59 protein-coding genes and 4 tRNA genes (1 of these 63 only partly in view) are annotated in these 57,671 nt (G+C 31.7%); 29 read left to right on the top strand and 34 right to left on the bottom strand.

What is annotated here, in order from left to right:
- From OJ995_RS05680 to OJ995_RS05665, 4 genes are all read left to right on the top strand, one after another.
- Positions 1-81, top strand: the final stretch of a protein-coding gene (locus tag OJ995_RS05680) for an acetyl-CoA carboxylase biotin carboxylase subunit (protein WP_264368763.1). Its footprint begins 1,359 nt before the window's first position; only the last 81 of its 1,440 coding nucleotides appear in the window; its start codon lies off the left edge, out of view; its stop codon occupies positions 79-81.
- A gap of 33 nt (positions 82-114) precedes the next feature.
- Entirely contained in the window at positions 115-1,656 is a 1,542-nt protein-coding gene (locus OJ995_RS05675; protein WP_264368553.1) for an acyl-CoA carboxylase subunit beta, read from the top strand.
- Positions 1,657-1,747: 91 nt separating this feature from the next.
- Entirely contained in the window at positions 1,748-2,893 is a 1,146-nt protein-coding gene (locus OJ995_RS05670) for a peptidoglycan endopeptidase (RefSeq protein WP_264368552.1), read from the top strand.
- A gap of 76 nt (positions 2,894-2,969) precedes the next feature.
- A complete protein-coding gene (locus tag OJ995_RS05665; RefSeq protein ID WP_264368551.1) occupies positions 2,970-4,388 on the top strand; it encodes an MBL fold metallo-hydrolase in 1,419 nt (472 codons plus the stop codon).
- A 46-nt stretch (positions 4,389-4,434) separates the two neighbouring features.
- Here the strand turns inward: OJ995_RS05665 and OJ995_RS05660 are convergent, their stop codons facing one another.
- From OJ995_RS05660 to OJ995_RS05640, 5 genes are all read right to left on the bottom strand, one after another.
- A complete protein-coding gene (locus OJ995_RS05660; protein WP_264368550.1) occupies positions 4,435-4,671 on the bottom strand; it encodes an HP1242/YdcH family protein in 237 nt (78 codons plus the stop codon).
- A 104-nt stretch (positions 4,672-4,775) separates the two neighbouring features.
- Positions 4,776-5,765, bottom strand: a complete 990-nt coding sequence (locus OJ995_RS05655) for a metal-dependent hydrolase (protein WP_264368549.1) — start codon at positions 5,763-5,765, stop codon at positions 4,776-4,778.
- A 5-nt stretch (positions 5,766-5,770) separates the two neighbouring features.
- Positions 5,771-7,075, bottom strand: coding sequence for a 30S ribosomal protein S12 methylthiotransferase RimO (gene rimO / locus OJ995_RS05650; RefSeq protein WP_264368548.1), 1,305 nt, complete (start codon positions 7,073-7,075; stop codon positions 5,771-5,773).
- A 202-nt stretch (positions 7,076-7,277) separates the two neighbouring features.
- Entirely contained in the window at positions 7,278-8,825 is a 1,548-nt protein-coding gene (locus tag OJ995_RS05645; RefSeq protein ID WP_264368547.1) for an OmpP1/FadL family transporter, read from the bottom strand.
- A gap of 29 nt (positions 8,826-8,854) precedes the next feature.
- Positions 8,855-9,808: a hypothetical protein gene (locus OJ995_RS05640; protein WP_264368546.1), complete on the bottom strand. Its 954-nt coding sequence runs from the start codon at positions 9,806-9,808 to the stop codon at positions 8,855-8,857.
- A gap of 101 nt (positions 9,809-9,909) precedes the next feature.
- Here OJ995_RS05640 and proS point away from each other — a divergent pair, with 101 nt between their 5' ends.
- From proS to OJ995_RS05600, 8 genes are all read left to right on the top strand, one after another.
- Complete coding sequence (proS, locus tag OJ995_RS05635) at positions 9,910-11,388, top strand: proline--tRNA ligase (protein ID WP_264368545.1); 1,479 nt, start codon at positions 9,910-9,912, stop codon at positions 11,386-11,388.
- Between the two features lie 84 nt (positions 11,389-11,472).
- Positions 11,473-11,544: transfer RNA gene (locus tag OJ995_RS05630), tRNA-Glu, on the top strand.
- A 31-nt stretch (positions 11,545-11,575) separates the two neighbouring features.
- Positions 11,576-11,647 (top strand) — tRNA-Glu (locus OJ995_RS05625).
- 31 nt (positions 11,648-11,678) lie between these two features.
- Positions 11,679-11,750: transfer RNA gene (locus OJ995_RS05620), tRNA-Glu, on the top strand.
- A gap of 31 nt (positions 11,751-11,781) precedes the next feature.
- Positions 11,782-11,853 (top strand) — tRNA-Glu (locus OJ995_RS05615).
- Positions 11,854-12,009: 156 nt separating this feature from the next.
- Positions 12,010-12,261 carry a 30S ribosomal protein S20 gene (gene rpsT / locus OJ995_RS05610; RefSeq protein ID WP_264368544.1) on the top strand — a complete coding sequence of 84 codons (252 nt, stop codon included), beginning with the start codon at positions 12,010-12,012 and terminating at the stop codon, positions 12,259-12,261.
- A gap of 145 nt (positions 12,262-12,406) precedes the next feature.
- Positions 12,407-14,203 (top strand): translational GTPase TypA, encoded by a 1,797-nt coding sequence (gene typA / locus OJ995_RS05605; RefSeq protein ID WP_264368543.1) that lies wholly within the window; start codon positions 12,407-12,409, stop codon positions 14,201-14,203.
- 47 nt (positions 14,204-14,250) lie between these two features.
- Positions 14,251-14,682, top strand: coding sequence for a hypothetical protein (locus OJ995_RS05600; protein ID WP_264368542.1), 432 nt, complete (start codon positions 14,251-14,253; stop codon positions 14,680-14,682).
- 47 nt (positions 14,683-14,729) lie between these two features.
- Here the strand turns inward: OJ995_RS05600 and OJ995_RS05595 are convergent, their stop codons facing one another.
- The 12 genes from OJ995_RS05595 to OJ995_RS05540 all read right to left on the bottom strand — a co-directional run bounded on the left by OJ995_RS05595 (position 14,730) and on the right by OJ995_RS05540 (position 27,201).
- A complete protein-coding gene (locus OJ995_RS05595; protein ID WP_264368541.1) occupies positions 14,730-15,740 on the bottom strand; it encodes a peptidylprolyl isomerase in 1,011 nt (336 codons plus the stop codon).
- A gap of 10 nt (positions 15,741-15,750) precedes the next feature.
- Positions 15,751-16,839, bottom strand: coding sequence for a peptidylprolyl isomerase (locus tag OJ995_RS05590; RefSeq protein WP_264368540.1), 1,089 nt, complete (start codon positions 16,837-16,839; stop codon positions 15,751-15,753).
- A gap of 6 nt (positions 16,840-16,845) precedes the next feature.
- Complete coding sequence (gene gldI / locus OJ995_RS05585; RefSeq protein ID WP_264368539.1) at positions 16,846-17,403, bottom strand: gliding motility-associated peptidyl-prolyl isomerase GldI; 558 nt, start codon at positions 17,401-17,403, stop codon at positions 16,846-16,848.
- A gap of 2 nt (positions 17,404-17,405) precedes the next feature.
- The gene (locus OJ995_RS05580; RefSeq protein WP_264368538.1) at positions 17,406-18,416 is read right to left on the bottom strand and encodes a DHH family phosphoesterase; all 1,011 of its coding nucleotides are present in this window, start codon (positions 18,414-18,416) and stop codon (positions 17,406-17,408) included.
- 44 nt (positions 18,417-18,460) lie between these two features.
- A complete protein-coding gene (locus tag OJ995_RS05575; RefSeq protein ID WP_264368537.1) occupies positions 18,461-20,506 on the bottom strand; it encodes a T9SS type B sorting domain-containing protein in 2,046 nt (681 codons plus the stop codon).
- A complete protein-coding gene (locus tag OJ995_RS05570; protein WP_264368536.1) occupies positions 20,496-21,347 on the bottom strand; it encodes an ABC transporter permease in 852 nt (283 codons plus the stop codon). The genes OJ995_RS05575 and OJ995_RS05570 overlap by 11 nt, the downstream gene beginning before the upstream one ends.
- 7 nt (positions 21,348-21,354) lie before the next feature.
- Entirely contained in the window at positions 21,355-22,251 is an 897-nt protein-coding gene (locus tag OJ995_RS05565) for an ABC transporter ATP-binding protein (protein WP_264368535.1), read from the bottom strand.
- Positions 22,252-22,381: 130 nt separating this feature from the next.
- A complete protein-coding gene (locus OJ995_RS05560) occupies positions 22,382-23,692 on the bottom strand; it encodes an ABC1 kinase family protein (protein WP_264368534.1) in 1,311 nt (436 codons plus the stop codon).
- 6 nt (positions 23,693-23,698) lie between these two features.
- The gene (locus OJ995_RS05555; RefSeq protein WP_264368533.1) at positions 23,699-24,358 is read right to left on the bottom strand and encodes a TetR family transcriptional regulator C-terminal domain-containing protein; all 660 of its coding nucleotides are present in this window, start codon (positions 24,356-24,358) and stop codon (positions 23,699-23,701) included.
- Between the two features lie 140 nt (positions 24,359-24,498).
- Positions 24,499-25,557, bottom strand: coding sequence for a nucleoid-associated protein (locus OJ995_RS05550; protein WP_153200198.1), 1,059 nt, complete (start codon positions 25,555-25,557; stop codon positions 24,499-24,501).
- 99 nt (positions 25,558-25,656) lie between these two features.
- A complete protein-coding gene (locus OJ995_RS05545; RefSeq protein ID WP_264368532.1) occupies positions 25,657-26,205 on the bottom strand; it encodes a plasmid pRiA4b ORF-3 family protein in 549 nt (182 codons plus the stop codon).
- Between the two features lie 81 nt (positions 26,206-26,286).
- A complete protein-coding gene (locus OJ995_RS05540; protein ID WP_264368531.1) occupies positions 26,287-27,201 on the bottom strand; it encodes a glutaminase in 915 nt (304 codons plus the stop codon).
- 158 nt (positions 27,202-27,359) lie between these two features.
- On the opposite strand from OJ995_RS05540, the gene OJ995_RS05535 reads away from it, so the two are divergent.
- The 4 genes from OJ995_RS05535 to OJ995_RS05520 are packed head-to-tail and all read left to right on the top strand — an operon-like array spanning position 27,360 to position 30,481.
- Positions 27,360-27,980 (top strand): hypothetical protein, encoded by a 621-nt coding sequence (locus OJ995_RS05535; protein ID WP_264368530.1) that lies wholly within the window; start codon positions 27,360-27,362, stop codon positions 27,978-27,980.
- Between the two features lie 10 nt (positions 27,981-27,990).
- Positions 27,991-29,328, top strand: coding sequence for a 2TM domain-containing protein (locus OJ995_RS05530; protein WP_264368529.1), 1,338 nt, complete (start codon positions 27,991-27,993; stop codon positions 29,326-29,328).
- 24 nt (positions 29,329-29,352) lie between these two features.
- Positions 29,353-29,727 (top strand): 2TM domain-containing protein, encoded by a 375-nt coding sequence (locus OJ995_RS05525; RefSeq protein WP_264368528.1) that lies wholly within the window; start codon positions 29,353-29,355, stop codon positions 29,725-29,727.
- Position 29,728: 1 nt separating this feature from the next.
- Complete coding sequence (locus OJ995_RS05520) at positions 29,729-30,481, top strand: LytR/AlgR family response regulator transcription factor (protein ID WP_264368527.1); 753 nt, start codon at positions 29,729-29,731, stop codon at positions 30,479-30,481.
- On the opposite strand, the gene OJ995_RS05515 is transcribed toward OJ995_RS05520, so the two are convergent.
- The 6 genes from OJ995_RS05515 to OJ995_RS05490 form a co-directional block, all read right to left on the bottom strand.
- Positions 30,482-31,768 (bottom strand): hypothetical protein, encoded by a 1,287-nt coding sequence (locus tag OJ995_RS05515; protein ID WP_264368526.1) that lies wholly within the window; start codon positions 31,766-31,768, stop codon positions 30,482-30,484. It abuts the gene before it with no gap.
- Positions 31,769-31,845: 77 nt separating this feature from the next.
- Positions 31,846-32,616, bottom strand: coding sequence for a CDP-alcohol phosphatidyltransferase family protein (locus OJ995_RS05510; protein WP_264368525.1), 771 nt, complete (start codon positions 32,614-32,616; stop codon positions 31,846-31,848).
- 43 nt (positions 32,617-32,659) lie between these two features.
- Positions 32,660-33,679, bottom strand: coding sequence for a COX15/CtaA family protein (locus OJ995_RS05505; protein WP_264368524.1), 1,020 nt, complete (start codon positions 33,677-33,679; stop codon positions 32,660-32,662).
- Positions 33,680-33,752: 73 nt separating this feature from the next.
- A complete protein-coding gene (locus OJ995_RS05500; RefSeq protein WP_133609955.1) occupies positions 33,753-35,168 on the bottom strand; it encodes a CCA tRNA nucleotidyltransferase in 1,416 nt (471 codons plus the stop codon).
- A gap of 75 nt (positions 35,169-35,243) precedes the next feature.
- Positions 35,244-35,810 carry an L-threonylcarbamoyladenylate synthase gene (locus OJ995_RS05495; RefSeq protein WP_264368523.1) on the bottom strand — a complete coding sequence of 189 codons (567 nt, stop codon included), beginning with the start codon at positions 35,808-35,810 and terminating at the stop codon, positions 35,244-35,246.
- Positions 35,811-35,814: 4 nt separating this feature from the next.
- Positions 35,815-36,699, bottom strand: coding sequence for an ATP-grasp fold amidoligase family protein (locus tag OJ995_RS05490; RefSeq protein ID WP_264368522.1), 885 nt, complete (start codon positions 36,697-36,699; stop codon positions 35,815-35,817).
- Between the two features lie 89 nt (positions 36,700-36,788).
- Here OJ995_RS05490 and OJ995_RS05485 point away from each other — a divergent pair, with 89 nt between their 5' ends.
- The 4 genes from OJ995_RS05485 (at position 36,789) to OJ995_RS05470 (ending at position 40,610) form a co-directional block, all read left to right on the top strand.
- Positions 36,789-37,895, top strand: coding sequence for a glycosyltransferase family 4 protein (locus OJ995_RS05485; RefSeq protein ID WP_264368521.1), 1,107 nt, complete (start codon positions 36,789-36,791; stop codon positions 37,893-37,895).
- Between the two features lie 8 nt (positions 37,896-37,903).
- Positions 37,904-38,782, top strand: a complete 879-nt coding sequence (locus OJ995_RS05480) for an ATP-grasp fold amidoligase family protein (protein WP_264368520.1) — start codon at positions 37,904-37,906, stop codon at positions 38,780-38,782.
- Between the two features lie 187 nt (positions 38,783-38,969).
- Positions 38,970-39,710 carry an ATP-grasp fold amidoligase family protein gene (locus OJ995_RS05475; RefSeq protein WP_264368519.1) on the top strand — a complete coding sequence of 247 codons (741 nt, stop codon included), beginning with the start codon at positions 38,970-38,972 and terminating at the stop codon, positions 39,708-39,710.
- 18 nt (positions 39,711-39,728) lie between these two features.
- Positions 39,729-40,610 carry an ATP-grasp fold amidoligase family protein gene (locus tag OJ995_RS05470; RefSeq protein WP_264368518.1) on the top strand — a complete coding sequence of 294 codons (882 nt, stop codon included), beginning with the start codon at positions 39,729-39,731 and terminating at the stop codon, positions 40,608-40,610.
- A gap of 8 nt (positions 40,611-40,618) precedes the next feature.
- Here OJ995_RS05470 and OJ995_RS05465 read toward each other — a convergent pair whose 3' ends face one another.
- Positions 40,619-41,338, bottom strand: coding sequence for a class I SAM-dependent methyltransferase (locus OJ995_RS05465; RefSeq protein WP_264368517.1), 720 nt, complete (start codon positions 41,336-41,338; stop codon positions 40,619-40,621).
- 24 nt (positions 41,339-41,362) lie between these two features.
- Positions 41,363-42,214, bottom strand: a complete 852-nt coding sequence (locus OJ995_RS05460; RefSeq protein ID WP_264368516.1) for a putative rhamnosyl transferase — start codon at positions 42,212-42,214, stop codon at positions 41,363-41,365.
- Between the two features lie 74 nt (positions 42,215-42,288).
- On the opposite strand from OJ995_RS05460, the gene OJ995_RS05455 reads away from it, so the two are divergent.
- From OJ995_RS05455 to OJ995_RS05440, 4 genes are read left to right on the top strand one after another with little or no spacing between them, the layout of a single operon-like run.
- Positions 42,289-43,053, top strand: a complete 765-nt coding sequence (locus OJ995_RS05455) for a Kdo domain containing protein (protein WP_264368515.1) — start codon at positions 42,289-42,291, stop codon at positions 43,051-43,053.
- A 25-nt stretch (positions 43,054-43,078) separates the two neighbouring features.
- Positions 43,079-43,891: a glycosyltransferase family 2 protein gene (locus OJ995_RS05450; RefSeq protein WP_264368514.1), complete on the top strand. Its 813-nt coding sequence runs from the start codon at positions 43,079-43,081 to the stop codon at positions 43,889-43,891.
- Between the two features lie 23 nt (positions 43,892-43,914).
- Complete coding sequence (locus tag OJ995_RS05445; RefSeq protein ID WP_264368513.1) at positions 43,915-44,733, top strand: glycosyltransferase family 2 protein; 819 nt, start codon at positions 43,915-43,917, stop codon at positions 44,731-44,733.
- 5 nt (positions 44,734-44,738) lie between these two features.
- Positions 44,739-45,683 (top strand): NAD-dependent epimerase/dehydratase family protein, encoded by a 945-nt coding sequence (locus OJ995_RS05440; protein ID WP_264368512.1) that lies wholly within the window; start codon positions 44,739-44,741, stop codon positions 45,681-45,683.
- Here the strand turns inward: OJ995_RS05440 and OJ995_RS05435 are convergent.
- Positions 45,673-46,725: a glycosyltransferase family 9 protein gene (locus OJ995_RS05435; protein WP_264368511.1), complete on the bottom strand. Its 1,053-nt coding sequence runs from the start codon at positions 46,723-46,725 to the stop codon at positions 45,673-45,675. The genes OJ995_RS05440 and OJ995_RS05435 overlap by 11 nt on opposite strands.
- 4 nt (positions 46,726-46,729) lie before the next feature.
- Positions 46,730-47,545: a 2,3,4,5-tetrahydropyridine-2,6-dicarboxylate N-succinyltransferase gene (locus OJ995_RS05430; protein ID WP_133609979.1), complete on the bottom strand. Its 816-nt coding sequence runs from the start codon at positions 47,543-47,545 to the stop codon at positions 46,730-46,732.
- A gap of 115 nt (positions 47,546-47,660) precedes the next feature.
- Between OJ995_RS05430 and ruvX the strand changes: the two genes are divergently transcribed.
- From ruvX to OJ995_RS05405, 5 genes are all read left to right on the top strand, one after another.
- Positions 47,661-48,074, top strand: a complete 414-nt coding sequence (gene ruvX / locus OJ995_RS05425) for a Holliday junction resolvase RuvX (RefSeq protein WP_264368510.1) — start codon at positions 47,661-47,663, stop codon at positions 48,072-48,074.
- Between the two features lie 65 nt (positions 48,075-48,139).
- On the top strand, positions 48,140-48,727 hold the full coding sequence (gene def, locus OJ995_RS05420; protein WP_264368509.1) for a peptide deformylase: 588 nt from the start codon (positions 48,140-48,142) through the stop codon (positions 48,725-48,727).
- 128 nt (positions 48,728-48,855) lie between these two features.
- On the top strand, positions 48,856-49,290 hold the full coding sequence (locus OJ995_RS05415; protein WP_264368508.1) for a DUF5606 family protein: 435 nt from the start codon (positions 48,856-48,858) through the stop codon (positions 49,288-49,290).
- A 128-nt stretch (positions 49,291-49,418) separates the two neighbouring features.
- On the top strand, positions 49,419-50,192 hold the full coding sequence (mazG, locus tag OJ995_RS05410; RefSeq protein ID WP_264368507.1) for a nucleoside triphosphate pyrophosphohydrolase: 774 nt from the start codon (positions 49,419-49,421) through the stop codon (positions 50,190-50,192).
- Positions 50,193-50,362: 170 nt separating this feature from the next.
- On the top strand, positions 50,363-50,650 hold the full coding sequence (locus OJ995_RS05405) for an antibiotic biosynthesis monooxygenase family protein (protein ID WP_264368506.1): 288 nt from the start codon (positions 50,363-50,365) through the stop codon (positions 50,648-50,650).
- Here the strand turns inward: OJ995_RS05405 and OJ995_RS05400 are convergent, their stop codons facing one another.
- The 7 genes from OJ995_RS05400 to OJ995_RS05370 form a co-directional block, all read right to left on the bottom strand.
- Positions 50,651-51,181 (bottom strand): hypothetical protein, encoded by a 531-nt coding sequence (locus OJ995_RS05400; protein ID WP_264368505.1) that lies wholly within the window; start codon positions 51,179-51,181, stop codon positions 50,651-50,653.
- Between the two features lie 101 nt (positions 51,182-51,282).
- A complete protein-coding gene (locus OJ995_RS05395; protein ID WP_264368504.1) occupies positions 51,283-51,903 on the bottom strand; it encodes a hypothetical protein in 621 nt (206 codons plus the stop codon).
- Positions 51,904-51,931: 28 nt separating this feature from the next.
- Positions 51,932-52,585, bottom strand: coding sequence for a hypothetical protein (locus OJ995_RS05390; RefSeq protein ID WP_264368503.1), 654 nt, complete (start codon positions 52,583-52,585; stop codon positions 51,932-51,934).
- 431 nt (positions 52,586-53,016) lie between these two features.
- Positions 53,017-53,685, bottom strand: a complete 669-nt coding sequence (locus OJ995_RS05385; protein WP_264368502.1) for a hypothetical protein — start codon at positions 53,683-53,685, stop codon at positions 53,017-53,019.
- A gap of 170 nt (positions 53,686-53,855) precedes the next feature.
- Positions 53,856-55,739 (bottom strand): DUF349 domain-containing protein, encoded by a 1,884-nt coding sequence (locus tag OJ995_RS05380; RefSeq protein WP_264368501.1) that lies wholly within the window; start codon positions 55,737-55,739, stop codon positions 53,856-53,858.
- Positions 55,740-56,113: 374 nt separating this feature from the next.
- Positions 56,114-56,869: a shikimate dehydrogenase family protein gene (locus OJ995_RS05375; protein ID WP_264368500.1), complete on the bottom strand. Its 756-nt coding sequence runs from the start codon at positions 56,867-56,869 to the stop codon at positions 56,114-56,116.
- Between the two features lie 100 nt (positions 56,870-56,969).
- Positions 56,970-57,614 carry a VTT domain-containing protein gene (locus OJ995_RS05370; protein ID WP_264368499.1) on the bottom strand — a complete coding sequence of 215 codons (645 nt, stop codon included), beginning with the start codon at positions 57,612-57,614 and terminating at the stop codon, positions 56,970-56,972.
- Positions 57,615-57,671 lie beyond the last annotated feature (57 nt).

Raw genomic sequence — 57,671 nt, 5'->3', positions numbered from 1 at the left:
GATATTGAAGCTGAAATTGCAGCTATGATTGCATTTCAACAATACGTTGAAGATCAAAAAGTGTTAAGATTGCCTAACTAATTGGCAAATTGTCTAATTGACTCATTACAAAAAATGGAAGATAAAATTAAAGTATTAAACGATAAAATAGCTTTAGCCAAATTAGGTGGAGGCGAAAAAAGAATTGCGTCGCATCATGCTAAAAAGAAATTAACGGCAAGAGAACGTGTAGAATACCTTTTAGATGAAGGTTCTTTTGAAGAAATTGGTATGTTAGTTACACACCGTACAACCGATTTCGGAATGGAAAAAGAAGTCTATTACGGAGACGGAGTTGTTACTGGTTACGGAACTATCGATGGAAGATTAGTCTATGTTTTTGCACAAGATTTTACGGTTTTTGGAGGTTCGTTATCAGAAACACATGCAGAAAAAATCTGTAAAGTAATGGATATGGCACTTCGCAGTGGTGCTCCAATGATTGGACTAAACGATTCAGGTGGTGCTCGTATTCAAGAAGGAGTTCGTTCTTTAGGTGGATATGCAGATATTTTCTACAGAAACGTTCAGGCGTCTGGAGTTATTCCTCAAATTTCAGCTATTATGGGACCATGTGCTGGTGGAGCCGTTTATTCTCCAGCTATGACCGATTTTACTATGATGGTTGAAGGCAATAGTTATATGTTCGTAACAGGACCTAACGTTGTAAAAACGGTTACTAATGAAGAAGTAACTTCTGAAGAATTAGGTGGAGCAGCAACACATGCATCAAAATCTGGAGTTTGTCATATTACTTCACCAAACGGAATTGAATGTTTGGAAGATATTAAAAGATTGTTGAGCTATGTGCCTCAAAATAATAGAGAAACAACTCCTAAATTACCTTATGTAGTAGGTGATGAGGTTCGTGAAAAATTAGATACGCTTGTGCCTGATAGTGCTAACAAACCTTATGATATGCACGAGGTAATTGGTGGTATTATCGATGAAGATTCGTTCTTTGAAATTCATAAAGATTTCGCTGAAAATATTATTGTTGGTTTTGCTCGTTTAGGAGGAAGAAGTATCGGAATTGTAGCCAACCAACCAATGGTTTTAGCAGGTTGTTTGGATGTAAACAGTTCTATTAAAGCAGCTAGATTTGTACGTTTTTGTGATTGTTTCAATATTCCTTTATTAGTGTTAGAAGATGTACCAGGTTTCTTGCCAGGAACCGACCAAGAATGGAACGGAATCATCACACATGGAGCAAAATTATTATACGCATTTAGTGAAGCTACAGTACCAAGAGTTACAGTAATTACTCGTAAAGCGTATGGTGGTGCTTATGACGTTATGAATTCAAAACACATTGGTGCTGATATGAATTTTGCTTGGCCAAGTGCAGAAATTGCGGTAATGGGAGCAAAAGGAGCTTCAGAAATTATCTTCAAAAAAGAAATTAGTGAAGCAGCTGATCCGGTAGCTAAATTAGCAGAAAAAGAAGCAGAATATGCTGAGTTATTTGCTAATCCTTACACAGCAGCGCAACGTGGATTTATCGATGAGGTAATTTTACCAAGAGATACTCGTAGAAAATTAATGAAAGCATTTAGTATGCTGGAAAATAAAACAGTTGACACTCCAAAACGTAAACACGGAAATATTCCTTTGTAGTTTAAAATAATGTTAAAACTCCCTTTTTAAAGGGAGTTTTTTTTATCTTGCGACCATCAAATTAGCTATAATCCATCTAAATTAATTCTAAATGAAATTATTCCAAATATTAACTTTTTTTCTTTTTTTCTGCAGTAGTGTTGTTTTTTCTCAAAAGACAATTAAACATACAGTGGTTTCAGGTGAATCCATTTATTCCATTGCTAAAAAGTATGATGTTAGTGAATCCGACATTTATGAATTAAATCCAAAATCGAAAGGCGCCTTATTGCAGTTAAAAACTGTTTTGTTAATTCCCAACAAAAAATCAAAATCAAAAAATAATAAAGAAGTATCTTCATCTAAGAATTCTACCGAAACTCATGTAGTTGAATCAGGTGAATCACTTTATAAGATTGCTAAAAAATATGATATCAGTCTGGAAAAATTGAAAGAATTAAATCCAGATATCAATCCAGAAGCCATTCAAATTGGTGATAAAATAGTTGTTTCTGCTAAAAAGGAATCTCCAAAAGAAATAAAAACTAAAGAGAAAGAGACAAAAACTAAAGTTACAAAAGCAGTAGTTGCAGAAGTATCGAATCCAACAAACATGGATGCCAATTTATGTACGGATGAACTAGGAAATAAAGTCCATACCGTTACCAAAGGAGAAACTTTATACAAACTTTCTAAAAAGTACAAAGTAAGTGTTAAGGATTTGGAAGAAATGAATCCTGAAATTATTGCTAATTTACCTATTGGATATGAAGTAGTGGTAAAAAAAGGGGATGTAGAATTGGCTAAACATCAAAATGAAATTGTAAATAGTTCAAAAGAAATTGAAGAGCTTTCTCCAGAAAATATGTCTAAAGCGGAATTTTTAATAGCAAAAGCCTCGCAACATATTGGAACACGTTACAGAGGTGGAGGTACTACAAGTGCTGGTTTTGATTGCTCAGGATTAATGTTTTCAACTTTTAAACATATCGACATGACTTTGCCTCGTTCATCAAGTTCAATGGCGGCTGGAGCAGGTTATAGAATAGATAGAAGTCAAGCTCAAAAAGGAGATTTAATTTTCTTTACAACAAACGGTAGAGGTAGTATTAATCACGTGGGAATGATTACTGAAATAAACGGGGATGAAATAAAGTTTATCCATTCTTCGGTACAAGCTGGAGTTATTATTTCTTCAACGGAAGAACCTTACTACAAAAAACGTTTTATTCAAATTAACAGAGTACTTCAAGATTAATTCTATGCGTTCATGATATTTATCATTTTACAACTAATGTGTAGAATGTAAATTCGTAACTTCTAAAAGTTATGTCATGAAAGTAGAACAGATTTACACGGGTTGCATTGCTCATGCAGCTTATTATGTTGAGAATAATGGTGAAGCAGCTATTTTTGATCCACTTAGAGAAGTACAACCTTATATCGATCGTGCCAAAAAAGATAATGCCAAAATCAAATATGTTTTTGAAACGCATTTTCATGCCGATTTTGTTAGTGGTCATTTGGATTTAAAATCGAAAACGGGAGCTCAAATAGTTTTTGGGCCAACAGCAAAACCTAATTACGAAGCTTTAATTGCCACCGATGGTCAGATTTTTACTATTGGAAATTATAAAATAAAAGTCATTCATACACCTGGTCATACCATGGAAAGTACAACGTATTTGTTGATTGATGAAAATGATAAGGAACATGGAATTATATCAGGCGATACTTTGTTTATTGGAGATGTTGGGCGTCCTGATTTAGCCCAACACGTTATTGCCGATTTGACACAAGATAAATTAGCACGTCATTTGTATCATTCACTTCGAGAGAAAATCATGCCACTTTCAGATGATTTAATTGTGTATCCAAATCATGGTGCAGGAAGTGCATGTGGTAAAAACATGAGTAAAGAAACAACAGATACTTTGGGAAATCAGAAGCGTACTAACTATGCGTTACGACCAGATATGACTGAAGATGAATTTGTAGACGAATTATTAACAGGATTGACAACTCCACCAAGCTATTTTCCTAAAAATGTATTGCTTAATTTAAAAGGATATGAATCGTTAGATAAGGTAATCGAAAAAGCAAGGCGACCACTTAACCCAACTGATTTTGAAACATTAGCCAATGTATCTGGTGCTTTAATTTTAGATACAAGAAACGCAAATGATTTTGCTAAAGCATTTATTCCAAACAGTATTAATATTGGTATTGATGGTAGTTTTGCTATGTGGGTAGGAGAGATGATAACTGATATCAATCAAGCTATTCTATTGGTAACTGAACCTGGAAGAGAAGAAGAATGCATGATTCGCCTTTCTAGAGTTGGGTATGATAATACGATTGGATATTTGGAAGGTGGTTTTGAATCATGGAAACAAAAAGGAAAAGAAACAGATTCTTTAAAAAGAATTACTGGCGAACAACTAGAAGCAATGCATCAAACAGAAGATTTACCATTATTTGATGTTCGTAAAAAGAGTGAATTTGATTCGGAGCATTTATTAGATTCTGTCAATATTCCTTTAAATCAGTTAAATGAAAAAATATCCAGTTTCCCAAAAGAGAAGCCTTTTGTAATCTATTGTGCTGGTGGTTACAGAAGTATGATTGCAGCTTCAATATTAAAACAACGAGGCTTTGATAGTTTTGTAGATGTTTCAGGAGGTTTTAATGAGATAGTAAAAACAACTCAACTCCCTAAAACAACTTATGTATGCCCGTCAACATTATTGTAAAACAAAAAATCCGCTTTAAAGCGGATTTTTTTGTATAAATAGGATTCTAGCTATCTTTTAAAAAATTATAAATCTCATCTTTTAAAAACACACGATCTTTTCTTAGATGTGATAATTCATCATCCATTGCAAGTTCTTCATCGGTTTCTATTTTGTAAATTTTGTCATCTAACTCTGAGTAAGAGTGCAATAAAACCTGAAATTCATCATTATTATGAAACAGGTCTTTAATCTTGTCTGCGTATTCAGGGAAATCTTGGTAAATAGGATGTTTAGTTATCATAATGCTGGTTTTTAAATTTCTATACTCAAAATTAGTAATAAAAAAAAGTCGCAGATATGATATTTGTCATTTCAAATAAAAAATCCTTGGATAAAGTAAAACCGTTAATTACCTTTCAAACGGTTAAATATTCTTTTAAATATTTTTTTAAAATCTTTAGGCCTTTTCTGTTCTAAAATATAGGTGCCATCTTCATTGAATGTAAGAGGAAAAATAAAATGAGTTTTGCCATTTTGCATGTTAAGTGGTCCAAATTTAGTGCCGTAAATAACCATTTTATTATTTTCTTTTTTTGCTAATTCGTAGCCTTCTGTAAAATTGAAAAATGGTTCTAATTCTTTTATTTTCTTTTTTTCTGCTATAAATTGGGCGTCGTTTTTTTCAAAAATAAAATCTGTTGTTTTTTTTGAATCAAATAAACTGTAATCAGAAAAATATAAACCATCATTAGTTTTTACAATTACTTGCCACAGAATTGTATTGAAAGGAGTAGGGACAACTTTAATTTTTTCATAGGAAATATGTTGTCTTAATAATTCATTCCTAAAGTGATTAGTTACAAAGATATTAATACATAATCCTACTAGTAAATAAAATGTAGATATAGCTAATGACCATTTAATGATAAGTTGTCTTTTTGGATTATTTCTTTTTAATAAGAGTAAAGTTATACAGCCTATTAATAACCAAATCGTATATAAGGGATCAATTACAAAAACATTGTCTAAACTATAGAAAGATTTGCTTAAAGGATATAATATTCGAGTGCCATAAGTTGTGCAAATGTCTAATAATGGATGAGTAAATAAAGCTAAAAAACTTGCTAAGAACCACGTTTTATAAGACGTTTTGTATTTTATAGAAAACCATTTTGCAAATAGTAGACTTAATAATATTAAAAAAAATATAGAATGCGAAAATGATCGATGAATCGATAATTCTTCAATAGTATTAAAAAAAGGATTTATTAAAACATCTAAATCAGGAATTGTTCCAAGTATAGCACCATACAACAAAGATTTTTTTCCAATTTCTTTGTCTTTTATTAAAGCAAAAGTTGCTGCACCTAGAACAATTTGTGATAATGAATCCATTTGATTTAATTTATAGGCTCAGCATATAAATCAAATTCCGTGGCATCTGTTACTTTTAAATTCACAAAATCACCGGTTTTTAAATAGTATTTTGAAGCATCTACAAGTACTTCATTATCTACATCCGGACTATCAAATTCGGTTCTTCCGATGAAATATTGTCCTTCTTTTCTGTCGATAACACATTTGAATGTTTGTCCAATTTTCTCCTGATTCAAATCCCAAGAAATTTGCGACTGTAAATCCATAATTTCAGCAGCACGTGCTTGTTTTACTTCTTGAGGTACATCATCTTCTAATGCAAAAGCACCTGTGTTTTCTTCATGTGAATAGGTAAAGCAACCTAAACGTTCGAATTTCATTTCTTGAACCCAATCACGTAGGATTTCAAAATCTTTTTGAGTCTCTCCCGGATAACCCACAATTAAAGTCGTTCTAATTGTCATTCCTGGGACGCGTTCTCTAAATTCTTGTAATAATTTTGTTGTTTTTTCTTTTGTCGTTCCACGTTTCATAGATTTTAAAATGTCATCTGAAATGTGTTGCAAAGGAATATCAATATAATTACAAATTTTTGGTTCGCGCTTCATCAAATCTAAAACATCCATTGGGAAGCCACTAGGAAAAGCATAATGCAAACGAATCCATTCGATACCTTCCACTTTTGCTAGGTTTTCTAATAGTTCGGCAAGATTACGCTTTTTGTACAAATCCAAACCATAATACGTTAAATCTTGAGCGATTAAGATTAGTTCTTTTACGCCTTTTTTAGCTAAACCTTCTGCTTCTCTAACCAGTTTTTCAATAGGTTGCGAAACGTGCATACCACGCATTAAAGGAATAGCGCAAAAACTACAAGGTCTATCGCAACCTTCAGCAATTTTTAAATACGCATAGTTTTTTGGAGTTGTAGTTAAACGTTCTCCTAATAATTCATGTTTGTAATCTGCTCCTAAAGCTTTCAATAAAAGAGGTAATTCAGTTGTGCCAAAATATTGGTCTACATCTGGAATTTCTTTCTCTAAATCAGGGCGGTATCTTTCTGATAAACATCCAGTAACAAAAACTTTATCAACTAATCCTTGATCTTTTTTGTCCACGTATTCCAAAATCGTATTTACCGATTCTTCCTTTGCATTGTCAATAAAACCGCAAGTGTTAATTACTACGATATTGCCTTCTTCTTCGTGTGCTACATCTTTTCCATTGGCTTTTAGTTGTCCCATCAAAACCTCACTATCGTAAGTGTTTTTAGAACATCCAAGTGTAATTACATTGATTTTATTTTTCTTTAACGATTTGGTTCTCATGCTTTTAAATTTGAGGTGCAAAATTACATAAAATAATTAGTAGAAGCACCAGCGTTTGGGAATTTTTTAATGTTTTGGTCCCGCTGTCCGCTATATCCACCAAGGCGGGATGTCGCTTCCATAGGGTCTAGTTGTTATGGTTTAGTCATAAAAAAAAACCACTTCGGTTGAAGAAGTGGTTTTGTGTAGTTTTGTTTATTACTTAGAAATTTACAGAATAAGTAATAGTTATATTGTTATTAGTGGTTCTAATTCTTGCGGCATCATTCATTCCAGAAGATACTAGGGCAACATTGTAGTTTCTATGGTCGTTTGCGTAGGCTAAATCTAACCTGCTTTCTCCAAAATTATAACCCAATCCGGCTGAATATCCAATTAAATCACTCATTGCGAAATTAACTTTGTATGGACTTTCTTCAAAACGATAACCTCCACGAAGGCTCCATTGTTTTATTTTGTACTCTCCACCAATTCTTAATTCATATGAGTTTTTAAATTGATTGCTCATTTGATTATTTAAATCGCTAAAGAAGCTGTCGTTTGTAGGTTTGAATTTAATATTACTGTAATCTTTTGTTGCGTAATCAATACTTATTAAGCCTTTTTTTCCAAAGATATATGCACCGCTAAAAGTCCATTTACTTGGTGTTTGAATTTTGTAGCTTTCATAAATATTGATAACATTAGGATCTACAACGTCTTGATAATTATTTGTTCCATCTGTAGTTCTTACAATTAAACGTTGAGATAATTCGTCATTTAAATTATACCATGTTGGTGATTCATAAGCAATACCAGCTCTAAAGTTATCTGTGAATTTGTAAATTGCACCTACATTCATAGAGAATCCTGTTCCATAAGTATATAATTCATTATCAAATTGGATATCGGTAACTGTCAATCCAGAAGAGTATAAAGGGTTGTTGTTTCCTTCATATACTGAAGTTGATTTTAAATAATCAGTAAAATGAGCATTTAAATTCAATCCTAAAAATAATTTGTTTTTATATGCAGTTGCGACATTGGCAGTCAGTTTTCCAGTAAAACCAGATGTTTGCACATAGTTTTCGTGATAGTAATTTCCTCCGGTTGGAACATTAGTGTAATAATCAACATTGTTTGGGTCGGAGTCATCAAAAGCTTCAAATAAATAGGCTTGGTATCCTAGCATTGCTTGTTGTGCAGGAAAACCTAATCCACCTGTTTCTCCTAAATAAGAATATAATTGCGATACAGTTTCTCCAGGTTGTAATTGCATGAATTCTAATGGTAACCCTTGTGCTTTATCTATAAAATAACTTCCAATAGAATTGTTAGGATTAACCCCTGCTGAAAAGATGCTATTGTCAAAATTATTTGTGCTATCATAGTTTAATCCAACAGCAATTTTTGACCAATCAGATTTTCCAGAACCGTCATTAAAAATTAAAACAGCACCCAATTGATTTAAATCTAATGTGCTATTATTTTCTTTAGTTCTAGTTCCAAAATAATCAGAGCGATTGTGAGCATTTAAATTACTTGCAGTAATACTTGCAAAGTTATTGTTAAAAAATAATGAACCTGCTGGATTTACATTTATAGATGATAAGTCTCCGCCAACTGCACCAAAAGCACCACTCATAGCTCTGAATCGAGCAGTTCCAGTTAAATTATTTACGGCATATCGTAAAGCATCATTAGTAGTAGTTTCTTGTGCAGTAGCCAATAAAGAACTACCAAAAATTATGGATAAGAATAATTTTTTCATTTCAATTTTTTTAATCTTTAGTGTTTTAATTAACCTCTGCCGCCTCTACCGCCTCCGCCGCCAGAGCGACCTCCGCCACCGAAGCTACCACCCCCAAAACTTCCTCCTGAAGAGCTTCTTGGTGAAGAATAGTTATTGCTTCTTGGAGAAGAACTGTTGTCTCTAGGAGTTGATGTTCTTGGTGATTGTGTATTTGTTCTTGGTGTGTATGTACCTTCTCTAGGTGTTGTATTTTGAGATCTTGGTGTAGTTGTATTAGATCTTGGTGTTGCATTGTGTGATCTAGGATTATTATTTCTATTATCAAAGCTAGGGCGTGGCGTGTTTGAACGGTTTGAAGTTCTACCTCCTCCATTATTGTAGTATCCATTTCCGCCTCTACGACCATGGTTGTATGAAACATTATTTCCATAGTAGCCATTGTATCCCCAGCCTGCTCCATAGTATCCTCCCCATCCTGGGCCATAATAACCATTCCATCCCCATCCAGGACCGTACCAAGAATTCCATCCCCAGCCTGCGCCATACCAAGAATTCCATCCCCATCCCCAATTTGGGCCATACCAAGAATTCCATCCCCAGTTCCAACCTAATCCCCAATATGGAGAATACCAGTTGTTCCAGCCGTAATCGTTATTGTAGTAATTGATGGTTACTTCGGTTGCATTATTTCCCCAGTCGGCATTGTTGTTGTTGCTATATTGGTTGTCGTAGACAGTTACAACGCTGTCTTTTTGCTCAGTACCATCTTCAGAATAGTAGACGTAGTCATTCTGCATTTCTTTAAATTTTTGAGAATATGCATTGTTGTTTTGTGAATTATCTTCAACAACTACTATTTTTTGTTTTTCAGAAGTGGTGTAAACACCATCGTCATAATAGGATGCATTTTGATAGGAACCACATGATGTTGTGATTATTGCCAATAATCCAAACAAAGAAAACATGGCATTTTTTTGGGTAATCAAGTAATAAGTTTTCATAACTCTTATTTTTTTATTGTTGGACACTTCAAATTTAACTATTTTTGCCAAACAAATTAGTTAAAATTTATACAAACAATTTTTGTGCCAAAATATTCATAATGAGCAAGAACTTAACTACAAGAGCGGAAGATTATTCCAAATGGTATAACGAACTAGTCGTAAAGGCTGATTTAGCAGAGAATTCAGGTGTTAGAGGGTGTATGGTGATTAAGCCATATGGCTATGCAATTTGGGAAAAAATGCAAGCTGAATTAGATAGAATGTTTAAAGAAACTGGACATAGTAATGCTTATTTCCCCTTGTTTGTTCCAAAAAGCATGTTTGAAGCAGAAGAAAAAAATGCAGAAGGATTTGCTAAAGAGTGTGCCATTGTGACGCATTATCGTTTGAAAAACGACGAGGAAAGACCAGGTAAATTAATGGTAGACCCGAATGCGAAATTAGAAGAAGAATTAATAGTTCGTCCTACAAGTGAAGCTATTATTTGGTCGACCTATAAAGGATGGGTGCAATCGTATAGAGACTTACCTTTATTAATTAATCAATGGGCAAATGTGGTTCGTTGGGAAATGAGAACGCGTTTGTTTTTAAGAACTGCTGAGTTTTTATGGCAAGAAGGGCATACGGCTCACGCTACTCGTCAAGAAGCGATTGAAGAGTCTGAAAAAATGATGAATGTGTACGCTGATTTTGTTCAAAATTTCATGGCAATTCCGGTAATTAAAGGATTAAAAACAGAAACGGAGCGTTTTGCTGGTGCAGATGAAACGTATTGTATTGAAGCGTTAATGCAAGATGGAAAAGCTTTGCAAGCGGGAACTTCTCACTTTTTAGGTCAAAATTTTGCCAAAGCTTTTGATGTAAAATTTGCTAATAAAGAAGGAAAACAAGAACACGTTTGGGGAACTTCTTGGGGAGTTTCAACACGTTTAATGGGTGCTTTAGTAATGACGCATTCTGATGATAAAGGATTGGTTTTGCCTCCAAATTTAGCTCCTATTCAAGTGGTTATTGTTCCTATATATAAGACAGATGAGCAGTTTGATGCAATTTCAGAGCAAGTAAATATTTTAACTGCTGAACTTCGAAAATTAGGTATTTCAGTTAAATATGATAATAGAGATACTCAAAAACCAGGATTCAAATTTGCAGAATGGGAATTAAAAGGGGTTCCGGTAAGAATTGCTCTTGGACCAAACGATTTAGAAAACGGAACTTATGAAATCGCTCGTAGAGATAATTTATCAAAAGAAGTAGTTTCTAAACAGGGAGTAGCATCGTATATTCAAAATTTATTAGAAACTATTCAAAATGATATGTTTGCTAAAGCATTGGAATACAGAGATACCCACATAACTGAAGTGAATTCTTTCGATGAATTTAAAGAGTTGTTAGAAACCAAAGGAGGCTTCTTAGCTGCACATTGGGATGGTACTGCAGAAACAGAAGAAAAGATAAAAGAGCTAACAAAAGCAACCATTAGATGTATTGCTTTAGATAGAGTAGAAGAGGCTGGAAGCTGTATGTTTACTGGCGCTCCGTCTAAAGGAAGGGTTCTTTTTGCTAAGGCATACTAAAAAAAAATAAAAATTTTTATACAAGGTCTTGCAGAAATCAAAATTAGTTGTATTTTTGCACTCGCATTACAAAATTAATGTAATGGCCCGTTCGTCTATCGGTTAGGACGCCAGGTTTTCATCCTGGTAAGAGGGGTTCGATTCCCCTACGGGCTACAAGTATTGAGATTAAAAAGAATTGGTTAATGGCCCGTTCGTCTATCGGTTAGGACGCCAGGTTTTCATCCTGGTAAGAGGGGTTCGATTCCCCTACGGGCTACAAGTATTGAGATTAAAAAGAATTGGTTAATGGCCCGTTCGTCTATCGGTTAGGACGCCAGGTTTTCATCCTGGTAAGAGGGGTTCGATTCCCCTACGGGCTACAAGTATTGAGATTAAAAAGAATTGGTTAATGGCCCGTTCGTCTATCGGTTAGGACGCCAGGTTTTCATCCTGGTAAGAGGGGTTCGATTCCCCTACGGGCTACAGAATTAGTTGTAAATAAGTTTTATAAAATAATAATTGGTGTCTCGGTTATTATTTTATTAGTTAAAACCAAAGTGATTGCGAATGTAATTGTGGGAGGTTTTTCTTTTTTAACTAGTAGTTTATAACAATTATTACAATTAAAAAAAGAACAAAATGGCAAATCATAAATCTGCTTTAAAAAGAATTAGAAGTAACGAGAAAAGAAGAGTGTTAAACAGATACCAACACAAAACTACTCGTAACGCAATTAAAGCTATTCGTTTAGCTACTGACAAAGCTGAGGCTTCTGCAAAATTATCATCAGTTATTTCTATGATTGATAAATTAGCTAAGAAAAATATCATTCATGATAATAAAGCTTCTAACTTAAAATCAAAATTAACTAGACACGTAGCTTCTTTATAGTCTACTGTTTCGTAAAATATACTAAAGCTCTCATCTTGAGGGCTTTTTTTATAGGTTATCATTTTGTTATTTCTACTAAAGTATTGATTACTATAGTGTTTTTATCAAAATAAACATTACCTTTGCACCTTCAAAAAATTAATAAATGACTTCTATTAGAAACATCGCAATTATTGCACACGTTGACCACGGTAAAACTACTTTGGTTGATAAAATTATGTACCACTGTCAGTTGTTTCGTGAAAACGAAAACACTGGAGATTTGATCTTAGATAATAATGACTTAGAGCGTGAAAGAGGAATTACTATTACTTCTAAAAACGTTTCTGTAACTTACAAAGGAACAAAAATCAACATTATCGATACTCCGGGTCACGCCGATTTTGGAGGAGAAGTAGAGCGTGTACTTAATATGGCTGATGGTGTTTGTCTTTTAGTTGATGCATTTGAAGGTCCAATGCCTCAAACGCGTTTCGTATTACAAAAAGCAATTGACTTAGGTTTAAAACCATGTGTGGTTATTAATAAAGTTGATAAAGAAAACTGTACTCCAGAAGAAGTTCATGAAAAAGTTTTCGACTTAATGTTTGAATTAGGTGCTACGGAAGCTCAATTAGATTTCCCAACTGTTTATGGTTCGGCTAAAAATAACTGGATGTCTGATGATTTTAGAAATCAAACGGAAAACATCGAACCTTTATTAGATATGGTTTTGGAACACGTTCCAGCTCCTAAAGTATCTGAAGGAACTCCTCAAATGTTAATTACTTCTTTAGATTTCTCTTCATTCACTGGTCGTATTGCGATTGGTCGTTTAGAAAGAGGTGTTTTAAAAGAAGGAATGCCAATATCTTTAGTAAAAAGAGATGGTACAGTAATCAAATCTAGAATTAAAGAATTACATACTTTTGAAGGTTTAGGTCGTAAAAAAGTAGATCAAGTAATTGCCGGTGATATTTGTGCGATTATTGGTATTGAAGGATTTGAAATTGGTGATACTATCGCTGATTTTGAAAATCCAGAAGCTTTACAAACTATCGCTATTGATGAGCCAACAATGAGTATGTTGTTCACAATTAATGATTCTCCTTTCTTTGGTAAAGAAGGTAAATTTGTAACATCTCGTCATATTAGAGATCGTCTAACTAAAGAATTAGAGAAAAACTTAGCAATGAAGTTAGGTGAAACTGATTCTGCCGATAAATTCATGGTTTTTGGTCGTGGAGTTCTTCACTTATCAGTTCTTATTGAAACAATGAGAAGAGAAGGTTATGAATTACAAATTGGTCAACCACAAGTTATCATCAAAGAAATTGATGGTCAAAAATGTGAACCAATTGAAGAATTAACAATTGACTTACCAGAAAATCTTTCAGGTAGAGCTGTAGAATTCGTAACAATCCGTAAAGGAGAAATGTTATCGATGGAAGCTAAAGGAGAACGTATGATTATTAAATTCAACATTCCATCTCGTGGAATTATAGGATTAAGAAATCAATTGTTAACTGCTACTGCTGGTGAAGCTATTATGTCTCACCGTTACATTGGATACGAACCTTTCAAAGGAACTATTCCAGGACGTAACAATGGTTCGTTAATTTCTATGGAAAACGGAAAAGCAATTCCTTATTCTATCGATAAATTACAAGATCGTGGTAAATTCTTCGTGGAGCCAAATGCTGAGATTTATGAAGGTCAAGTAATTGGTGAAAACTCTCGTGGTGATGATATGTGTATCAACGTAACTAAAGCTAAAAAACAGTCAAACGTACGTTCATCTGGAAATGATGAAAAAGCAAGAATTATTCCACCAATTATTTTTTCATTAGAAGAAGCGTTAGAATACATTCAAAAAGATGAATATGTTGAGGTTACTCCAAAATCTATTCGTTTAAGAAAAATTTATTTGACAGAAAACGACAGAAAACGTTTTAAAATATAATTAATATGAATCCCGATGAAAGTCGGGATTTTTTAGCATATACAAGCATGGAAATTAAATTAAAATACGGAATTGACAATTTGCTTTTCGGGATGAAAGAGCAAGATGTTACTAAGATTTTGGGTAAACCCGATACGCAATATAAAGATGAAGAAGAAAACGTTGTTTTTATGTATAACGCTAGAAAACTTCGTTTGATTTTTTACAAAGAAGAAGCTTTTAGATTAGGGTATATGACGACAACTAATCCAATAGTAAAGTTGTTTAACACAACTATAATTGGAAAGAATTGGAGCGATATATTTCCTGTTTTAGAAAAGAATAAAGTAAAATCTTTTGAAACGGATACAGTAGAAGGAATGATGAGTTATTTTAACGAAGAAAACTGGTTGTTTGTTCACGTAGATTATAATGAAGTTGTTAAGATCGAAGTAGGTGCCGTTTTTAGTGATAAAGACGAATTTGACTGGAGATTTTAATTCTATCAAATAAAAAAAGCCGCTAATTTTAATTAGCGGCTTTTTTGTTATTGATTTATCTTGATTAATTCTACTTCGAAAATTAAATCGGCATTTGGAGGAATAACACCTCCAGCACCTCTTTCACCATACGCCAAATTAGATGGAATGTAAAATTTATATTTTGCACCTTCTTTCATTAATTGAACTCCTTCTGTCCATCCTTTGATAACTTGGTTTAATCCAAAATCAATAGATTCTCCTCGTTGTACACTGCTATCAAAAACTTTACCGTCTAAAAACATTCCAGTGTAATGTACCTTAACATTACTAGTTGCAACAGGTTTGTTGCCAGTTCCTTCTTGTAATACAATATATTTTAATCCGCTAGGAGTCGTTGTAGCATTGGCAAATTCAAGCATTGCTTTTTCTTTAGCTTCTTTCTCTTTAGCTTCTTTTTGCTTTTCAGCTATTTCCTTTTTTGCAAAATAATCAGAAAATGTTTTTTCTGCATTGAATTTTTTTGCTTCTTTTCCTACTCGGATAATTTTAACCGAAGTTATTACATCATTTTGAGCAATTTTATCTACTATTTCTTGTCCACTAATAACATGACCAAAAACAGTATGTTTTCCATCTAACCATGGAGTAGCTTTGTGAGTAATAAAAAATTGACTTCCATTAGTAGCAGGTCCTGCATTTGCCATTGATAAAATTCCTTTTCCTGAGTGTTTTAAATCGGCAACAATTTCATCATCAAATTTATAACCTGGTCCACTAGCTCCAGTTCCATCTGGGCAACCACCTTGAATCATGAAATCAGCAATTACTCTGTGAAATTTTAATCCGTTATAGTATGGTTTTCCTTTAAATTTTGCGTCAACTTTAGTGTTTTTTCCTTCTGCTAAGGAAATGAAATTTGCAACAGTTACTGGTGTTTTCTTGAATTCCAATTCAACTACAATTTTTCCTTTTGTGGTATTGAATTCAGCAAAAATTCCGTCTTGTTTTTTGTTTTGCGCAACTCCGAAAGTTATACAGCTTAAGGCAATCACTACTATTTTAAATATGTTTTTCATTTTATATTTATTAGTTAGTTGGTTTAAATTCTAAAAGTTCTACTTCAAATATAATATTAGCATTTGGTGGAATAGCATCTCCTGCTCCTTGTTGCCCATATCCTAATTCAGATGGAATATATAACATCATTTTATCTCCATAATTCATCATTTCAACACCTTCATTAAATCCTGGAATAAAAGGTAAGCTTCCCATTGTGACTGGATATCCAGCATATCCGTTTTGGTCCGCTCTGTTTTGATCAAATTTTCCGTATTGCTTAGCTACTTCTTCATAACTCGTATCAAAAAGTTGACCATTTTCTAAATAACCAGCATAATGAATAATAACTTGTGTACCGTTTGTTGGTTTTTTACCTGTTCCTTTTTTAATCACTTGGTAAATTAATCCTGATTTAGTTTTGGTTCCTGTAGCTTTTAAACTAGTAATTTCTTTTACTTTGTTTTCGATAATTTTTTGTGCTTTTTCTTCCGCTTCTTTAATTTCTTTGGCAACTGAAGAATAATAGTTTTTGAAAATTTTTACAGCGTCAAATTTCTTCGCTGCATTTCCAATTCTGATGATTGTTATTTTTTCAATAACATCATCTGTTTCAATAATATTAATAACTTCTAATCCTTCTACTACTTCTCCAAAAACAGTATGCATATTGTCTAACCAAGGTGTTTCTTTATGAGTGATAAAGAATTGGCTTCCATTTGTACTTGGACCACCATTTGCCATAGATAAAATCCCTGCTTTTGAGTGTTTTAAATCAGGATGAAACTCATCTTTAAATTTGTATCCTGGTCCTCCAGAACCATCTCCCATTGGATCTCCACCTTGAATCATGAAATCAGCAATTACACGGTGAAATTTTAATCCATCATAAAATGGTTTCCCTTTGAATTCTTCGCTAACAAAAGGGTTTTTTCCTTCTGCTAAAGTTACAAAGTTAGCTACTGTATTGGGTGCTTTTTCAAATTCTAGCTTTACTATCATGTTTCCTTTTGCAGTTTCAATATCAGCATACAAACCTTCTTTAAGGTTGTCATATGATTTTGAACAAGAAGCAAAAAATGTAGCAATGCTTAAAAGTAAAATCGAGGTAATCTTCATTTTTATTTAGTTTTTAGCTTGAGTATCTACTTTAATATCGTTTAAACTTACGGTGCAAATTAGGGGTTCGTTTGTACCAATTTTTTTATCATCCCCATGATAGCCATACGCCATGTGAGATGGAAATAAGAAAGTAACGGTTTCACCTTTTTTCATTAATTTAATTCCGTCACGCAATCCCATCATGATATTTTCTTTATCCACATAATAGACTTGAGGCTTTGTTTCAGTCATTGTGTAAATAATTCTATTTTTTAAATCTTTAATTTCGTAATCAAAAAAAGCGATATCTCCTCTTTTTGGCGATGGAGTTACTTCTTCCACTTTAGTTTCATATTTGTACCAATAGCCTTTATTTGAAGCTATGTACGATTTAAGAGAATCGTTTTTAATGATAGCTGCAATTAAATCTTCTTCATCCGCAATTAAAACTTTATTACGTTCTATAGATTCTTTTATGAAAGTTCCTGAAGTATGTGTTATTGGTTCTCTGGCCTGTTGATGTTGCGAACAACTTGCAAAAAACAGTACAACTCCAAAAAGGAATAAGTTTTGAATTTTCATGGTTATTTTTTTTCTGTTGCTAAAATAGCAATAAATTGTTGTATCGTTTCTTCTAAGTTTAAAAAAGATTTCCCACCAGCAGCATTGATATGTCCGCCACCATTGAAATGATTTCTTGCAAATTGATTTACATCAAAATCGCCTTGTGAACGAAAAGAAATTTTGATAATGCCTTCTTCTTTATTTTCGATGAAAATAGCTGTAAAATCAATTCCTTTGATGCTTAGGCCGTAATTTACTATACCTTCGGTATCTCCTTTTTGATGCCCGAATTCGTTTAATTCATCTTGAGTTAAGGTAATGTAAGTCGTTTTGTATTCAGGAAGCATTTTCAAGTTTTGAAGTGCTTTTCCTAACAACAACAAACGGTTGTATGAAGAATTGTCAAAAAGTAAATTATGAATTTCGCTATTGTTGATGCCAGTGTCAATTAAATCAGCAACACATTTATGAGTTTTACTAGTTGTTTTTGGGAAACGAAAACTTCCCGAATCAGTAACAATTCCAGTATATAAACAAGTAGCAACTTTTTTATTGATTAGATTTTTGTAACCTAATTGATAGATTAAATCATATACCATTTCGCAAGTAGATCCATAAGCGGTATCAGAAAAAGTATAAGTAGCATAACCGTCTGGTGCTTGGTGATGGTCTATCATTACACTTGGAGCTGTTAGCGTTTTTAATACATTTTCCATTTGGTCGCCCGTTCTGTGAAGCGCATTAAAATCCAAAGTAAAAATCAATTCTGATTTTTCTAAAATAGCTTTACAAGTATCAAAACTTCTTTCAAAAATTAAAACTTTTTCACTTTCAGGTAACCAAGCTAAAAAATCAGGGAACTCGTTTGGTGCAATAACTACAACATCATGTTGTAGTTGTTTTAGAGTATGATATAAACCTAAAGTAGAACCCATAGCGTCTCCATCTGGATTTCTATGTGGAATAATAGTAATTTTTTTTGGTGTAGCTAAAAGCAATTTTATAGCTTCAATTTCGTGTATTTGCATCATACTGCGAATATATTATTTTGTAAGCTATTCTGCAATTATTATGCCTAACGTTTTAACGCAAAATGGCCTTTGATGTTTTTTCCGTTAGTTAATTCAATTGTAAACCAATAATCGGTGCTTGGTAAAATGTTTTGATTAAAGGTTCCGTCCCAGCTATTATTATCTGCTGAATATTGTTTTAATAATTTTCCGTAACGGTCAAATATAGAAATAGTACTGTTTTCAAGATTTCGTTTATCAAGGTTTTTAATATACCAAGTGTCATTATATCCATCACCGTTTGGAGTAAAGTATTTTGGATAATCTAAGATGTAAAAGGTTTCGAATACAATGCCACACCCTTTTTTATCTTGTACATAAACAGTGTATTCTCCTGGTGATAAATTGGTGAAAATGTTAGAATCTTGGTAATTAGTTCCGTCTAATGAAAATTCATAATCGCCTAAACTCGAACTTGAAATTTCAATTGTAGCTGAATTATTTTCTCTAAAATCATTAATGATAATATCTTCAATAGTTGCAATTCCAGAAGCTGTAATGTTAAACGTTTTTGTTTTAGAGCAATTTGTAGCATTGGTAACTGTAACTATGTAGGTTCCTCCAGAAGAAACTGTTATTTGTTGTGAAGTTTGAATTGGATTCGTGTTCCAACTGTAGCTTGAAAATCCGTCACCAGCATCTAGAATTAGGAAATTATCTTCGCACAAACCTAAATTTTCATCTGTTAAAATTGCCGAAAAAGTATTAATTCTTAAATCAACTGGATAGTCAGTATAACATCCTTGAACATTCATTACTCTTGCATATATTGTTTGACTGAAAGCAGTTGTATTGGTGTAATTTGAAGGTAAAGCAGTCGTGCTTGTAGGAATCTCAAAAAATGAAACTACATAATTTGTTGGTAAGTTTGTGAAAAGGTTATTTTTAATTGAGTCTAAATTGAAGACCGTTTTTCCATCTTGGTTATCATCAGCATCACAAGTTGTAAAACTATCTTCATCAATAGTTAGTACAGCGGCATATTCAATCTTAATACTTCCTGTAGTTTGACAAGTTGCACCATAATTAATTTCAACTAAATAATCTCCTGCCGAAGTAATATTATAGGTTGCATTCGTAGCTCCAGGAATCGCAATATTATTCTGAAACCATTGATAACCTGTTGCTCCAGTTTGCGTAGCATCAACTACTAAATTTTCGCCTTGACATAAAGGATTGCCTGTTGCAATTAATCGGTCATCTCCAATATCGATTGTAAAATTAAAACTACCGCCACCTAAAAAGATTGCCGAATCATAACGGTAATTTCCTTCATCTGCAATTACTAATTTTATGTGATATGTTTCACCTGGAATAACATCAGATTGTGCTGTTAAAACTTTGGTTTGGCCATTAAAATTTGTAGGATGATTCACATCATTAAATGCATCAAAATAGGCAGCATTTGCAACTGGGCAAATAGTTCCCGGGCCACGAACGGTATTCACTTTTACAGGAGTTGTTGTTCCCGGAATAACTGCTAAATTTTCGTATCTAGTATCTCCATTTTTTTTCAATAAAAAAGCAAAACCATCAGTAAAATTACATTGATTTGAAGAAGGATTTGTTAAATATTGCTCCGATGAAAAAATATAATCAAAACTGATTTTGTTTCCTAACGGAATAAAATCAAATTCTAAAATTGTGGCATTGTAGGTATTACTCAAACCTAACGCATCGTTTAAATCTGGATCGCCATCCCAACCCATATTCCCACCATCATCGGATAGATAGGAATTTGGACCTGGAGCATTATTGATTTTTCCTGTTGAAAGAATAATTCCGTTTTGAAATGGGAAGGTAGTTCCAGTTCCGTCAAAGTAGCCAAAGCTTTTTTCTCCAGTAGCAAAATTTCCTCCTGAAACACTTACGTTAAATACATTAGCACAAGTGCTATTTATTAAGACATCTTCAACTAAATCTTGAGGTGTATATCCTTCGTCAACTGAAATATTTTGCGAATTCACGAATTGGATCCCCAATGCGAAAAGTAAGACAGAAATGGTATATTTAAAAGTATTCATAGCATCGGCAAAGATACTATAAATCACGCTTTTTTAAGATATAATAAGATGTTAAAATAAATATAAAAGTCCAGACTAAAACAATGCTAACTTCGGAAAAATGAACACTGTAATCTTTTGCTGCTTTTGCTCCGCCAATAGTGGTTTCAATCGTTTTAATGGCGCTCAATCGGGTAAATGGTTCTTTAATTAGATTGCTCATTGCTTCCATAGGGAAAAATTGAATAATAGTATCTCCAAAATTCTTTGTTTTGTCATTTCCACCTAAGATGACAAATTTCACTAACCAATAGAAAATATTCTCTCCAATGAACCAAATGAATAAAAAGCCTAATGCAAATGCACTTCTTTTTACTAATATTCCTAAGAATAAACAGAAAGAGAAAAATGCTGTAAGCTTAACAAAAAATGCCAATAAATATTCTAAATCAGAAAATACAATTCCCATTTCATTATAAGAAGAGAATGAATATCCTAATATTAACGACATCACAAAAACAAATAGAGTAGAAGCAACAGCAAAAGTTCCCACCACTAAAAATTTGGAAAGAATGAATTCTTTTTTGCTTAATCCGTCAATTAAATTTTGCTTTAAAGTGCCATAAGTATATTCGTTTGCCATCATGGAAACAATTACAATAGCTAAGAAAATTTTGAATAAAGAGGCTATGTATGAGTTAAAATGCCAGATATATGGGAAATTAAAAATTCCTTGATCGGCAATTCTAATTTCGAAGGTTCCAATACTAAATTTTATGGATGCGATTAATGCGATGAAACTTAATAAAACAAAATAAGCAAGTAGTAATACACGGCTGGCTTTGTTTTTCCAAATTTTTTGAAACTCTATAGATAGTAATCTTTTCATGATTGTGTTAGTTTTTGGTTAATTCTAAAAATTGTTCTTCTAAACTGTTTTTTCTTTTTACAAGATGTTCTAAAACAATTTTTTGTTCAAACAGATACGAGTTTAAATCTTTGGCAGCAATATCTTGATTTAAATAAACCAATATTTTTCCTTCTTCTTCCTCTATTTTTTCAACGGAAGGGTGATTTTGAAGTGCCAATTTAAGTTGCTCTTTATCGTCTGATTTTAACTCGAAAAAGCTATTGTTTTCAATCATATCATGAACCGAACCTTGATATAACATTTCGCCTTTACGCAAAACAACCACATGACTACACACTTTTTCTACTTCGTCTAATAAATGCGAAGCCAATAAAATGGTCGTGCCTTGCGAAGCGATAATTCGGATAATATCTCTAATTTGACGAATTCCTTGCGGATCTAAACCGTTTGTTGGTTCATCTAAAATTAAAATTTCTGGATCATTTAGTAGGGCAGAAGCAATCGCTAAACGTTGTTTCATACCAAGTGAATACGTTCTGAATTTATCGTTTTTACGTTCTAAAAGCCCAACCAATTCTAATTTCTCATCTACTTTTGAAAGCGAAGTGCCTTTAATTTTACATACTAATTCCAAATTTTCTTTGGCGGTCATGTACGGATAAAAATTTGGTCGTTCAATAATAGCACCTACTTTTTTTAGTGCGTCGTGCGTATTAGATTTTCCTCCAAACCATTCAAAATCGCCTGAAGTTTTATTAACTACGTTTAATACTATTCCTAAAGTGGTTGATTTTCCAGAGCCGTTTGGTCCGAGAATTCCGTAAACATTTCCTTTCTTGATTTCAAAAGACACGTTTTTAACAGCGTGTAATTTTCTATTGAAAATCTTATTAAGATTGGTGATTTTTAAAATGGTTTCCAAGTTGATTCGTTTTTTGATTTACAAATAAGACGAACAGTTGGGTTATTTGTTACTAATAAAAAATAAGGAAATAAAAAAATCCCTAACGATATGGCTTGGTTAGGGATTTTTAGTAAACTTGGGGCAATTATTAATATTTTATAAAGTTGTTGATTTTTACATTTTTAGCTTTTAAATCGTGCATTAAATTGTATAAACCAAAGAACGTTCTGTTGATGTAAATGAAATGTTTTGAACCTCGATTTCCATTCATATTTCTTAATTCGGTGCTTTTTGAATAGCGTTCGCCCAAATCGGCAATTTGTCCAAAAAATTCATCGTCTGAAAAATCAAATTCTTCCACATGAAATGGTCTTGCGAATAAGCTTAATAATTCATGAAACATCGCAGTAAAAAACTCAGTTTCTTCTTTAGAATCGTCGGTTCTTAATATTTCTAATTCGTATAATTTTGATTTAAAAAATTCTGGATTTGCTAAATTTTCTTTCTTCGCCAATTCAAAATAAGGTACATAAAAATCATTCGGGACTTCTTTGATACAACCAAAATCTAATGCAATAAGTTTTGTGTCTTTCGTAATCAAGAAGTTTCCTGGATGCGGATCTGCGTGGACTTTTCGTAAATTGTGCATTTGAAACATATAAAAATCCCAAAGCGTTTGTCCTAAAATATTCGACTTCTCAATATCAGTATTATAAGCGGTGAATTCTGACAAATGTTCGCCTGTCATCCAATCCATGGTAATAATTTTTTCAGAAGACCATTCAGGATAATACTTTGGAAAAATCAAATTAGGAATAGTGGCACAAGCTTCAGCCATTTCAATACTTTGCTTAACTTCATTGATGTAATTGGTTTCTTCAATCAATTTGTCTTCAACTTCTTTGAAATATTTATCCGAATCTTTTCCTTTAATATTGAACATTTTAATCGCAATTGGCTTTACCATCGCCAAATCGGAACTGATACTTTCTGCCACTCCAGGATATTGAATTTTCACAGCAAGATTTTTCCCATCCTTGCTCGCTTGGTGTACTTGACCAATGCTCGCAGCGTTTATTGAAGTGGCATTAAAAGTGTCAAATATTTCGTTTGGCTGTTTGCCAAAATAGTTTTTAAAGGTTTTGTTTACCAATGGTGGCGATAACGGTGGAACCGAAAATTGAGCTAATGAAAATTTCTCTACATAAGCACGAGGTAAAATACTTTTATCCATGCTTAGCATTTGCGCTACTTTCAAAGCGCTTCCTTTCATTTGTTTTAAACCGTCGTAAATGTCAGAAGCATTGTTAATGTTTAGATTTTCTTTGGCTTCGGCTTCAGTTTTGGTGATTTTGTCACCATAATATTTTATGTAATTTACACCAACTTTTGCTCCAGTTTGAATCAGTTTGGATGCTCTCTGAATTTTTGATGTAGGAATACTATCTATAGTTTTCATCTGTGTTTACATTTTAAATGAGGCTTTTTCTTGCCACATGAATTTTCCGAAGTCAATTAAACTTTTCAAAGGAGCAATATCCATTAAATCAAAACTGGTATTGACTGATTTTTCAATGAAAATATCGGTTTTTTCAAAAGATAGCGAAGTGTCTTCTATCCAAAATTTTAAAGTGAATAAGAATTGTAACCAAGCCATTTCACTCATGGTTTTTTCTTGAAATTCGATTAACTTTTCTTGTTTTAAATCGATTTTTTCAATTTCTAAAGTATCAAAGAATTGCTTGAAGTGTTTTCTTAAATCTGTCAATTTAGAAAGACTTTTCAATTTGTTTTTATCTTCTTTTAAAAGTGCAACTGTGAAACTTCTGTTTGCGGTTAACATTTCAAAATAGGTGAAGTAAAAACTTAATAATTTGGTTCGTGCATCATACGATTCAAAATCTTCGCTTTTTTCTAACAAACCCATTGTTTGCTGAAATAAGGAAGTAAAAAAGGTTTTTTCAATTTGTTCAAATGATGAAAAATTCGCATAAAAAACGGCTTCTTCAAAGTTGTATTGCTTCGCAAATTTATATACCGAATGTGGCGCTTTGTTATTTTCTAAAAAATAATCAATGTAGAAACCTAAAATATCTTGATTAGTAAACTCTTTCTTCTTTGCCATGACTTTTAAAATTTCATCAAAGGTAAAGAATGTTTAATTTATAATCAAAAAAGTTAAACAAATATTTTGTTAAAGTTCTTTCAAAAAAAACCTCAAGTACAAGGTTGTAATTGAGGTTTAATTTTTTGTATGTAAATGTCTTATGATTTTTGTTCTTTATTAAAGTAAACCAAGTAATAATACATTTGTTTTTCTTCGTCCCAACCTTTTTCAACAAATTTCTCCGCACTTTCTGGGTTGATGAAATCCAATTTGATTTGGATATTCGTATCCAATTGAATCGTGTTTTTTAAGGTACGACGCACATCAGTAACGGCAGCATTTGCAATTGGAAAACTGGATACGTCCTCGATGCTGTATTTGGCACCTTTATCTACTTTATAATTTTTGAATTCTGGAATGAATTCTGGATTTTGCATTACTTCGTTCAAGAAAGCCGTTTCTTCAAATTCATCATTTTTAGCAAAGTGATTGATTGCACGGTTCATGAACAATACTTCTTGTTGTTTGTCTTCGGCAGGTAAAACTACTTCTTTAGCAAACTCTTGACAGAATTTCAAGTATTTTTTGGTCATGAAGTTTTCATCTTGAAACGCATCAACTGATAAGAAATGCTCTAACCAATAACGCGCATCGTAACGGTTGCTATCTACAGTTAAAATTTTATAGCCTTCTTCTTTTTTGTAGTTGAAAATAATACAACCTTTGTCTAACTTATTCAAGTTAATTCCTTGTTGTAAAATCATTTCTAAGTTGCTTTCTTTTTCTTCAAATTGCAAGAAATCGGTTTGCACTTCACTTTTGAAAACTCCAATAGCATCAACTACATTATTATCAATAGAAACGTGTGTAAAATAAGCTACATAAACTTCTCCGTTTTTAATGTGCGGATGATTTGATTGCTCGAAAAGGTGTTTCGTGATTTTTTTTGAAACGTTGTGAATTTCGCTTGGGTTATTAAAAACTTCGGAAGCAAAATTGTACATTTCGTTGTATTCTAAATCTACTTCATGAGCAAACTGAAAGTAGTTTTCTTCTTTTTCTCTAAAAGGTTTAAAGAAAAATTCCTTCAACAAAGGCATGATTTCATCATTCAATCCGTATGGATTTTCAGATAAGAAGATAGCTTCGTTTCTGCTTTTATTTCCTACGCGGTGAATAGATAAATTCTCAATATGAGCATTAAATAGATTGATCATTTTTTATAGTTTAGATAAAAGAGCCAAGATAGAACAAGTTTGTTTTTTCTTGGCTTTTAAAGATTGTATTTTGGTTTATTCTTTTTAATTCTTTGGCTTTTAGTTCCAATTTTCTTCAAATCCCATGTCTTCAAAACTATCGTCTCCATCAAACATGTCGAAGTCATCATCATCTAAATCATCTTCAAATTCGCCAAACATGTCTTCGTCAGATAAATCTCCTCGCATACCACTTTGTAAAGCCTCTGCTGGAAGTTCGCCGTGTGAAAATAATAAAGCAGGATATGTTTCTCCAAGAGCTTTCTCTTCAATAGCGGCTAATTCTAAGAAAAATGTCCACATAGAAAATAAATCGTACACATATACTAACTTAGTGTTTTGTTCGTGAACCAATTCGTCTAACGTATATTCAGCCATTGTTTTTATTTCGCCAGGAATATCACCTGTATCAAACAACGGAATTCCATCTTCTTCATGCCAAGACCAATCGTTTGCACATGTATAAAAAGCGCCTACTTCGGTACCGTCAAAACCAAATGCATTGATTAACGCATTGTGTAAATCTTCTAATGAGTTGTCGCTTTCGATGGCAATATCTCTAAAAATATCTTCTTCAGCATCGAGAATAGCTCTGAATTTATAAATCATAATCGTTGAAATTTTAAGAACTGCAAAAGTAATTATTATTTACGAGAAACTTTTTTGCTTTTGCGAATTGTTGATAAGATTTTAAAATATGGATAATGAAGTTTCAGTCGTTAATCGTTCTAAGGTTTCTAAACCATAAAATGAATTCCCTTTTTTGTTTAATTTCGGGCTCCAAACCGCTACCGTGTAATGATTTGGGAAAACAGCTACTACGCCACCACCAACACCACTTTTTCCTGGAAGCCCAACTTTAAAAGTAAATTCACCCGCTTGATCATAAAAACCACACATTTGCATTAAGGCGTTCATGCGTTTACATTTACTTGTAGAAAGGAATTTTTTATCGCTTTTAGGAATTACGCCATTATTAGCGAAAACTTGAAAACATTTCGCCAAATCCACACAACTCATTTCAATAGAGCATTGATGATAATAGAAGTCTAAAACGGCCACTGGTTCATTTTTGATGTTACCAAAGGATTTTATAAAATTCACTAAAGCCGCATTTCGGTAACCAAAAGCTTTTTCAGATTGCGCTACATTTTCGTTGTAATTGATGTTTGGATTTTCAGTCAGTTCTCTTACGAAATCAAGAAGAAAAGCTTTTGGATTTTCAAAATGTTCTAACATTAAATCGGCAACAACCAAAGCTCCAGCATTGATAAACGGATTTCTTGGAATACCATTTTCGTTTTCCAATTGCACTAACGAATTAAACGAATTTCCAGAAGGTTCATAACCCACGCGTTCCCATAAATCGTTTCCAATTTTAGAGAATATTAGCGAAGTCGTAATGACTTTTGAAATACTTTGAATAGAAAATTTCTCCAGAGCATCGCCCTTTGTAAACACGTTTTGATGTTTATCAACCAATGCAATTCCGTACTTATTCGCATCAATTTTTGCTAATTCTGGAATGTAATCGGCTACTTTTCCGGTGTTTTCAATTTGTATGACTTCGTTGTAAATTCCGTCTAATATATATTGATATGCCATGAATCTAATTTTGGTAAAAGTAATTAAAATCGGGAAAGTTACAATTCATCCTCAAAAAATGACAGTTCGGTTACTTTCAATTTTATAGGTGCGATTTCTGTTGCAACTTTGCTTCATCAAAATAAAACGAACAGTTTAACCATTAAACAAAATTAATCATGACAAAAATTATCACTATCATCGCAATGTTTGTCGCTTCGATTATGTCAGCGCAAACTCAGTTTGACCAAGGAATGAAAAAAGCCTTACAAACTTGGAAAGACGGAAATTCAAAAGAAGCATTAGTTCAGCTAGAGCAAATTGCTTCAGTTGAAAAATCAAATTGGTTACCAAATTACTACATCGCTTTCATTAATACTACGCAAGCTTTTGCTGAGAAAGACAAATCAAAAATGGAATCTTTACTGAATGCTGCTCAAAAAGCACAAGATGTTTGTAACGAGTTAGCACAAAACAATCCAGAAGTTTTAGTAATGCAAGCTATGATTCACACCGCTTGGATTGTTTATGACCCAATGACAAACGGGCAAAGATTATCAGGTGATGTATTATATATTTTGAATAAAGCGTATAAGATTGCTCCTGAAAATCCGAGAGTTGTGTTTCAAAAAGCTTCTTTTGAAAAAGGAATGGCAGAATATTTTGGACAAGATAGGAAACCAATGTGTGCCCAAATTGAAAAAGCAATCGAACTTTTTGCTACTTTTAAACCTGAATCGGCTTTTCATCCGAGTTGGGGATTAGATAAAGCGCAAGAAGCTGTAAAAGCTTGTAAATAAAATTTTTAAAATGAAATATTCAAGAGAAATAGTTAAAGCAATAGTGATTGGAATCGTAATTTTTGCGATACTTCAAGGTGTGAATTTATTAATCAGTAGAAGTTTGCCAAGTCTTACAACATTAAAGTGGAATTTTATTTTTACGATGTTGTACAGTGTGGTACTTTACATTGCCAATGCATTAATTTTTATCCAATTAGATAAATATTTTGAAAAGAATAGATTTCATTTAAAACGATTAGTAATCGGATTTTTAGCCTCATTTTTTGTCTCTGGATTCGCTATTTTTCTTTTGAGAATGTTGGAAGACGTTGGGTTTGAAGACAAAACGATTCAAGAATTTATCCAAAATGAAATGCCTGCTAATTATGTTGTAGCAATGGTGATTACGATTATTGTTTCATTAGTTGTGCACTTGGTTTATTTCTATAAAGCCTATCAAGAAAACAAGTTAAAAGAACAGAAAATTATTGCTGGAACGGCTTCGGCACAGTTTGAAAGTTTAAAAAATCAAATCGATCCACATTTTCTTTTTAATAGTTTGAATGTATTGAGTTCGTTAATCGAAGAAAATCCAGAAAATGCTCAAAAATTCACGACATCGCTTTCAAAGATTTATCGTTATGTTTTGGAGCAAAAAGATAAGGAATTGGTTTCGGTTGCAGAAGAATTACAATTTGCCAAAACGTACATGAATTTGCTAAAAATGCGATTTGAAAACAGCATCACTTTTGAAATTCCTGAAAGTTTTGAGAATGATGAAGCCAAAGTAGTTCCGTTATCGTTGCAATTATTGTTAGAAAATTGCATTAAGCACAATGTAGTAAGTGAAGCAAAACCGCTACATATCAAAATTAGTATTGAAAATGGTCAGTTAGTTGTGTCTAACAATCTTCAAAAGAAAGAAATATTATCTGACCGAAAAGGCGTAGGATTACAAAATATTGTTAATCGCTACGGAATTTTAACCAAAAGAAAAGTATTGGTAGAAGAAAACGAAAAAGAGTTCAAAGTATTTCTACCGATTTTAACCAAACAAATAAGTATTATGGAAACAACATATAATTATAATGAACAAACGGCTTATGACAGAGCGTCAAGAAGAGTCAAAGAAATAAAAGAGTTTTACGGAAGTTTAATTTCCTATTGCATCGTAATTCCAGTTTTAGTGTTTATCAATTTTAGAACCTTTTCCGGATTTCAGTGGTTTTGGTTTCCAATGTTAGGTTGGGGATTAGGATTGGTTTTTCATGCCTTCAGAGTTTTCGGTTACGGAAGTTCTTGGGAAGAACGAAAAATTCAAGAGATTTTGAAAAAAGATCAAGACAAAAACAATAAATGGGAATAATTAAATTTAAAAAAATAAGAAATCATGAGTTTACAAGATAGAATCAATAGTAGAATGGATAAAGAAGCGTTTAAAAACTTTATCCCATCAAATGCAGAAGAAGCAAGATATTATCAAGCGGTTAAAAGAGTAAAGAAAATCAAAGGATTTTACACACACGCTGTTGTTTATTTAGTCATCAATATTATGATTGTGATTATCAATATTCAAAATTTAAAAGATGGCGAAAGTTATTTTCAAGCACATAATTTCTTCACCGCTTTCTTTTGGGGATTAGGATTGTTTGCACACGGATTATCGGTATTTTTGCCTGATTTTATCATGGGACAAAATTGGGAAGAGCGTAAGATTAAAGAATTTATGGAGAAAGAAAAATCCAACCAAAATCAGTGGAGCTAATATGAATATATTAATTATCGAAGACGAGAAACCAGCAGCACGATTGTTGCAACGTAAAGTTGAAAAATTAGGTTTGCAAGTAAATACCATGTTACATTCTGTTGAGGAATCCATTGTTTGGTTCCAAAACAATCCGCATCCTGATTTGATTTTTTTAGACATTCAATTGTCTGATGGTTTGTCGTTTGAGATATTTGAGCAAATCGATATTAAAAGTGCTGTAATTTTTACAACTGCTTATGATGAATATGCGTTACGAGCTTTCAAATTAAATAGTATTGATTATTTATTGAAACCAATAGATGAAGAAGATTTGGAAGTAGCTGTGAATAAATTCAGAGCGAGAAACCAAACGCAAAATATTTCATTAGATTTTGAAGCGATTAAGCGCATGTTAGTCAATCCAGTGGAAAAAGAATATAAAAAGCGATTTTCAGTAAAAATTGGACAACAATTAAAAGTGATTTCAATTGATGAAATAGAATGTTTTTACAGCGAAAACAAAGGAACTTATATTCACACTTTAGACAATCGTGATTATTTAATTGATTCGACTTTAGAAGTTGTAGAAGCAGAAATCAATCCAAAAGACTTTTATCGTGTAAGCCGAAAATTCATTGTCCCATTGAAGGCAGTTAAAGAAATTCAAGTGTATTCCAATTCAAGATTGAAAATCATTTTACCAACTTACAAAGACGATGAAGTAATTGTAGCTAGAGAACGTGTAAGTGATTTTAAAGAGTGGATAGGGTAATTAAAAATTAAAATAAAAACGCCAATACACAAAAAATCCAATTAAAATTAGATATAACAAACTGTTTAAACTTAAGATAATCAAAGCAAAAGTATTCCAGATTTTTTCTTGTATCAGTTTTAAATTGAATCGTATCATCGGAATAATTATTACTAAAAGTACATAAGGTAAATAAGAAGTCAAGCTTACAAGAGTATTAAATGAACTTTTATATGGTGAGGCAAAATAGAAAATATTCATATTTGTACTTAAAACATACATGTAGTAAAATAAAATGAGACCAAACGGTATTAAAAGTAATTTGATACTTTTGAACTTATCGGTTCTTCTGTTTTTTATATAATTCACAAAAAAGTAAAAAGAACTCATTACAAAGAATAATCCACAAAACACCAGAAAAAGGCGTAAAATATCATTGTTGTGAGGTATTTGATACGAAGCTAGTTTTTCAAATTCAGTATTTTTTGGAAATAAAGAATCTATTTTTAGGATGTGATTTCCTTTAGCAAGTTCTTCTTTAATATTGAATTGAATGGTTTTATCATATTTATGATAGAAGTATAAATTCACAGTTCCGTTTGTGTTGTCCCAAATTGATGTCAATAACGTTCCATCACCAATTTTGTCTCTGCAAACATGCATGGTGTCGGATAATTTTCGGCAAAATTCTAAATCGGTTTCTAATTTATTATTCAAAAATAAAACACCATTTTGATAACGTTCTAGTTTAGAAGCATCTTCCTTTGATGTTATCGATGGACAAAAATTAGATAAAACATAACTTGCTTCATTGCCCGAAATAATTCTATATGGTTCCACCACGATATATTTTCCGGATTTATCAACGTAAATGAAAACGTCTTCTATAAAATAACTGTAATCGTATTTTTCAATAAAGTTTTTTACATCTTCAACTGTTTTGCAAGTGTGAAGAATGTCTTTTAAATATTGGGTTGGATTGTTTATTTTTAGGCGGTTTTTAAAATTGGAATCATTATTTTCTGGATGATAGGATGCTAATCTTGAAAAAACCAATCCATGTTCATTCATTCCTGATTGTGGTGCATAACCATTTTTTCCATCAAATCGAGAACCAGTAAACGCAGCACCAAAAGGAGTTTTTTTGTTCCCAATTTCAAACCAAATATGTGGTGTTGTTCTCCAAGCATCCTCATTACAACCCACCATGGTTTTGCCATTTTTGGTCACTTTGTACATACTACATGGATTTGCAATATTTATCGATAAAAGAAATAAAAGGGCGAAAATGATTTTGATACTTTTCATGCAATTCCATTTGGTTCAATAATATAACGATTGAATTGCTAAAATGTTACAACATGTTTTTTGTTCGAATTATAATTTTAATGAATAAAACATTTTCGAATTGCTATTATTACAAAAATCAACAGAGAATAAATAATAAAAAATGGAGCGATGAATTCAATCCATCCTAAAGGTAACATGAACGCAATTATTAATAATTGAAAACCCAATCCGTAAAGCGAAAGAGAAGTCATAAACCAATTAGGAAATGTTTTTACTTTATAAGCATCAGCATCTAAGAAGTGAATTATTTTATCGAATATGCTATATACTAAAGTGTAGATTCCAAATAAAATATTAACTGCTTGTTGTGTTTCACCAGGTAAAGCTTTTGGTGTTTTGTATTCGAAAATTTTACTCGTTGCATCTCCTCCAATAGACTTATTTCTTAAAATTACATAGTAATAATTGTAAAGTGTTCCTTGTAATTGAATGCCAATAAAAGCCAATAATGCGACCCAAATTGAAGTTTTTGATACATAACAAATAGACATTAAAAAAAGAAAGTTCAATATAATATCAAACACGCTATCTAAATACCTTCCTACATAAGAAGGTGTGTTTTTTAATCGTGCTAATTCACCATCTGCGGCATCAATACCTGATTTTAAAATGATGAAAAAAGCGGCTGCTAAATAGAATTGGGACAAAATGCAATAAATTGCAAGTAAGCCAGAAATTCCAAATAAAAGTGTTACATGAATAGGTGTAAATCGTGTTTCTTTTAATTGAAGAGCGAAAAACCTTCCGAAAGATCTTCCGTAGTCAGATAAATCTAAAAATTTATCTGAAGCATTTAATTTTGACATTTAAAGTTAATAACAAAGAACTGTGACAATATAGTCGGTAACATTATTTTGTGAATCTATGCAACGTAAACGTCATGGCAGTTAATAAAAAGAACGCCATAATTTGATGAGCTAATCCTAACCAAAGTGGTACATGGAATAACAATGTAAAAATCCCTAACAAGAATTGTATGAAAACAAAAACCAACAACGTTTTAACTCCGTTATCTTGGGTTTTATCTAATACAAATTTTCTGCTTTTAATGAATAAGAAAATAATCATTCCAACAACTAAATAAGCAAATGTTCGGTGAATGAATTGCACGCCACTTTTTCCTTCAGTAAATGCTAGTAGTAAATTCGATTGTTCTAATTGAATACTTTCATGGAAAAATTGTCCATCACTCATTAAAGGCCAATGATTGTGAATTAATCCTGCATTTAATCCTGCAACAAAACCTCCGTAAATAATTTGAATGATTAGAATTACCAAAGCAATACGAGCAATTTTTCGTAATTCTAAAACTGGTAATTTTCTCTCTGGATAAATTAAATCTAAAGCCACCCAAAGCGTGTAAGCAAACGTAATAAAAGCAAATGTTAAGTGAATCGCTAATCTGAAATGACTCACATCGGGCATGTCTTTTAAACCGCTAGCTACCATGAACCAACCCAAGAATCCTTGAAATGCACCCATTCCCAAAAGAATGAAACATTTTTTGATGGTTTCCTTATCTAATTGTTTTTTGATTAGGAAATAAACGAACGGAATAATGAAAACCACTCCAATAATACGACCAATAAAACGGTGAAACCATTCCCAAAAGAAAATGAATTTGTAATCGTCTAATTTAAAATCTTTGTATTGATTTACTTTTTGATATTCAGGAAATTTCTTGTATTCTTCAAAGGCTTCCACCCATTTTTCTTCCGACATAGGAGGGAAGGTGTCGTTGATTAAATGCCAATCGGTCATGGATAAACCTGAGTTGGTTAGACGCGTAATTCCACCAACAGTAACCATAATAAATAACAAAACACATCCCGAAAGTAGCCAGTAAATAACCGATTTATTTGTTTTCATTTTTTTGATATTCAAAAAGCACTTCAAATTTACTCAATGATCATCTGAAAAGAGCTTTAACAAATTATAAATTTTATACTTTTTTTAATCCCAATTTTGAAGCTTTGTTTAAAACAAATTCCTTTGCAGGTTCATATTCATTTGGGATTTCGCCTTCTAAAATAGCTTCTTTAACCGCTTCTTTTAGAATTCCAATTTCTCTACAAGGTTTTAAACCAAATAGTTCCATGATTTCTTCGCCCGAAATAGGTGGTTGAAACACACGAACTCGGTCTTTTTCCTCTACTTCTACAATTTTTTCTTTAACAATGTCGAAGTTCTTATGGTATTTCTGAAATTTCTTTGGATTTTTTGTGGTGATATCCGCCTTACATAAAGTCATTAAACTATCAATATCTTCACCTGCATCAAAAACCAAACGTCGAACAGCACTATCAGTAACAATATCTTCCGCAATTACGATTGGGCGCGAACTCATCATCACCATTTTTTGCACGAATTTCATCTTGTGATTCAAAGGCATGTGCAAACGTTCAAATATTTTTTTGACCATTTTTCCGCCTAAAAATTCATGTCCGTGAAACGTCCAACCTTGTTTTTTGTTGAATCTTTTGGTTGGAGCTTTTCCAATATCGTGTAATAATGCTGACCAGCGTAACCAAACGTCATCGGTATTTGGGCAAATATTATCTACTACTTCTAACGTGTGGTAAAAATTGTTTTTGTGTGTATGACCTTCCACTTCTTCTACATTATTCAAAGCCGTTAGTTCAGGTAAAAAAATATCTAACAAACCGGTTTGATACAAGTGTAAAAATCCAATCGAAGGTTTTTCAGAAGCTAAAATTTTATGCAATTCATCAACAATTCGTTCGCCTGAAATAATATTGATTCTATCTTTGTTTTTAGAAATTGCTTCCAAAGATTCAGATTCAATTTCAAAATTCAATTGTGTTGCAAAACGAATCGCACGCATCATTCGCAACGGATCGTCGGAATAGGTAATATCTGGATTTAAAGGCGTTTTGATGATTTTGTTTTTCAAATCTTCTACACCATTAAACGGATCAACTAAATCGCCAAAGTTTTCAGAATTCAATGAAAAAGCTAATGCATTTATCGTAAAATCTCTTCGTTCTTGGTCGTCTTTTAAAGTTCCATTTTCCACTAAAGGATTTCGGCTGTCATGAGTATATGATTCTTTTCTAGCACCCACAAATTCCACGTCAATATCATCATAACGTAACATAGCTGTTCCGTAGTTTTTAAAAACTTGCACTTTTGGATGAAATGAAATTAGCTGAGAAACCTTTAATGCTAATTCAATTCCGCTACCAACGGCAACGATATCGATGTCTTTTTTATGGTCTCTGTTGAGTAATATATCACGAACAAAACCACCAATCACATAGCATTCCAAGTTAAGTTCTTGAGCTGCTTGCGAAATGATTTTGAAAATATTATGTTCTAAATGTTGTTTGTAATTCATGCTTTAATTTGAAAATTTGAAAATTAGTTAATTTGAAAATTGGGATATTTTTCAAATCTTCAAATCTTCAAATCATTATTTTCTAATCACTTTTACCTGACTATCTAAACCTAATTTAATAATCGTAGAAGGATTTTTGCAAACTTTATCGTGGTGCAAATTTACTACATAGTCCACACCTTTTATAATTTCGGGACTAATTTCTTTGAAAGTTTTTGGTGTAAACATTCCCGATATATTTGCTGAGGTGGATACCAATGGTTTTTTCATGCGTTCCATTAGTTTAAAGCAAAATGGTTCGGTTACCATTCGAACACCTAATGTATTGTCTTCAGCTATAATGTTTTTAGCAACATTTCTAGGATTGTCTAAAATTAAAGTCGTTGGTTTTTCGGATAAATCTAAAATTTGCCAAGCTACTTCTGGAATTTCTTTGAAAACGTTGTACATCATGCGTTCTCCATTTAGTAGAACAATCATGCTTTTAGTTTCTTCGCGTTGTTTTAAAGCATAGATTTTTTTTACGGCGTCTTCATTTGTAGCATCGCATCCAATTCCCCAAACAGTATCTGTTGGGTACAAGATGATGCCTCCGTTTTTAATGACTTCGTATGCGTTGTGTACTTCAGTATTGATGTCCATATGATTAGTTTGGAAGTTTAAAATAATTACCAATAGTTATATTCATATTCTTTGGTTCAAATTCAACTGTTCCATTACCTGGATAAAAGGTCATTTCACCAAAAACGAGATTATTTTCTATAGAATACAAATCAACTCTAACAAAAGGAAAATTCTTTGCTAATTTTTGCACAATAGAATTCATTTCTTCTAGATTTTTTGGTCTTTCAAGTTCTTCTTCAAAAAAATTGTTCTTTTTGGTAGAAAAAGAAAGTTTTTTCCAATTAGAATCATAATAGCATCTATAATCTTTTACACTTCTTTCAATATCGATTTGAATAAATTTTATTTCTCCATCAAAGCAAAAAAACTTATAGTCATTGATAACTTCTTTGTCAAATTCTTCAAGATATTTTTCCGCAATAATCAGCGGCTTAATTCCTTTGTAAGCCCATTCTTTTCCTTTGTTATAGAAGTTTTTTCTTTGCCATTTGTCTAATTTTTCTTTTGTCTTAGCAATGTTTAAAGATGACTTGTCTTTAACACAAATATTGAATCCACTTCCATGAACGCATTTTAATACGAATTTATTCGGTAGTTTATTAAAATCAATTTCATTTGAATTTTCGTAAACGCCATATAGTTCGTTTAAATATTTTGTTCCAATTGTTTTTTCAACAAATTCTCTTACGTGATATTTATCTACTAACTTTTTTAAAATTGGATTTTTATAGAATAATTTATACCATTGAATTTTTTCGTTAAACGTAATTGGTTTTTTTAAATTAAGTTTTTTACCAGTAACGTGTTCATATTGAATAGGAATATATATTTGAGGGGGTAAAAATTTAAAGTTTTTTAAAACCCTTAAAATAATTGATTTAAAAGTTTTGTTTTTTGTATTTTCCATGCTTTAAAAATGTATGTAAATATATGTTTTTTTAATAAAAATCGTGAAAAAATAAATAAGAAACTATATTTGTGTAAATTATATAAAAGATGCGATTAATTCAATTTACTGCCTCAAAGGGTTGGAGAGGGCATGAGCAAAAAATAATATATTTATATGAAGCATTCAAAGAATATGGTTATGTAGAAGATCAATGGATTGTTTGTCCTGAGAATTCAGAGGTGTTTAAAATTGCAACTGAAAAAGGAATGAATGTAATTTCATTTCCTTATAAATCAGAATACGATTTTAAGTTTGCAAAGCAATTGAGTTTGATCTCAAAAGAGAAAAATGCAGATGTGATTTTTATTCACAGTAGTCAGTCTCATACTATGGCAGTTTTGTCAGCTATGTTTTATGGTTTAAAAGTTCCTTTAGTTTTATGCAGAACGTTGATAAGACGAGTTGATACTAACTTTTTAAGAAAATGGAAATATAATTACAAAGGAATTAAGAAAATAATTTGTGTCTCAGAACCTGTAGTTAATGTTTTAAAATTTGCAGTTAAAGATCACTCTAAGCTTTGTGTTGTTGGAAGTGTTACGGATATTAATAAATTTGAAAAACAATCTAAATTAGGAATATTACATCAAGAGTTTAATATACCCAACGATTATAAAATAATAGGTAATATTGCTGAGTTTACGGGTTTTAAAGATCATAAAACCTGGGTCAATACTGTGGCAGAATTGGTTAAGCGTGGTGTAAAGGCTAAATATATATTAGTTGGTAAAGGATCTTTAGAAACGGAAGTTAGAGAACAAGTAGCTTCTTTAGGATTGCAAAATGATATTATATTCGCCGGTTTTAGAAAAGATATTCCACAAATTCTCCCGGAATTTGACTTATTTCTATTTACTTCTAATAATGAGCCAACGGGTGGCGTACTTTTAGAGTCGTATGCATGTAGAGTTCCGATAGTTGCCGCAAATGCAGGTGGAATTCCTGAGATTGTAATGGATAATGAAACAGGATTGTTGGCAGAAGTGGGTAACCCAATTTCATTTGCTGATAAAGTAGAACAAATGTTGAATAATAAATTACTTCAAGAGAAATGTACCGTAAATGGGCGTCAATTCTTAATTGATAATTTTACTAAAGAAGTTATTGCAAAAAAGATGTTCGATGAATTGAATGAGGTTTTATTAAAAAAATAAAATTTAACATGAATTTTTTTAAAAGAAAATATTATCAAGTTTATATTGGGTTACTTAAATTAGTTGGTGCAAGTGATGTTAAAATCTCTAAGGCTAAGTATTTGTATAAAAATGGTAAAGAGTTAAATTTAGACCAACCCATTGAATTTATGGAAAAAATTCAATGGTTAAAATTTAATTATTACAATGAGCATTATGGTTATTTGGTAGATAAATATGCTGTTAGAAAGTTTGTAGATGAAACAATTGGGAGCCAATATCTTAATGGTTTTATTGCAATATATGATTCAGTTGACGAAATTAATTTAGATACTTTGCCTAATCAGTTTGCTTTAAAAGGAACACATGGTTCAGGATATAATATTATAGTTCCTGATAAATCAAAATTGAATTGGAACAAGGCAAAAAAACAACTCCAAAAATTCTTAGAAGAGGATTATAGTAAAACAAATGGTGAAGCAATTTATAGTGCAATTCAACCTAGAATCTTAGCTGAAGAATATTTGTCACAATCTGCAGATAATTATATTGTTGATTATAAGTTTTTCTGCTTTCATGGAATGGCTAAGTATGTTTGGGTAAAAACATTTCACGATGGAAAATATAGAAATTGTTATTATGATTTGAATTGGAAAAAAATTGAAGATGATTCAAATACTATGAATTACTTAAATTTGGACATGAAAAGACCCGAAAATTTTGACGAAATGATAACAATAGCTAATAAATTAGCCCATGACTTTATTTTTGTGAGAGTTGATTTATATTCAATTAAAGATAAAGTTTTTTTCGGTGAATTAACATTTTTTCCATGGGGTGGCAAGCAACGTTTAACCGTGGAACGATTTAATAAGGAATTTGGAGAATTGATAAGTTTGCCAAGTTAATTTTTATATTTTTAGTTAAAAACAACATTGATAATTTGATGTGTAAATGATTTTTTTAAAACGAAAATGTTATAAATTATATATAAGTTTACTTAAACTTGTTGGAGCAAATGATGAATTAATTTCGATATATCAGTACTTTTTGAAAAATGGTGTAAAACCTAATTTAGTTAATCCAAAAGAGTTTATGGAAAAAACACTTTGGCTCAAACTTAATTACTACACCGAAAGTTATGGTAGTTATGCTGATAAATATGAGGTAAGGAGTTATGTAAAAAATAAAGTAGGTGAAAAATATTTAAATAGTATTTTCGGGGTTTATGATTCTGTATCTGCTATTAATTTTGAGGCTTTACCTAGTCAGTTTGTTTTAAAAGGTACTCATGGTTCGGGTTATAATATTATCGTTAAAGATAAGAATGAACTTAATCTTGAAGTAATCAAAAACAAATTAAATCACTTTCTGTCTGAAAATTATTATCATAAATTTCGTGAAAAAATATATAAAGATTTAAAACCTAGAATTTTAATTGAAAAGTATATTTCAGAAATAGACAGTAATGCTCTTATTGATTACAAATTTCATTGTTTTCATGGCAAACCAAAATATGTCTTTGTTCAGAAAAATAAATCAAAGGATTTGAGAAAAAGCTTTTATGATTTGAATTGGAATCAAGTTTTACCTGAGAAATATATTTCTGCTTTTCATGAAGCTGATTTTAAAAAGCCTGAAAATTTTGAAGAAATGATTCAGATTGCCGAAAAATTATCTCAAGATTTTATTTTTTTGCGAGTAGATATGTATTCTATTGGAAATAAAATTATTTTCGGTGAGCTTACTTTCTTTTCAAATGCTGGACTTATCAGAAGTTCGATTGAAAGATTTAATAAAGAATTTGGAGATTTAATTCAATTGCCAAATAATTGAATTTATGAAAACTAAGATATGAATTTTTTTAAAAGAAAATATTATAAATTAACCATTAAGTTATTAAAACTTACAAAGGGTAATGATGAGAAAATTACAATTTTGCAATATCTCATAAAAAATAATCATAGGCCCGATTTGAAAAATCCAAAAGAACTTACGGAAAAATTGCTATGGCTTAAACTTAATTATTATAAAGAAAATTATGGTAATTATGTGGATAAATATGAAGTTAGGAGTTATGTAGAAAAAAAGGTTGGTAAAAAATATCTAAACGAACTTTTTGGTATTTATGATTCTGTATCTCAAATAAATTTTGATACGTTGCCCAATCAATTTGTTTTGAAAGGAACACATGGTTCTGGATATAATATTATTGTAGAAGATAAAAGTATATTAAATATCAAGCAAACAAAGAAAAAATTAAATCGTTTTTTATCTCAAAATTATTACAATAAGTTTCAAGAAGCTATTTATAAAAATGTAAAGCCACGCATTATCGCCGAAAAATATATTTCTAAAATCGATGATAACTCTATGATAGAGTACAAATTTTTTTGTTATAATGGCGCTCCAAAATACATATATGCCGAAAAAAAAGAATTAGAAAATGTTCAAAAATGTTTTTATGATTTGGAGTGGAATAAAATTTTACCAAAAAAACACAATCCTATTTTTATTAAATCTGACTTCTTAAAGCCAAGTAATCTAGATGAGATGCTAGAAGTGGCAACAAAATTATCAGATGGATTTATTTTTATGCGTGTAGATTTATATTCAGTAGGCAATAAAATTACGTTTGGAGAGCTTACTTTTTTTACAAGCGCAGGATTAATAAAAAGCTCAATAGAGAGATTTAATACAGAATATGCTAAACTAATACAATTACCAAATGTATAATTCAAGCACTATTTAATAAATATATATCTTAAAAGCCCCCAATTTACTTCAATTCCTGTTTTAGTATATTGTAATCCTAAAATATCATGAATGCCTTCAAAAATTGCAATGTCATTTGCTTTATCTAACCCAAAAAAGAGTTTAAAAAACAAAATCATTTCTTCTTTGCTATTAAAAACAAATGGATATTCATTGTATTTACATTCAACTATTTTGTTTTGAATGTTAGGATATTTTTCAAAATAATCTTCATGAAAGAAATCACCTTTATGACCTAAAGAATTATATTCATTAACAAATTGATTTAAAAATACATCGATTGATGTTCCTTTTTTTACATCTGCAAAAATAAAATTCCCTTCATTTTTAATTATTCTCAAACATTCTTCAATAAAAAGAGGAACATTTTTTAAATGATGCATGCCACTAAGTGAAAAAACGACATCAAAAGTGTTCGATTCAAAAGGTAATTTTTCAGGAGAAACAAGTTTTATGTCATTACTTGTAAATCCCTCAGAAAAATCCGTTGATGTTACATTTACATGATGTGGTAGAAAATGCTTTAAGTAGCCACCACCAGAAGGAATGTCTAAAACTTTATTTATGACTGAAAAATCTGCAGATGAAATTAAGTTATTGAATTCATGTAATCTTGCATTTGGAAACTGTTGCATCGCTAAATGATAGTCGGTTGCTCTTTTTTCAAAAATTGTACTATAATCATTCATCTTATGTATGCTAAACTTAAAAATTTACTTGACTTTATAAATTCCCAGCCCTTTTTTTATTTGTTTGCTTAATAGTACCATTTTTACATAAAGATAATTTTTAAGACTTAAAAACCACCAATTTGAAAACGGAAGTTGCGTAGTAATGATTTCTTTGTTTTTACTCTCTGAAATAATAAAATCTGAATTAATATCACTCCATTTAATATTTCCGTAACCATCAAATTCATTGACTTTGTTTTTTCCATGAATTACAGAAAGCCATAATCTTTTTTCAGATAAATGAATAATTCGTGGTTCTTTTTTCCACATGTTATGCACATAATGCCATACGGTTTTAGGATTGTCGTTTCTTTCGATTAAACTGATAAAAGGATTAAAAATATGTTCTTTTTTTCCTAAAATAAAGTTAGGTTCTACCTGTAAAGTGTAACCGTTAATATTATCAATGGCTAAAAATTCTTGCTTGTTGAATTGTTTCTGGATTTCGTTTATGAAATCTTTATGGATACAATCGTCATTGTCAATGCGCGACGTAATTAAGTAGTCTTTGTCAGCAGCATTTTCTTTTAAATAATTTAAAATTGCCTCATTAAATTTAGGCATACCGTCAATATAAAAAGGAACTATTAAATCGTTTTTTTGAAGTATGCTTTCAATTATTGTTCGATATTTATCACTTGTACTACTATCAAAAAACAATAGCCATTTAAAGTTTTTATTAGATTGATTTATGACGGATGGTAAGCAGTAATTAGAAAATAATTCCAAGCGCTCATCCATCCATTTTTCATCTAAAAGAGCTTCATTGTTTTTGGTAACATCCCATTCTGGATTTTTTAAATTAAAACGTGTGATTAGAAAGTGATAAAACATGGCTTTTTTTTGGTAAAAATAAACTAAATTAATAAAAAAACTTACTTTTGTGGTTACAAATGAATTTGGACTAAATGAAAAAAATATTTCACCCTGATTATGAATATCTTCAACCTCAATTTGATTCTCTTTTAGAGAATTTTAAAACTTCAGGTGAATTAATTGGTTCTGAAAAACGAAATGTTATCAAAGTTTTTAATGTTGGAGATTTTTCAGTCAATATAAAATCATTTAAAAGGCCAAATTTACTAAATGCTTTTATTTATGGTTATATACGTAAATCAAAAGCGCAACGTTCCTTTGAATATGCCCAAATTTTATTAAGTAAAGGAATCGGGACACCGCAACCTTTTGCTTATTATGAAAATAAAACCGTTAAAGGTTTAGAAGAAAGCTATTATTTTAGCCTACATCAAGACGTCGATTTGATGTTTCGAAATTTGATTTTTGAACCAAATTATCCTAATCGAGAGGAAATTATTAAACAATCGGCAAGTTTCTTTTTTAAAATTCACAATCTAGGAATTGAATTCATAGATAACACTGCTGGAAATACTTTAATTAAAAAAGTTGGTGATAATGAATATAACTTTTATCTGGTCGATTTAAATCGAATGAGTTTTCATGATGAATTATCATTAAATCAACGTGTTAAGAATATTGCAAAGCTAACGAATGATAGTTACATCAACAAAGTATTTAGTGAAGCTTATGCACCATTATATGGAGTTCAATCGGATGTTTTCTACGCTCTTTTAATGAAAGAATCGAATAATTTTTTGGATAATTTTAATAGAAGAAAGAAAATTAAAAAACGATTAAAATTTTGGAAAAAGTAGTATCTTTCGTTTTTTATCATCGTTAATGAAATTATCTGTAATAATTACAACATACAATTCGGAAGATTGGTTACGTAAAGTGCTAATTGGTTACAGTGTTCAAACTGAAACAGATTTTGAATTGGTAATTGCAGATGACGGTTCTACAATAAAAACCAAACAAGTTATTGAAAGTTTTTCTTCTAAATTTAAATATCCAATTCTTCATGTTTGGCAAGAGGATAATGGTTTTCGTAAATCAGAAATTTTAAACAAGGCTATTTTAAAAGCTAATGCAGAATATCTTCTTTTTACCGATGGCGATTGTATTCCAAGAAATGATTTTGTTACTACACATTTGAAACAGCAACAAAAAGGATATTTTTTATCAGGTGGATATTTTAAATTACCTTTGTCATTATCAAATTTAATTTCGGAAGAAGATATTATTAATCAAAATTGTTTTTCAATTAAATGGCTGATTAATAACGGTTTGAAAGCTAATTTTAAAGTAACAAAACTAACAAAAAATACATATTTTGCCAGTTTCATGAACTGGATAACAACAACGAAGAAAACGTTCAACGGTCATAATTCATCAGTTTTTAAAGAGGATTTATTGGCTATCAACGGTTTTAATCAAAACATGCATTACGGAGGATTAGATAGGGAAGTGGGCGAACGCTTGTTTAATTTAGGAATCTTAGCGAAACAAATAAGATACGAGGCAATTTGCTTACATTTGCATCATGAAAGAGGATATGCAGATGCTCAAAAAATAGAAGCTAATTTAGATATTAGACGTTACAATAGTAAACATAATATTATTAGAATTAAAAACGGAATTGTTTCAGAATAAAACCGTTTCTAAATACATAAAGAATGAAAATATCAGTAGTAGTAAGTACTTATAATGCGGAAGAATGGCTAGAAAAAGTCTTAATTGGTTATAGTGTACAAACTTATAAAGATTTCGAATTAATAATTGCCGACGATGGTTCAAGACCTTCAACAAAAGAATTGATTGATTCTTATGCGAAAAATTATCCTGTTCCAGTACGCCATTTGTGGCATGAAGATTTAGGATATAGAAGACAAGAAATTTTAAATGTAGCTATTGTAGAAGCAGCTTATGAATTTATTATCATGACCGATGGTGATTGTATTCCAAGAGCTGATTTCGTAGAAGTTCATGCCCAACAAGCAGAAAAAGGAAAGTTTTTATCTGGAGGATATTGTAAACTTCCAATGAAAACTAGCAAAGCTATTTCTATAGATGACATTATTTCTCAAAGATGTTTTGATGTAAAATGGTTGAACAAAATTGAGAAATTAGACTTTTCAAATACATTAAAATTAGGTTCAGACGGAATTATCGCTAAAATTTTAGATATCATTTCGCCTACAACACCTTCTTTTAACAATTGTAATTCTTCTGGATTTAAAGATGATATGATTGCTATCAATGGTTATGATGAAAGAATGAAATATGGTGGACCGGATAGAGAATTTGGAGAACGTTTAGAGAATTATGGAGTTAAAGGAAAACAAATACGTCACAAAGCGATTGTTTTACATTTAGATCATGCACGTGGCTATAAAACACCAGAATCGTTAGCGGCTAACTTAGCCATCAGAAAAGAAGTGCGCGATAAAAAAATTAAATGGACACCTTTCGGAATTAAGAAAGAAGAAAAATAAAAGGTATGCGAATATTAGTAACAGGAGCAGCAGGGTTTATAGCGTCTCACTTGTGTGAAAAATTAGTAACATTAGGTCACGAAGTGGTAGGATTAGATAATTTTAACGATTATTACAGTCCTGCTTTAAAGGAAATGAATGCTAAAGATTTAGAAGCTAAAGGTGTCTCTATTTTTAGAGTAGATTTGAACGAAGACTTATCAAAAGTTTTTGAAAAACCATATGATTATATCTATCATTTGGCTGCCCAACCTGGAATTTCATCCGATACTACTCTAGAAGAGTATGTTAGAAATAACATCTATGCAACACAAAATTTGTTGGATGCTGTGTCGGCTTATAATCCAAATCTAAAATCGTTTATAAATATTGCTACTTCTTCTGTTTATGGAATTGAAGCTACGGTAGATGAAACCATTCCAGCGCAACCTGTTTCTTTTTATGGTTCTACTAAATTAGCAGCCGAACAATTAGTGTTAGGATTACAGCGTCTTGGAAAAATAAAAGCTTGTTCTATTCGTTTGTATTCTGTTTTTGGACCAAGAGAAAGACCAGAAAAATTATACACGAAATTAATTGATAATCTTTATAATGATAAGCCGTTTCCATTATTTGAGGGCAGTGTTAAACATGAAAGAAGTTTTACTTATGTTGGCGATATCGTTGATGGATTAGCTGCAATTATTGGAAAAGAAGATGTGGTTGATGGTGAAATTATCAATTTAGGTACGGATGAAGTGAACACTACGCAAGACGGAATTACTGCAGTAGAGCAAATCATGAACAAAACCTTAATTATTGATAATATGCCTCCAAGAAAAGGAGATCAGCAACGTACCGCCGCAGTAATTGAAAAAGCAAAAAAACTATTGAATTATACGCCTAAAGTAACCTTAAAGCAAGGGCTTGAAGAACAAGTAAAATGGTATAAAGAGAAGTTTATTGACTAATCTTTTTTACAAATTGCTGTAGTTTATCAGAAAACAGTTCAGGATTCAATTTATCATACCACTCCAAAGCTTTTTCTTTAAAGTTTTTGGGGTGTTTGTTTTTATACAACTCTGGGAAATAGTCTGATAGGTGTACAATTTCATGTAAACCTGTTTCTTCAAAAATATTCCATGAGGTTCTGTTTATCCAAGGGGCATAAATTGTAAAAGTTGGTATATTTAAGGCTTTTGACATATTTGTGGCACCACCTTCATTACCTACTAATGCATCACCTTGCGATAATACGGCTAAGAATCCGCGTAATCCTTTTACATAAAAATCGAATACAATTTTAGATTGCGCATTAGCATCACACAAATCAAAAATTGCTTTAGCTTCTTCTTGTTGGTTTGGCATATAATTGAAAACCAATTGCACATCAGCAGTTGCGGCTATGGTATTTAAAACATTTGCCATAGAAGCATCAGGTAAACTTTTGTTTTTTCCACTTCCTAAAACACTTATCATTACAATTTTTTTTGTAACGTCTAATTGGCTTGCAATTTGGTTTTTGGCGTTTTCAATTTCCAATTGTGTTAAATGAATTTTTGGAAAAATTTGTGGAACTTCCTTTTTTATAGCTGTTTTTGCTAATAAAATTCGGAAAGCATTAGCAGTTCCATTACATTCCGTATCTGGAATAACAGTTTCTGTTAAGAAAAGTTTCGAATACCATTTATAAGTTCCAATTCGTTTTTTTGCACCGCTTAAATAGGTTGGGATTAAACTTTGAAACTTTCCGTAAACATCAATTACGGTGTCATATTTTTCTAGTTTTAATTCCGTTCCTAAACGAAATAATCCTCCTAATCCTTTGTGTTTACTTTCTTCAAAAAACAAGACTTTGTCAATAAATGGATTGTTTTCCACCACAGGGAAAGTGTTTTTTTGAATCAAATAATGCATTTCGCATTTTGGATATGCTTTTTTAATAGCTTCGCAAATGACAGTACTTGCCAGTACGTCACCAATCATCTTAATTTGTATGACAAGTACTTTCATTTATCTAAACGGCTACGTTATATTCCCTTAAGGCATCATTTAAAGAAGTCTTCAAATCGGTTGAAGGTTTTCTTTGTCCGATGATAATTGCACAAGGCACTTGATAATCTCCCGCTGGGAACTTCTTAGTATAACTTCCTGGAATTACTACCGAACGAGCCGGAACAACTCCTTTGTATTCTATCGGCTCATCGCCTGTAACATCAATAATTTTGGTAGAACCTGTCAAACATACGTTCGCACCTAAAACTGCTTCTTTTCCAACATGAACACCTTCTACAACAATACATCTTGAACCGATGAAAGCACCATCTTCAATAATTACTGGAGCGGCTTGTAATGGTTCTAAAACGCCACCAATTCCAACACCACCAGAAAGGTGAACATGTTTTCCAATTTGCGCACAACTTCCTACGGTTGCCCAAGTATCTACCATTGTACCTTCATCTACATATGCACCAATGTTTACATAACTTGGCATTAAAATTACACCACTTGAAATATAAGCGCCATATCTTGCTACAGCATTTGGAACCACACGAATACCTTTTTCTGCATAATTGCGTTTCAACAACATTTTATCATGATATTCAAAAATACCCGATTCCCAAGTTTCCATTTTTTGAATAGGGAAGTACATCACTACTGCTTTTTTAACCCATTCGTTTACTTGCCAGCCATTTTCAACTGGTTCAGCAACACGAAGTTTTCCGCTATCTAATAATTCGATAACTTCTCTGATAGCTTTTTGCGTAGTTTCTTCTTGTAATAAAGCACGATTTTCCCATGCTTGTTCTATTGTAGCTTGTAAATTGGTCATGATTGTTAAAATTTGTGATGCAAAGATAAATCATTTGTTTGAAAGCAAAAATCAATAGTTTAAAGTTTGGTGCCTATTTTGTTAAACAAATGCGTTATTTTTGTAAAAAAATAAAATGTCAAGAATATTAGCCATAGATTACGGAATCAAAAGAACAGGAATTGCCGTTACCGATGAAATGCAGATGATAGCTTTTGGGTTAACCACTATTCCATCCGAAACGGCAATTGCTTTTTTAAAAGACTATTTTTCTAAAGAGAAAGTAGCCTGCGTAATCGTAGGCGAACCCAAACAAATGGATGGAACACCTTCGCAAAGTGCCGAAATCATCAATGCTTTTGTGGCTAAATTTCAAGTAGCTTTTCCAGAAATGCCAGTGGATAGAGTAGACGAACGTTTTACTTCCAAAATGGCATTCCAAACCATGATTGATAGCGGTTTAAAAAAGAAACATCGACAAAATAAAGCTTTGGTAGACGAAATTGCCGCAACAATTATGCTTCAAGATTATTTACATTATAAAAAATAGTACTTTTGCACGGAATTTGATGTAACAATTCCGATTTTAAGTTTACCAATAATAAAATTTACAAGATGATTTTACCAATATACGGATACGGAGAACCAGTTTTACGTAAAGTAGGAGAGGACATTACTCCTGAATATCCGAATCTCAAAGAAACGATTGCTAATATGTATGACACTATGTATCATGCGCATGGCGTTGGTTTGGCGGCTCCACAAGTTGGGTTACCTATTCGTTTGTTCATTGTAGATACCGAACCTTTTAGCGATAGTGATGACGTTTCTAAAGAAGAAGCGGCTTTAATGAAAGATTTTAAAAAGACATTCATCAATGCAAAAATCATCAAAGAAGAAGGTGATATTTGGGGATTCAACGAAGGTTGTTTGAGTATTCCAGATGTGCGTGAAGATGTTTTTCGTCATGATACGATTACGATTGAATATTTTGACGAAGATTTCAATAAGAAAACAGAAGTGTACGACGGTTTAATCGCGCGTGTTATCCAACATGAGTACGATCACATCGAAGGAATTTTATTTACCGATCACTTATCGATGCTGAAAAAGAAGTTAATTGGGAAGAAATTGCAAAACATTATGGATGGTAAAGCAAGACCCGATTATAAAATGAAGTACGTAAACAAAAAAGGACGTTAATTTGCAGTATTCAGTGTTCAGTTTTTAGTATTCAGTTAAACTTGTTTAGTTTCTTTAAACTTTTTACTTTTTACTTTTCACTTTTTACTTTAAAATAATATATTTGCCAACCTTAATAAGTAAGAAACATGAGCATTCAAAAAATATTAGCTATTTCTGGGAAACCAGGTTTATATGAATTAAAAATTCAAACACGTACAGGATTTGTTGCCGAATCTTTATTAGACGGAAAAAAGATAACTGTAGGAATGAGAGCTAACGTAAGTTTGTTATCAGAAATTGCGGTTTATACGTATTCAGAAGAAGTGCGTTTAGCAGAAGTTTTCAAAGCAATTGCTACGAAAGAAAACGACGGTTTAGCAATGTCTCACAAAGAAGATGATGCGAAATTAAAAGCCTACTTCAGAGAAATTTTACCAGAATTTGACGAAGACAGAGTATATACATCTGACATCAAAAAAATCTTAAATTGGTACAATTTGTTACAGCCTAAAGGTTTCGTTTCATTAGAAGCGTTATCTAAAGAAATCAAACAAGAAGAAGAAACACCAGCTGCTGAATAAGCATTGGAAAAATTATACTTTAAAATCCTGCGTTTTCCACGTGGGATTTTTTATTTTTACATCTACTTTGTCATGCTGAACTCGTTTTCAGCATCTCTAAACCGATAACAAACAACAGACAACCGACTATGAACACACGCCAACAACAACTACAAGCTTTCAACCGCCTTTTAGATATTATGGACGATTTGCGCGAAAAATGTCCGTGGGATAAAAAGCAAACGCTAGAAAGTCTACGTCATTTAACGATTGAAGAAACCTATGAATTAGGCGATGCCATTTTAGATAATGATTTGGAAGAAATTAAGAAAGAGTTGGGCGACGTTTTGTTACACATTGTGTTTTATGCTAAAATTGGTAGCGAAACCAATGCTTTTGATATTGGCGATGTAGCGAATTCCATTTGTGATAAATTAATCGATCGTCATCCACATATTTATGGCGATGTGGTAGTGGCTGATGAAGAAGAAGTAAAGCAAAATTGGGAAAAACTAAAATTGAAAGAAGGTAAGAAATCAGTTTTAGAAGGCGTGCCTAAAAGTTTACCGGCGTTAGTAAAAGCAAGTCGCATTCAAGATAAGGTAAAAGGCGTTGGATTTGATTGGGAAGAACCGCACCAAGTTTGGGATAAAGTGCAAGAAGAACTAAACGAACTCCAAGTTGAGGTAAAAGCCGGCAATCAAGACAAAATAGAAGCCGAATTTGGCGATGTTTTGTTCTCCATGATAAATTACGCCAGATTCTTAAAAGTAAACCCAGAAGACGCCTTAGAACGCACGAATAAAAAATTCATCAAACGTTTCCAATATTTAGAAAGCAAAGCCACCGAATTAGGCAAACCTTTAATGGACATGACATTAGCAGAAATGGATGTTTTTTGGGAAGAAGCGAAGAAGTTGTAGTGTTCAGTCTCAGTGTTCAGTCGCAGTGTTCAGTTTTAACGTTTAGTTTGTCATGCTGAAAGCATCTCTTGTTTAAACACATAGTCACAATAGAAATACTTTGTCTATAATTTTAGGCGTTGCACTTAACATAGTAAACATTAGCGATTCGATAATTTAAAAATTTAATCATGTATTACGCAGTAATTTTTACCTCTACCAGAACCGAAGTAGAAGCCGGTTATGCCGAAATGGCAATTAAAATGGTGGAATTAGCCAAAGCCCAACCTGGATTTATAGGCATGGAAAGCGCTCGAAGCGAAATTGGAATTACCGTTTCGTATTGGGAAAGTTTAGAAGCCATAAAAAACTGGAAAGCCAATATGGAACATTTAGAAGCACAAGAAAAAGGTAAAACCACTTGGTACAAAAATTACAAAGTTAGAATTGCTAAAGTGGAAAGAGAATACGAGTTTTAGTTAATAATTATAAATGTATTCTTCTTTTAGAAAATCGTTTTGTTTTTGTTTTCGATATAAATCAAATGTGTTTTTTAGGAATGAAATCAATATTGGATGACTTTTTTCAGTTGGTGATGGTATTGCAATAATTTGAATTTGATCTTTAGTTTTTAAAGTAAAGCTCATATTTCTATTACTATCTAACACGATGTGAGGTTTTCTTTTATTAATTAAAACATCTTTATGAGTGTTAAATAAATTATTAAAATCATTATAATAGATTCCATTTTCAGAAAAAGGAATCAAAAGAGAATCTGTTTTGTAATATGAGTATTTTTCTTTTATTAAATTTAGTTCATAAATATATTTTTCTAATGTTTTTGTTTCCTCAGGGTTTGAAGCAATGTTATTAATCTTTCGTAATATTCTATTATACTTTTTATCTTGATAAAGTTTATTTGAAACACTATCTAACAATTTATATTCAATAAAAAGTTTTTCTTTTTGTTCTGTTATTTTAATTAAAAAGCCTTTTTGATTATTTGACAAATACAAATCAATACTAATTTGTCGACTTTGAGCACAAATTGAATAGGTGAAAAAAAAGGTTGCGATTAAAAGAAATTTCATTTTCATTTTTTTAAGTTAATCTAGCACGGAAACCACCAATGCATAAAGTAAAGTTTGCCATTTTTGAAGAAAATATTGATATGACCATCCGAAATATTTTCAGCATCTTCTCTCAAATTAATATAATCTAATTCTCCTTCATTGTACACATCAATTTTATTCATGTTTTGAATAGCATATGGAAAAAGTTTTTTCAAATCTTCAATTGTTGTATCAGCTGACAATTTTGTTCCTTTGTACATGATAAAATTACCATCAGTAAATCTAAATTCATCAACGGCTACTTGATTCTTTGAGTTTTCAAATCTTGAGCCTTTTTTGTAAATGTATTTGTCATTTTCATCTTTGCTTCCATCACTATTTTCAAAAATATAGGAACACGGTTCTTCTTTAGACATTAAAACCAAGCTATCCGCTTTTCCAAATATTTTTTCAAATTCTTTAATATCAAAAAAACGCGTTAGTTTTCCATTAAATAAAATGTCTTTTTCAAGCATTACTTCTGCTTTTTGGAAATCATATTCAACGCTATCTTTTGTTTCTTTTTTTAAATCAGAAGTTTCCTTTTGTGAATGATTGTCGTTTGAAGTTTGGTTTTTACAAGCAACAAAAATTAAAAATAGAAATACTAGTTTTCTCATGGTTTGTTTTTTTACAAAATTATTGGGCTTACTCAAGTGTATAATAGGTCTTAATTTCTCCTTCATAAGCTTTTTTTCTTGCTTTAGGATCTTTTATGATTCCTCTATCGTCTACTAAATTGTAGCTCACACCATTTTCATCTCTTGCCAAATAAGTCAATAAGCGAGTTTCTTTTTTGACTTTTCGAATATTAAATTCCCAAATTTCATTGTTTTTAAAGATTAATTGCAAAAAAGGAAGTATTAACTCAGTGTCATCATAAGGTGCAAACTCTATTTTTTCAATTCTAATTGGAGTGTTTGAGTTTTTATCAAAAAACAAAATTTCAGTATCTGTTATTTCGATGAATTCATAATTGTGTTTTTCGGTGGTAAGTTGCTTTAATTTCCATTTTCCTTTTAATTTTTTTATTTCCAATTTTTGAAAAATAGGAAGTAACGAATCAACCTTTTTTCTTGCTTGAATTTCGTACATATTTGTTGGTACTGAATCGATATCTTTTAAATAAGAAACAGTATGAAAAGCATTTAACGCTTTCAGACTTTTCCTTTTTTTTAAAGCTTTTTCTCCAATTTCAAAATACTTTTTTTGCTCACTAAGAATAATAGAATCCATCTTTTCTTGTGCAGAAATTTGGAAAGAAAATATAATGATTAGGAGGAGTAATATTTTTTTTATCATCATTTGCTTTTTTAGTTTAAAGATAAAGTTTTTCCACTTAGTTTGTCATGCTGAGGTAACGAAGCATCACATAACGCATATCACGCCCAGTTTGTCATGCTGTTAAGCATCATTTTTAACCACAAGGAGCACAAAGAAGGCACTAAGCACACAAAGTTTATCCTCAATCTTGTCATGCTGAAAGCATCTCTTTTATGCCATCCCAACGGGATTTTTACCAGCTATATTACTTTAAGTTACCCATATTTCATGCCTAACGGCATTTCAAACGGTTGTAATTACTTTTTTAGTTCCGTAGGAACGAGATATAGGTAGCTCCGTAGGAACGCAATATGGGTAAAAAATAAACACAACGATTAGTAAGTCCTGTAGGGATGATATTTTTTTATGCTTTTTTGTGTTCATAAGCGTGACGTTTGTTTTAGCTGTTGTTATTCGAACGTCGCGTTTATCAATTTTTCTTTTTCAATACCAGTATTTTCAACAAACCAATCTGTTATTACTTTTTTTAATTCAGACTTATTTACAGAATTTTTTTGTGTTCTGACTGCAAGGTAATTTTCGATAGTTATTTTTTCTACTAACTCCTTTAAAGTTCCAATTTCTAATTCTTTTCCAAAACGAAAAGATAGATAAAAACCTAAAATTGAAATTACTATTCCTAAAATTCCAAATTTATAATTTATAAAAATAAAAATTATAGATGTGAATAATAGTATAACCAAGGAATAAAAAACAAATTTTGGAGGTCCTAGTATGTTTAAGTTAAATCCAATGTTATTTTCGACTCTTTTTACAAGTTTAATTCTGTTTTTCCTTGGAAATAGATCTTTGAGTTTAGTTTCTAATTTTACGTTCTCTTTCTCAGATATTTTTTCTTCAATTAATGAATTTCGTAATTTATAAAATGCTTGTTGAGTAGTACAGGTTTCAACATTCTCATAGTCAATTTTAGTTATTATCAAATCGCAAAATTCATCGAAATTTTTAACCATTTGAGTTTCCCCTTCTTCAAATTTGAACTTATACATTTTCTCTAATGAAGGAATACAATCTTCAATATTTTCTATTTCGTATATATCAAATTTGTTGTTTTTCATTTGTTCGTAATTTTTGAAACATATAAGCTAACTAATATCATAATGCATAACATTAAGTTCTTTCACAAAAATAATCAAACTCCTACAACCCTTACTGTAGTTTTTCTGCACATTTTGTTAAAGTTTTAAACAAACAAAAAAAATCCCGAGCCTTAACTCGGGATTCTATCTTACATATTTTTAATTTGCTGTAGTTTTTCTTTCCACAATTTCAAGTCGTCTTTGTGGCGTTCAATGCTTTTTTGAACTTCTTTAATAAAAGGATTTTCACCTTTAGAACTACTGCTAATAAACTGAATGTTGTTCTCTAATTGGAAAATTTCGCTTTGTACTTCGTCGATTTTCTTTCTAATAAAGAATTGCTCTTGTTCTAAAGCACGTTTGTCGTCGTTGTCGCTCATTTGCTCTAAACGGTTGCTAAAACGCATCATTTCGGTGTCTTTTTTAGACATACTTAGTTTTTCAAATAAGGCATCTAAAATCTTATTGAATTTTCCTTCAATGTGTCTTCTGTTAAAAGGCACTTTTCCAAAAGTTTTCCAAGTAGCAATGTGTTCTTTTATCGCATCTAAATCCGCTTTGTGTTCGCCAGTTAATGTAAACGATTTCAACTCTTCTAAAAATGCTTTTTTCTTTTCAAATGCTTCTACTTCTTCACCTGTTTCGGCATTTTTAGCTTCGTGCATTCTGTCAAAATACGCATTACACGCATCTTTAAAGTCTTTCCAAATGCTATCCGAATATTTACGAGGCACATGTCCAATTTTCTTCCAATCGTCCTGAATTTTCTTCATAACTGGAGTAGTCGCAGCGAAATCGGTACTTTCTTTTAACGATTTTGCTTTTTCTACTAATTCCAATTTCTTAGTTAAATTCTCGTGTTGCTCGTGTTTGATGTCTTTATAGAAAACGTTTTTGTGTGCATTAAAAGCTCGAACCGCATTTTTAAATTTAGCCCAAGTTTCCTCAGTCACTTCCGCTGGAACTTTGCCTGCTTTAAAGAACGCTTCGCGCAACGCTTCCATTTTCTTAATTTGCGCTTGCCATCCGCTGTGCGAATCGATTTTCTCGGTTCCCAAAGTTTCAATTAGCACTATAATTTCGTTTTTAACCGCTAAATTATCTGTTTCTTTTCCTCTTGCTACTGCGTATAAAGCTTCACGCTTGTCGTGCATTTGTTTGGTAATTTCGCTGAATTCGTCCCAAATCGCTTCTCTGTGTTCACGATCAACTGGACCAATTTCTTCTTTCCAAACGCGGTGTAACAATTGCAATTCACGGAAGGCTTTCATTACATCTTCTTCGTTTAGCAATTCTTTCGCTTTAGCAATAATATGTTGCTTTTGCTCTAAATTGTTTTTCAAATCTAAGTCACGCGCTTCTTTGTCTAAGTGCATGATGTCGTAAAAACGCTCAATATGAAAATGGTAATTGTTCCACAAGATGTTGTATTTGTCTCTTGGAATCGCACCTGCATTTTTCCAACGCTCACGAATGTCGTTTACTTTTTTGAACATATCGCCAATATTCGAATCACCAGAATCGATTAAGTTTTTCAACTCTTCGATTAAGCCTTCACGAACGGCAAAATTTTGCTCTAAATTGTTTTGTAATTGTTTGAAATGTTTGGCTTTGCTTGCTTTGTACGCGTTGTAAATGCCATCAAACTTATTTTTTAAAGGAAAGTGATACTCAAAATCTAAACCTTCTTCGTTGTTTTGAGCTAAGAATTCCTCTTTTTTCTCGTCTATAAAATGGTGGTATTTGTCCGAAAAAGCTTTTCTAATGCCTTCTACATGGTCTTTAATCGCCATTACTTTTTCGTTGTTGACTAATTTTTCTAGCTCATCGGTTAAGGCTTCCATCGACATCGCATCATAATCCAATACCGGAATTTCGTGCTTTTCTTTTATCGAATCATCTTCGCTTTCTTCCGCATTAGAATTGTCTATTTCCTCTAATACCGATTGACTAATAATGGTAACGCCATCTAATTGTTCCATTTGGTCTTGTCCATCTGCGTTGTGCAGGTTATCATGTGTTGCTTCTGACATTGTGTAAATGCTTAAGGTTACTAATATTGTGTGAAGATACTAAAGCACTCCGAAAATTCAAAAAAAATCGTCCAATTATCGCTTATTTTCTTTGAAACGAGTGTTTTGGGCATTCTTGCCATCCATTTTCCCGCTATCCGCTTTACAAGGTGTCGCTTCTATCGGGGTTAGATAGCTAACAAAAGGCTTTCTTGGGATTGGTTTTTTGAAGAGTTTTTGATTTTGTGTGTTTCAGAGTAAACGCACAATTAAATGTTTTCTATGCAAAGTGCAATGCCTAAAATCAACGCATAGTTTTTCTAATGTATCTATGTGTTTAAAAGAAAAATCAGTTATAACCCGTGCTAGAAAACCCGTGTCATCCGAGTGCTTATTTACTCATTCCAAATTTTCCAAGCCTTTTCCGCCTGTAAAACCAGCATTTCATAACCGTTTTTAGTCACGGCGCCTTGTGCTTTGGCTTTTCTTAAAAATGCGGTTTCTTCTGGATTGTAAATTAAGTCGTAGGCTATGTGTTTTTTGGTAAACAAACTGTAATCTAAATTCGGACAATCGTCCACATTAGGATGCGTTCCTACTGGAGTGGTATTGATGATAATAGTGTAATCTTCGAAAATAGCAGCGTCTAATTCTTCGTATTTGTATTGAAATTCATCTGCTGTTCTGGAAACAAAATCGTATTCGATTTTTAAGCTTCGTAAGGCGTATGCGATTGCTTTACTTGCGCCACCAGTTCCTAAAATCAACGCTTTTTTATGATGGTCTTTCAATAAAGGTTTTATCGATTTTTTGAATCCGTGGTAATCGGTGTTGTAACCTTTTAGTTTTTTCTTTTTGGAAATCGTAACGCAATTTACCGCACCAATTTTCTTAGCTGTTTTCGATAATTTATCCAAATACGGAATAATCTCTTCTTTGTACGGAATCGTCACGTTTAAACCACGTAACCCTTTAATTTCGGTAATTACTTTTGGAAACTCTTTGATGCTTTCAATGTCGTAATTCTTGTATTCGCAATTGTCAAAATGACCAATTTCAAACTTCTCATTGAAATACTTTTTTGAAAAAGAATAGCTTATATTTCGGCCAATTAAGCCAAATTTCAACTGTTTTTTTGTTTTCTTTTTCATTGGTAAAAGATTTTCAGAGTTTATAAAGAATCAAATTTAAATAGTATTTTATTATAAATTGTTAAGACAATGTTTATTTTTTAAATTAAGTGAAATAAAATTATTCTTTTGCTAGTTTCTTTTTAATTACTTTAATGATAACAGGAGAAACTGAAAGTAGTGTTATTAATAAAATAACCATATCAAAATTTTCTTTCACCCAAACGACTTGACCTAAGAAATACCCTAAAAAGGTTAAGCTAGTTACCCAAATAAACGCTCCTAAGACACAAAAAACAATATATTTAATGTACGGCATGCTTCCTGCTCCAGCCACAAAAGGTGCAATGGTTCTTAATACGGGAACAAAACGAGCCATGATGATTGCTTTTCCTCCGTTTTTTTCGAAGAAAGTTTCGGTATGAGTGATGTATTCTTTTTTAAGAAAAAGGATTTTCTTTTTTTGCTTTATGAGATTGCCAAATTTATTTCCTACAAAGTAGTTTAAGTTATCACCAAGTAAAGCAGCAATAATTAATAAAGGAATGATAATTGACATACTTAATTGTCCTGTAGAAGCAGCAATTACGCCAATAGCAAAAAGCAAAGAATCTCCTGGTAAAAGTGGCATAAAAACGAAGCCAGTTTCTGCAAAAATAACTAAGAATAAGATTAAGTAAATTAGGTAATCGTATTGAATAATTAAATCTTGTATTACGGTTAAAGGATCATTCAGAAAGGCAGATAAAAAATCGATAATTTCCATTATAATGGTTGGTGTATTTTAAATTTTTAGGTTTGGGTTTGTTTGGGGCGATAGTTT

It is taken from the genome of Flavobacterium lacisediminis (genome assembly GCF_025909975.1).
Lineage (GTDB): Bacteria > Bacteroidota > Bacteroidia > Flavobacteriales > Flavobacteriaceae > Flavobacterium > Flavobacterium lacisediminis.
The sequence above is the reverse complement of the archived record's forward strand: the minus strand, read 5'-3'. Positions and strand labels throughout refer to the sequence as shown.

What these genes read in the sequence shown, in the direction of transcription:
- OJ995_RS05675 (WP_264368553.1), top strand. Translation starts at nt 115, where the DNA reads ATGGAAGATAAAATTAAAGTATTAAACGATAAAATAGCTTTAGCCAAA.
- OJ995_RS05670 (WP_264368552.1), top strand. Translation starts at nt 1,748, where the DNA reads ATGAAATTATTCCAAATATTAACTTTTTTTCTTTTTTTCTGCAGTAGT.
- OJ995_RS05665 (WP_264368551.1), top strand. Translation starts at nt 2,970, where the DNA reads ATGAAAGTAGAACAGATTTACACGGGTTGCATTGCTCATGCAGCTTAT.
- OJ995_RS05660 (WP_264368550.1), bottom strand. Translation starts at nt 4,671, where the DNA reads ATGATAACTAAACATCCTATTTACCAAGATTTCCCTGAATACGCAGAC.
- OJ995_RS05655 (WP_264368549.1), bottom strand. Translation starts at nt 5,765, where the DNA reads ATGGATTCATTATCACAAATTGTTCTAGGTGCAGCAACTTTTGCTTTA.
- rimO (WP_264368548.1), bottom strand. Translation starts at nt 7,075, where the DNA reads ATGAGAACCAAATCGTTAAAGAAAAATAAAATCAATGTAATTACACTT.
- OJ995_RS05645 (WP_264368547.1), bottom strand. Translation starts at nt 8,825, where the DNA reads ATGAAAAAATTATTCTTATCCATAATTTTTGGTAGTTCTTTATTGGCT.
- OJ995_RS05640 (WP_264368546.1), bottom strand. Translation starts at nt 9,808, where the DNA reads ATGAAAACTTATTACTTGATTACCCAAAAAAATGCCATGTTTTCTTTG.
- proS (WP_264368545.1), top strand. Translation starts at nt 9,910, where the DNA reads ATGAGCAAGAACTTAACTACAAGAGCGGAAGATTATTCCAAATGGTAT.
- rpsT (WP_264368544.1), top strand. Translation starts at nt 12,010, where the DNA reads ATGGCAAATCATAAATCTGCTTTAAAAAGAATTAGAAGTAACGAGAAA.
- typA (WP_264368543.1), top strand. Translation starts at nt 12,407, where the DNA reads ATGACTTCTATTAGAAACATCGCAATTATTGCACACGTTGACCACGGT.
- OJ995_RS05600 (WP_264368542.1), top strand. Translation starts at nt 14,251, where the DNA reads ATGGAAATTAAATTAAAATACGGAATTGACAATTTGCTTTTCGGGATG.
- OJ995_RS05595 (WP_264368541.1), bottom strand. Translation starts at nt 15,740, where the DNA reads ATGAAAAACATATTTAAAATAGTAGTGATTGCCTTAAGCTGTATAACT.
- OJ995_RS05590 (WP_264368540.1), bottom strand. Translation starts at nt 16,839, where the DNA reads ATGAAGATTACCTCGATTTTACTTTTAAGCATTGCTACATTTTTTGCT.
- gldI (WP_264368539.1), bottom strand. Translation starts at nt 17,403, where the DNA reads ATGAAAATTCAAAACTTATTCCTTTTTGGAGTTGTACTGTTTTTTGCA.
- OJ995_RS05580 (WP_264368538.1), bottom strand. Translation starts at nt 18,416, where the DNA reads ATGATGCAAATACACGAAATTGAAGCTATAAAATTGCTTTTAGCTACA.
- OJ995_RS05570 (WP_264368536.1), bottom strand. Translation starts at nt 21,347, where the DNA reads ATGAAAAGATTACTATCTATAGAGTTTCAAAAAATTTGGAAAAACAAA.
- OJ995_RS05560 (WP_264368534.1), bottom strand. Translation starts at nt 23,692, where the DNA reads ATGAAAACTATAGATAGTATTCCTACATCAAAAATTCAGAGAGCATCC.
- OJ995_RS05555 (WP_264368533.1), bottom strand. Translation starts at nt 24,358, where the DNA reads ATGGCAAAGAAGAAAGAGTTTACTAATCAAGATATTTTAGGTTTCTAC.
- OJ995_RS05550 (WP_153200198.1), bottom strand. Translation starts at nt 25,557, where the DNA reads ATGATCAATCTATTTAATGCTCATATTGAGAATTTATCTATTCACCGC.
- OJ995_RS05545 (WP_264368532.1), bottom strand. Translation starts at nt 26,205, where the DNA reads ATGATTTATAAATTCAGAGCTATTCTCGATGCTGAAGAAGATATTTTT.
- OJ995_RS05540 (WP_264368531.1), bottom strand. Translation starts at nt 27,201, where the DNA reads ATGGCATATCAATATATATTAGACGGAATTTACAACGAAGTCATACAA.
- OJ995_RS05535 (WP_264368530.1), top strand. Translation starts at nt 27,360, where the DNA reads ATGACAAAAATTATCACTATCATCGCAATGTTTGTCGCTTCGATTATG.
- OJ995_RS05530 (WP_264368529.1), top strand. Translation starts at nt 27,991, where the DNA reads ATGAAATATTCAAGAGAAATAGTTAAAGCAATAGTGATTGGAATCGTA.
- OJ995_RS05525 (WP_264368528.1), top strand. Translation starts at nt 29,353, where the DNA reads ATGAGTTTACAAGATAGAATCAATAGTAGAATGGATAAAGAAGCGTTT.
- OJ995_RS05520 (WP_264368527.1), top strand. Translation starts at nt 29,729, where the DNA reads ATGAATATATTAATTATCGAAGACGAGAAACCAGCAGCACGATTGTTG.
- OJ995_RS05515 (WP_264368526.1), bottom strand. Translation starts at nt 31,768, where the DNA reads ATGAAAAGTATCAAAATCATTTTCGCCCTTTTATTTCTTTTATCGATA.
- OJ995_RS05510 (WP_264368525.1), bottom strand. Translation starts at nt 32,616, where the DNA reads ATGTCAAAATTAAATGCTTCAGATAAATTTTTAGATTTATCTGACTAC.
- OJ995_RS05505 (WP_264368524.1), bottom strand. Translation starts at nt 33,679, where the DNA reads ATGAAAACAAATAAATCGGTTATTTACTGGCTACTTTCGGGATGTGTT.
- OJ995_RS05500 (WP_133609955.1), bottom strand. Translation starts at nt 35,168, where the DNA reads ATGAATTACAAACAACATTTAGAACATAATATTTTCAAAATCATTTCG.
- OJ995_RS05495 (WP_264368523.1), bottom strand. Translation starts at nt 35,810, where the DNA reads ATGGACATCAATACTGAAGTACACAACGCATACGAAGTCATTAAAAAC.
- OJ995_RS05490 (WP_264368522.1), bottom strand. Translation starts at nt 36,699, where the DNA reads ATGGAAAATACAAAAAACAAAACTTTTAAATCAATTATTTTAAGGGTT.
- OJ995_RS05485 (WP_264368521.1), top strand. Translation starts at nt 36,789, where the DNA reads ATGCGATTAATTCAATTTACTGCCTCAAAGGGTTGGAGAGGGCATGAG.
- OJ995_RS05480 (WP_264368520.1), top strand. Translation starts at nt 37,904, where the DNA reads ATGAATTTTTTTAAAAGAAAATATTATCAAGTTTATATTGGGTTACTT.
- OJ995_RS05475 (WP_264368519.1), top strand. Translation starts at nt 38,970, where the DNA reads ATGGAAAAAACACTTTGGCTCAAACTTAATTACTACACCGAAAGTTAT.
- OJ995_RS05470 (WP_264368518.1), top strand. Translation starts at nt 39,729, where the DNA reads ATGAATTTTTTTAAAAGAAAATATTATAAATTAACCATTAAGTTATTA.
- OJ995_RS05465 (WP_264368517.1), bottom strand. Translation starts at nt 41,338, where the DNA reads ATGAATGATTATAGTACAATTTTTGAAAAAAGAGCAACCGACTATCAT.
- OJ995_RS05460 (WP_264368516.1), bottom strand. Translation starts at nt 42,214, where the DNA reads ATGTTTTATCACTTTCTAATCACACGTTTTAATTTAAAAAATCCAGAA.
- OJ995_RS05455 (WP_264368515.1), top strand. Translation starts at nt 42,289, where the DNA reads ATGAAAAAAATATTTCACCCTGATTATGAATATCTTCAACCTCAATTT.
- OJ995_RS05450 (WP_264368514.1), top strand. Translation starts at nt 43,079, where the DNA reads ATGAAATTATCTGTAATAATTACAACATACAATTCGGAAGATTGGTTA.
- OJ995_RS05445 (WP_264368513.1), top strand. Translation starts at nt 43,915, where the DNA reads ATGAAAATATCAGTAGTAGTAAGTACTTATAATGCGGAAGAATGGCTA.
- OJ995_RS05440 (WP_264368512.1), top strand. Translation starts at nt 44,739, where the DNA reads ATGCGAATATTAGTAACAGGAGCAGCAGGGTTTATAGCGTCTCACTTG.
- OJ995_RS05435 (WP_264368511.1), bottom strand. Translation starts at nt 46,725, where the DNA reads ATGAAAGTACTTGTCATACAAATTAAGATGATTGGTGACGTACTGGCA.
- OJ995_RS05430 (WP_133609979.1), bottom strand. Translation starts at nt 47,545, where the DNA reads ATGACCAATTTACAAGCTACAATAGAACAAGCATGGGAAAATCGTGCT.
- ruvX (WP_264368510.1), top strand. Translation starts at nt 47,661, where the DNA reads ATGTCAAGAATATTAGCCATAGATTACGGAATCAAAAGAACAGGAATT.
- def (WP_264368509.1), top strand. Translation starts at nt 48,140, where the DNA reads ATGATTTTACCAATATACGGATACGGAGAACCAGTTTTACGTAAAGTA.
- OJ995_RS05415 (WP_264368508.1), top strand. Translation starts at nt 48,856, where the DNA reads ATGAGCATTCAAAAAATATTAGCTATTTCTGGGAAACCAGGTTTATAT.
- mazG (WP_264368507.1), top strand. Translation starts at nt 49,419, where the DNA reads ATGAACACACGCCAACAACAACTACAAGCTTTCAACCGCCTTTTAGAT.
- OJ995_RS05405 (WP_264368506.1), top strand. Translation starts at nt 50,363, where the DNA reads ATGTATTACGCAGTAATTTTTACCTCTACCAGAACCGAAGTAGAAGCC.
- OJ995_RS05395 (WP_264368504.1), bottom strand. Translation starts at nt 51,903, where the DNA reads ATGAGAAAACTAGTATTTCTATTTTTAATTTTTGTTGCTTGTAAAAAC.
- OJ995_RS05390 (WP_264368503.1), bottom strand. Translation starts at nt 52,585, where the DNA reads ATGATAAAAAAAATATTACTCCTCCTAATCATTATATTTTCTTTCCAA.
- OJ995_RS05385 (WP_264368502.1), bottom strand. Translation starts at nt 53,685, where the DNA reads ATGAAAAACAACAAATTTGATATATACGAAATAGAAAATATTGAAGAT.
- OJ995_RS05380 (WP_264368501.1), bottom strand. Translation starts at nt 55,739, where the DNA reads ATGTCAGAAGCAACACATGATAACCTGCACAACGCAGATGGACAAGAC.
- OJ995_RS05375 (WP_264368500.1), bottom strand. Translation starts at nt 56,869, where the DNA reads ATGAAAAAGAAAACAAAAAAACAGTTGAAATTTGGCTTAATTGGCCGA.
- OJ995_RS05370 (WP_264368499.1), bottom strand. Translation starts at nt 57,614, where the DNA reads ATGGAAATTATCGATTTTTTATCTGCCTTTCTGAATGATCCTTTAACC.